Consider the following 56112-nt stretch of genomic DNA (forward strand, 5'->3'; position numbering starts at 1 on the left):
GCGATGTAGAGCTGCGGCGACACGGTCTTGCCCGTCTGCCCGACCTGGAACTGGTGCGGGTACCAGCCGGCCCCCGCACCCCCGGTCCTTGCCGAGGGAAACGGCTGCTTGTCGTGGCACCGCTTCAGACATTGATCAATCGGTATCTTTCGGATGCCGGGGGGATGCGTAGATCACCTAAACAGTGTGGGCGGCGTCGTCTATGACATAGCGAACGCGCCCGCCGTTAGTGACCTCGAACTCCCATTGCTCCAGATTCTGGCCGTTGTGACGATGCGTCGCCATATCGCCGCGCAGACGGTGCTGCCGCTCATGATTCGCGCGGGAGCGCGGGTCGGCGCGTAACGCCTCGAAGCATCGGCGTGTATTGGTCAGGGCGTGACGGCACAGTTCTTCCCACCCTGTGACGGCGTCACTGTTGCCGAACCGTAGATCCCACTCGTCGTCAGAGGGCGGCACCGTGACCCGATCCCCTCGTTTCGGGCTCATGCCGAAATCTCTACCGGCCCGTAGTCACCGCTCGTCGCCTTGCGAGCCTCGGCATAGTGCGCGGGATCGGCCTTGATCCGAGCCGTGGCGCGCCAGCCAGCGACGACCTCCTGCGTAGTGGCATCCACGTCGAGTTCGACGGCATCGGACAGGGCCTCGACCAGTTCGAGAGTGAATGCGCGGAGTTCGTCGGAAGTGAGGTGGCGAACCCATGGAAAGACCTCTGGCATGGCGATGACCAGCATGCGGGCAGTCGGATCGTGCTTGAGCAGCGCGAGGAATAGCCGGGATGCCGTGGCCAGAGTCTCTTCGCGCTGCTCCTCGCGGTCCGCAGCGGTCAAGTAGAAATCCGGAGCGTCACGATGGGTGACGCGTACGCGACCCAGGCGGACTGCGCGTTGAGCGACGGCTCGGGGGTTGCGCGAGAGGTCGGAGAAGGTCACTGAGTCGGCTTGGTTGGAGCTCACCCCCTAATGCTAAGTCAGAACACGTTCTGATGTCGGATGTTGTTCGACTCGCCGTGGACACGCACAACGGGGAATTGCTGGTCAGCGGACTGTTCGGGCCAGATGCACGCAGGCTGGGCAGGCTTGCGTCGCTGTGGGCATGAAGAGCAAGGACCAGCCGAGCACTGGCAAGGGAACGACCGGTTTCCCGCAGAGGCTGATCTCCCGGTGAGCGGCTACGGCGTGTTGCATGGCTTCCCGTTCGAGACGGGACAGTCCTAGCCGATGGTTGTCGGGGCCCTTGTCCTGCTCTGCCCGTGTGTCGTTCATGCGCAGGTCGTCCCAGTGGAGTCGCCAGCGCCGCATTCTGAGAGGTCGCTCGGGTGAAGCGCCGTCGAGCTCCACCAGGGCCAGAATGGCGCTGTGGGACGCGCCGACAACGGTCCCATGCTGCCCCAGTAACCACCTGCCCGAGCCACGTGTCCGCGCCGGACTGTGCGAGGTGTCCAGGATCTCGACCCGGCATCCTATTCGTGATGAGGGCCCGCTCATCGTGTGCCTTCGTCCGCCGACGGCAGGGTGGGGGAGGAGATGTCGTCGATCATCTTGGACAGCGGATGGCTTCTGCGGAGGTCGGCGTAGCGGAAGGCCACCCGACGGGCTGCTCGTGACGGTTCGGTCGCCGTATGCCGTGCGTAGATCACTCGTTCGCGCCGGTCATCCCACCCCGCCCGCCACCAGAACCACACGCCGTCGCACCACACCACCAGCCCGACCCATACCGACACCAGAGCGAGGTCGTATCCCGTCGTGCGTGGCTGCCGGTATCCCGTGTCCCGACTGAAGCGCGTCGCGTAGGAGTTCTGCGGACAGTTGGGCTCTCGTCTCATTGCCGTTCTCGGGCACGGCAGTAACCTGGTTCTGCATCGTTGGCGCCCCAATGCTCTCGATGCGCTTCGGACCCTCGTCTGTCGGCGGTGTTCCAGCACCGTGCTCCGATAGGCGAGGGTCTCTTCGGAGCCCCCGTTATAGGGGGGCTAAAGTCGAGCGTAGATGTCTGGTGTCGCCCTCGCAATAGGGGGGCTAAAGTTGGTCTGTTGCCGTCGCTGAGGAGGCATGCCCTGATGGACTTGAAGATGCTCAGGGAAGTCGCGCAGGTGAGCGATCCCGTCGAGCGGGCCCGCGTCCTCAGTCGACTCATGACAGAGGAGCAGGGCCTGGTCACCGAAGCGGCGAAGATGCGGCGGCAGGCCATCGCCGAAGCCCGGGAGTCGGGCATGAGCCTGGAGGAAATCGCCGGACGCCTCGGTGTATCGCCCGGCCGTATCTCCCAGATGAAGAAGGGGCCGGCCGCCCGAGCACCTGAAGGGCCCGCCTCGCCGGGGCCGCGCGTGCTCGTGCAGCGTGCGTTGCCGACCGAGCCCGCCGTACGGGGCTCCAAGTCCTTGTTCCTCGCCGAAGCCGAACGGCAGGGGCTCAAGGCCGACCGCCGGATGCTCTACGTCGGGCCCGAGCCTGCCGGCGATCATGTGGCAGCATGCCTACGGGTCGAGCCCGGTGCGGAGATCATCGCCCGCCGCAAGATGATGACGGCGAATGACGTGCCCGTGCGGATCGCGACGAGCTATTTCCGCGCCGACCTGTTCGGTGACACCCGGATCGCCGAGCCGGAGTTCGTGCGGCCGTCACTCCAGTCCGCGTTGACCGCCCTTGGTTACGCGTTCGGTCATGCGGAGGAGAACCTGACTGCCCGGCCGCCGACCTCGTTCGAGCGCGAGACGCTGGAGCTTGAGTCGGGCGAGTGGGTCGTCCAGGTGCTCCGTGCCAGTTACTCGGCCGAGGACACGCCGGTCCACGTGCTGGAGACCATCTGCGCCGCCAACCGGCACATCTTCCCGATCGGCCAGGTCTCCGGGTACGACGAATTCTGAGTGACCGACCTGTTCTCAGCTGCCTCCGTCCTCGCGCCGCCAAGCTTGCCGATGATGTAGCAGCTCTCGGGCGACGAAACTGGGTACGAGCAGGGACCGGTCAGCGCTGCTCAATGATTTCTTCCACCCGTTCGGAGGCGTCGTTCCGGTCCGCTTGGAAGGCGCCGAAGAGGGTGGGCAGGCCGTCGGGGCCGAGCTCCGGCTCCTCGGTGCGTGAGTGGACGAGCCGGAGGAGCCGCGCGCGCTCTTCACGCACCTGATCTGGCCGGAGCTGGTCGACCAGCCGGTGAAGATCCTCGTACTCTTCCTGCGGTGCCGTCATGCTGCCGAGTTTACGGCGCGATCGTGGACGACAGGAGGTTGGCAGCAATCAACGACCGGCAGCCCGCTCCAGTCGCTCAGCCGATGACCCGCGCTGTGCTCGCAGGCCGCTGCGCAACGTTCGGTCCGGCCGTGTGGTGTCCTAGGGTTCGGTGTCGTGTCTCGACGATCATGGATTCTGTGGAGTGCGGCATTACTGGTCACGCTGACTCCCGACGTCTTCTTCTGGATCCGATCGCTCCTGACCGGAGATGACGGTGGCCAGGGCTACGTGTGGATGTCGGGGGGTTCGTGCCTGGGCGACCAGATCAACGAACTGATCAGATCCCCGGAACGCATGGTCAGGATTCTGCCCCTCTTCTGGTACGGCGGCGCGCCGATGATCGTCGTGGCTTTCGCCTGCTGGTACCAAGGCATGCGGACCGGGCGTGACCGGCTCGGCAGGGTTGTCGCCCGCTCAGGCGCCGTGATCCTTCTCCTGTTGCGGCTCCCCGAGCTGCTGCTGTTCATGCTCGACGGAGCGTCGGGCCAGGAATGCATGGACGCGTGGGGCCCACCCGAGATCGTGACCCGGAACGCGGGCATGGACCTCTACTTCCTGGCGCCGCCGATCCTGGTCCTGCTCGCGGTGCGCCCCACGCGCCGTGGTTTCGTCCGGAGAGGTCGCTTCGCCCGTACGGTGGTCGCGGTCCTGACGCTGATGACGACCCTTCTGGTCGTGGACCAGGCGGCCGCTTCCGGCAAGGTGAGCAGCGAGCGGGAGCTCGACTGCGCCGGCTTCGGCAACGGCACCGTCCATGACGTGACCAAGGCGGAGAAGGACTTTCTGTGCCGGGTCCGCGGCTACGACTCGTTCATGGACGACGGCATCGAAAGCTGGGCCCAGGTTCCCGATCGGGTGGTCCTGACGCAGGGTCGTCACCTGTGCCGTCTGGCCGAGCAGCACGGCGGCGACACCCGTGCCCTCGCCATGCCAGAAGCACCCCACGAGTCGCTGGCCGGCGCGCTGGCACCGTTGTGCCCAGCGGTGGCCCGCGCCCAGGAACTGGCCGGCCAGCGCGAACGGGCGGAAGAGGCCGCTTACTTGGCCGAGAAGGAGAAGGCCTGCGCCGCTCACCCCGCGCACCGTCCGAAGATCAAACCGGTCCGGCAGCACCGCGCCACCATGTGGACCGAGTTCTGGACCATCAACGGATGGGAGGACGAATACGAAGGCGCCTACCCCGACCTGGTCAAGGAGCTGGTCGGAAGCGAGCCGGGCGCGCTGGCCATCTGGGCCGCCGACGAGATCGGTCACGCCTGCGTGACCACCGAGTCCTACGCCCGGCGGCCACCGCTGGAGACCAAGGGGTGGAAGGAGGTGGTCGAGGTCGCCTACGAGAGCCCGACCGGTTCGCTGATCCTGGTCGACGGCCAGGGGGCGACGTCCCCCAAGCTGACGACCAGCGGCCCCGGGTCCTACCGGGTTCGGGTTCATCTACGCGGCCGTGACCTCGTCCACGAGGTTCCCGACCCGCCGGACGACGCTGTCGAGTTGCTGATCATGGTGTTCCCCGGCGAGCGGAAGGAGCCGGCCGTCTACCGGTGACGGTGTGCTTCAGAAGGAACCTTGGCGCCGGCGCTCGCCGGTGTTCAGGTGCCGGGATGGGCGGTGGTCCAGCCGTGTTCGAGCAGGTTGAAGATCGCGTCGGTGGCCTGCTCGGGGGCGGGGTGGCTGTGGACGAGGTGGGCGGCTTCGAGGGTGAACCGGGCGAAGGCGGCGCAGGCGATGTCGTCATGGGGGGCGCCGATCGCGTCGGCGAGGGCGTGGGCGAGGGCGGCTTCGTGGCGTAGCCACATGCGGCGGGCGTAGTCGCGAAGGGCCGGGGTGTTCTCCACCATGCGCGCGAGGGCGGCGGTGTCGGGGAAGGCCGCGACCTCGATCGCTCGCCTGAGGATGAGCTCGCGCAGGGCGTGCGGGACGGACCGGCCCGCGCCACGGTCGCGTACCGCGGCCACGAGCTCGGCCTCGAGGTCGTCGTCGAGGTCGAAGACCAGGGCCTCCTTGCTCGGGAAGTACGCGAACAGCGTCGACACCGCCACGTCGGCGGCATCGGCCACGTCCTTGACGCCCACCTGGTCGTAACCGTGCTCCAGAAACAACCGCAGCGCGGCGTCGGCCAGCGCCTTGCGGGTCTGGGCCTTCCTGCGCTCGCGGCGCCCTGCTCCTTCGCTCACCGGCTCAGCGTACGGCAACTCGGATCGAGTGCGAAATCGGAGCTGTTGCGAATTCGGAGTGACTATGGTTTTGTGGGCGCTCGAAGACGACATCAGGAGGTATGTGTCATGAACCCCACCATCGCGATCGTGGGCGCCGGCGTCGGCGGCCTCGCCTGCGCCCGCGGTCTGCAGACGTACGGCATCCCGGCGACCGTGTTCGAGCGGGAGGACTCCCGCGACGCCCGTTGGCAGGGCGGCATGCTCGATCTGCACGTGCCGACCGGTCAGGCCGCGCTGCGGGCGGTCGGCCTGTTCGAGCAGTTCACCGCGCTGGCCCGTGCGCAGGGGCAGGAGCTGCGGGGGCTGGACCCCTTCACGGCCGCCCTGGTGCACCACGAACGGCCCACCGACAGCCGCGACGAGGGCTACGCCCCGGAGATCGACCGGGGCCAGTTGCGGGGCCTGCTGCTCGACTCACTCGCCCCCGGCACCGTGCGCTGGGGGCGCCCGGTGGACGCGGTCGCGCCGCTCGACGGCGGCGGCGCTCGCCTGTGCTTCGCCGACGGCACCAGCGCGGACTTCGACCTCGTGATCGGCGCCGACGGCGCCTGGTCCCGGGTACGCCCCGCCGTCTCGGATGCCGTCCCCCGCTACACGGGCTCGACGATCATCGAGGCGTTCCTCGACGACGTCGACGTCCGCCACCCCGACCTGGCCCGCTGGGTGGGGCCGGGCACGCTGGCGGCGCGAGCCGACGGGAAGATGATCTCGGCTCAGCGCAACAGCGGCTCCCACATCCGCCTGTACGCCTCCTTCGACGCGCCGGTGGACTGGTACGTCACCGCGGGCCTCGACCTCGGTGACACGGCGGCGGTGTGCGATCACCTCCACGCCATGTACGCCGGCTGGCATCCCATGCTGCTCGACCTGTTCCGCGACAACGACAGCGGGTTCGTCAACCGGCCCCTGCACGTCCTGCCCGCCGGGCACACCTGGGACCACGTCCCCGGCATCACCCTGCTCGGCGACGCGGCCCACCTCATGCCGCCCTTCGGCATCGGCGCCAACCTCGCCCTGATCGACGGCAGCGACCTGGCCACCGCCATCGCCACGCACCCCGACCCCGACCAGGCCACCGCCGCCTACGAGAAGGTCATGCTGCCCCGGTCGGCGGCCGCCGCCCACGCCTGCGTGGAGCTGATGGACAAGCTGTCCGAGAACGTCACCACCGACGTCGACAGCGTGCGACGCAACCTCAACGACCACATCCGCCGAGCCCAGGCCATCACCCAGCGATAGAGCCGCCCCAGGGCCGTTCTTGAGACGGCTGGACCGAACTTGACGCGATCCCCGTCCGGTCATGGTGATCGGGCGGGATGTTGTCGTCGGATCGGGATCAGCAGGGTTGCGAGGTAAGGTTCCTCGTCCGTGCCCCGGAGGGCGACGTCACCCCGTCGTCAGGATGACGGCCTGTTCTACCGGTTCGCGTACCACGCCTGCGAGTTGTGGAGCAGCGGCCGCGACGTGTGGCCGCAGCCCCAGGCAGTACTCCGATCGACCGAGCGACAGGTGACCCCATGAGAATCCTCATCGTCGGAGGCAGTGGCTTCCTCGGCAGTGAGCTGGCCCGGCGGTCCGTCGCCGAAGGACACGAGGTGGCCGCGACCTGCCTGTCCCATCCGGGGAAGGTGGAGGGTGTGGAGTGGTCGGCGCTCGACGTCCGTGACCGCGAGGCCGTCGCCGGCCTGGTCGGCGCCTTCGGGCCGGACGTGGTCGTCAACGCCGCGTTCCGGCAGGCGGACTGGACGGCGACGGCGGACGGCGCCGCGCATGTGGCGCTCGGGGTCTCGGCGGCCGGTGGGCGGTTGGTGCACGTGTCCAGCGACGCCGTCTTCTCGGGCAGGGCGGTCACCTACGCGGAGGAGTGCGTACCGGATCCCGTCTCCCCGTACGGCGCTGCGAAGGCGGCGGCCGAAGTGGCCGTCCGGGCGATCTCACCGGCGGCGGTGATCGTCCGTACGTCTCTGATACTCGGTGACGGGCGGTCCGGGCACGAGTCCTTCGTGCGCGACCTGGCGACCGGCCGGAGGCAGGGGACGCTGTTCACGGACGACGTACGCTGCCCGGTGCACGTCGGCGACCTCGCCGCCGCCCTTCTGGAGCTCGCGGCCTCCGATCGTCAGGGGGTCCACCACGTGGCCGGGAGCGACGCGGTGAGCCGGTACGAGCTCGGCTGCCTGGTCGCGCGCCGTGACGGGCTCGATCCGTCCCGGCTGGCGCGGGGGCGACGTGCCGACACGGACCTGGCGGGGCCGCTCGACGTACGACTGGACTGCACGATGACGCGGCGGGTCCTGGGGACGCGATTGCGGGGCGCGCGCGAGTTCCTCCAGCCGTGACAGGGCTGGTGCACGGGTCGGCGAGTGGGCCAAAGGGCATGGCCCTCGCTCCGCTCGGACGCACACCAGGGGCTACGCCGCAGGCGAGGGCCTACCGGCCCCCACACCCCCGGTCCTGGGCCGACTCTGTCGTCGCGGTGCACGCCATCCGGCTACGCGGCCGGAAGCGGGTCCTGGCCGAGGAAACGCGCTCCGTTGGCGGCCGAGGCGCGGACGGCCGCGAAGCCGTACTCCACCATCTCGCCCTCGTACGCGCGCAGCGCCTCCAACGGATCGCCGCCGCGGGCGAGGGCCGAGGCGAGGACGGTCGCGTCGCGCAGGGCGATGCCGGCTCCCGCCCCCGCCGCCGGGCTCATGGCGTGGACGGCGTCCCCCAGCAGCGTGACCCGGCTGGTCGGCCACGCCGGGACCGGCACGCTGGTGCGCAGCTCCAGCGGGAAGACCTCCGTCCAGTGGGCGATCATGTCGTGGACGCGGGGGTGCCAGCCGGGCGTCATGTCCATGACCATGGCGCGGAGCCGTTCCTGGCCCAGCTCGTCCAGGCCGGGCGGGAGGTCCTCGGCTCGGGCGCTGAACGAGCAGGTCGTGTAGTCCCGGGTGGGGGCGACGCCCACCACCCGGTGGCCGGGTCCGGAGATCGCGGTGAACACGTTGCCCATGTCGTCCGCCAGGCCGTGCGGGATCTTGCCGTAGAGCTGGACCAGGCCCGTGGTGACGACCCGGGCATGCGGCAGGCACTGCCGGCGCACCGCGGAGTTGACGCCGTCGGCGCCGACCAGCACGTCACCCGTGGCGGTGGACCCGTCGGCGAACAGTGCCGTCACCCCGTCCGGCCGCGCGTCGAACGCCGTCAGGCGCCGGCCGAACGTGACCGCGTCCTCGACCTCGGCCAGCAGCGTCCGGCGCAGGGTCTCCCGGTCGACGGCCAGGTGCCGGCCGTGGTGCTCCACGACGTCCAGGACGTTCAGCGCCGGGTCGAGCCGGACGAAGCGCGGCTCGGGCACGTGGGCGGTGGCCAGGAACTCCTCCCACCGGCCGGGCGGCAGCACGGCGGTGAGGGCCTGGATGCCCGTCTCGCCCAGGTGCAGGCGGTAGCCCTGCCGGCGGGTGCTCAGCGCGGGGTCGCGCTCGTGGACGGCCACCTCGATCCCGGCCCGGCGCAGCGCGCCGGCCAGGCACAGCCCCCCGAGCCCCGCCCCGGCGACGATCACTTTCACTCGGGGAGCCTCTCGAACGCGGCGGCGTGCTCGGCGGCCCAGGCGGCCAGCGTCGCCGGGGGCGTCCCGGTGACGTCCTCGACCGTGGTCGTGGGGGCCGGCGGCGGAGTGGAGGTCATCTTCGCGTACCCGGCGAGCAGCTCGTCCACGAAGGAGTCCGGGAAGGAGGGGTCGGCGAGCAGCCGTGCCCGTTCCTTCTCCGGGGAGAGCTCCACCCAGCGCAGGGGGCGGCCGATCGCCTCGCCGATCACCCGCACCTGCTCGGCCTGCGTCAGCGCCTGGGGGCCCGTCAGGTCGTAGCGGCGTCCCGCGTGCCCGGTCCCGGTCAGCGCGCGCACCGCGACCGCGGCGATGTCGTCCTCGTGGATGGGCGTCATGGTCACCGAGCCGTACGCTCCCCGGACCGTGTCGCCGGCCCTGATCTGGTCGCTCCACCACAGGGTGTTGGTCATGAACGTGCTGGGACTCAGCACCGTCCACTCCACGCCCGACTGCTCGATCAGGTGCTCCACGGTGGCGTGCCAGCGGGCGACCGGGTTCGGCTGCTGCTCCGGCGGCAGCCCGGGACGCACGCCGCCGCCGGTCATGAAGACCACGCGGCGGGCGTTCCGCTTGATCGCCTCGACGAACGGGCCCGCCTGCTCGGCCGAGTGGAACGGCCACATCAGGAACACCGCCTCGACGTCCTCCAGGACGCCCGGCGCGGTCAGGTCGGGGGCGACCACCTCGACCCCTTCGGGCAGCCGCGCCGATCCTGGGCGGCGGCTGGTGGCGCGCACGGCGGCCCCTGACCGGGCGAGCCGCTCGGTCACTCTCCTGCCGACGTTGCCGGTGGCGCCGAAAACCAGATATGTGATCATGCCCCAACCATCGTCCCGGCTGACGGGGTGAGGCAGCTCGGAGTCGCTCGGATGACGATTTCCGGCGCTCAATCGAAGAATCTGGAGAAAAGCGGCTCGTTGACGGCATTTGGCGTAGCTCTCGTGCATGCCCGGCGACTGGACGGACGGGTCGTTCCTCTGATGGTTCGGCTGTTGACAGGCGTTGGCTAATGATAGTAGCTTTCAGGCAATGGAGATTAGCCAGAAGGAGAACGGCATGACGAAGTTCCTGGAGATCGAGGGTGGCCGGCTGGCGTACGACGTGGCCGGTGAGGGGCCGCTCGTCGTGCTGGCGCCCGGGATGGGGAACGGCCGGGAGTCGTACCGCTCCCTGGCGGCCCTGCTGGTGGACGCCGGATACCGGGTCGCCACGGCCGACATGCGCGGCCACGGCGAGTCCAGCCTCGACTGGCCCTCCTACACCCGCACGGACGTCGCGGACGACCTGCTGGCCCTCGTGCGCCACCTGGGCGGTCCGGCCGTGATCGCCGGTCACTCCTTCTCCGGCGGTGCGGCCACCATCGCGGCGGCGCTCGCGCCCGACCTGGTCAGCGCCGTCGTCGAGATCGCCCCGTTCACCCGGGCGCAGAAGCCCGACCTCGGGGGCCTGCTGCGCAACGGCCGGCACCGCAAGGGGATGACGCTGCTGATGGGCGCCTGCATGCTGCGCAGCGTGAAGCTGTGGCGCAGATACCTCGACCAGGCGTACCCGGGCGCCAGGCCCGCCGGCTACGAGGCGTACATGTCCGCGCTGGAGGCCGCGCTCAGCCGTCCCGGCAGGATGGCCGTGGTCGGCACGATGGGCATGTCCGCGCCCACCGACGCCGGTGCCCAGCTCGCGACCCTCCGCGTCCCCGCCCTGGTCCTCATGGGCACGCTCGACCCCGACTGGGCCGACCCCGAGGCCGAGGCGGAGGGCGTCGTCGCCGGCATGCCGGCCGGGCTGGGTACGGTGGTGATGGTCGAAGGCGCGGGCCACTACCCCCACACCCAGTTCCCCGAGGAGGTCGCCCAGGTCATGCTGCCCTTCCTCAAGGAGCACGCCCGTGGCTAGGGCCGGGCTGTCCCGCGACGCGGTGGTCGATCTCGCCCTGCGGATCATCGACGAGGAAGGCGGGGCCGCGCTCACGCTGGCGGCGGTGGCCGGCCGCGCGGGCGTCGCCACGCCGTCGCTCTACAAGCACGTGCGCAACCTCGCCGAGCTCAACACGCTCGTGTCCGTACGCGTGATGGACGAGCTGGCGGACCGCCTGCGCGAAGCCGTCCTGGGCCGCTCCGGGGACGAGGCGCTGCGCGCCTGCATGGCCGCCTACCGCGACTACGTCACCGGCAACCCCGGCAGGTACGCCGCCGTCATCCAGGCCGCGCGCCCCGGGCAGGACGACGTGGCCAAGGCGGGCGGGCGGGTGGTCGACATCATGCTCGCCACCTTCCGGGGGTACGGGCTGGAGGGCGCGGACGCCCTCCACGCGGTGCGGTGCCTGCGCTCGGCCGTCCACGGCTTCGCCGTCCTGGAGAGCGGGGGCGCGTTCGGGCTCCCGCTGGACCTGGACGCCAGCTACGCCCTGCTCGCCGATATGATCATCTCCGGCCTTCCCTCCCCGGCCCGGCAGCGTTGACGCCCTCGAAGCCGCTTTCCCGCGTGGAATCATGAAATATGGAGGAAAGCGGCTCGCTGGAGGCGATCGATCTCGCTCTCGCGCATGCCCTGCAGCTCGACGGACGGGCCCCGTTCAACCGGATCGGTGAGGTGCTGGGCGTCTCCGAACACACGGTCGCCCGGCGCTACCGGCGGCTGCGCGGGCAGGGCCTGCTGCGCGTGGTCGGCGTCCTCGACGCCACCCTGTACGGGCACACCTCCTGGGCCGTCCGGCTGGTCTGCACGCCCGACGCCGCCGGGCCCGTGGCCGAGGCGCTGGCCCGCCGCGACGACACCGTGTGGGTGCGCCTGATGTCCGGCGGCACCGAGATCGTCTGCGGCGTCCACGCCGCCGCAGAGGACGGCGACGAGCTCCTGCTGAAGAAGCTGCCGCGCACGCCCCGTGTGGTCGCCATGACCGCGCACGCGACCCTCCACATGTACGCGGGGTGGCGCAGCCGCGTCGCCGTGCTCTCCGAGGCCCAGGCCGCCCGGCTCCGCCACGTCCCGCGGGAGCCCGTCCCGGCCGCGTCCGGCGGGCCCACCGCGGTCTCCCTGGGGGAGCAGGACCGCGCGGTGCTGCGGGTGCTCGCCCAGGACGGACGCGCCGGGTACGGCGACCTGGCGGCGGCGGGGCGCTGCTCGCAGTCGACGGTACGGCGGCGCGTCGAGCAGCTGCGTGCCGCCGGCGCCCTCAGGTTCGACGTCGAGATCCCGTCGCGGGCCCTCGGCCACCGGGCGGAGGCGTGGCTGTGGATGAAGGTGCGGCCGGCGCGGCTGGCGAGGTCGGGGCCGCGCTGGCGGCGCATCCGGAGGTGGACGTGGCCGCGGCCATCACCGGGCCGAGCAACCTCATGGCCGGTGTGACGTGCCGCGACACCCAGGGCCTGTACCGGTACCTGACGGAGCGGGTGGCGCCCCTGGAGGGCGTGCGGGAGGTGGAGACGTCCCCGGTCATCCGCACCGTCAAGCGAGTGGGCACCGTCCTTCCCTGAGGACGCTCAGCCCCGTGAGGGCGCTCAGACGGAGACGGGTCTCAGGGGCTCGACCGGGGCGGGCAGGGGCAGGCCGCGCTCGCGCCACAGCTCCCGCATCCGGTCCGGGTAGTCGGTCACGATGCCGGAGACACCCAGGTCGAGCATGCGCGCCCCCAGCTCGGCGTCGTTGACCGTCCACACCGCCACGTCGAGCCCGGCGGCGGCGGCCTGGGACATCAGGCGCTCGTCCACCATCACGTGCTCGGGCGACAGCGTGGTGGCGCCGGCGTCGCGGGCGGCGGCCGGGACGTCGTCGCCCAGGTCGTCGTGCCAGTGCAGCGTGTCGGGCTCGATCAGCGCGAACCGCCGCGTCCCGGGCGCCATCGCGGCAGCGTGCGTGATGATCCGCCAGTCGAAGCTGAGGACGGCGACGTTGTCCAGCCTGCCGTGCCGGTCAAGCTCGTCGATCACGAGCCCGGTGAACAGCTCCGGGTCGGGCGTCAGCTCGGGCCGGGTCGGGTCGGACTTGAGCTCGACGTGCAGGCGCACGCCGTCCGCCTCGTAGGCGTTCACGAGACCGAGCACCGCGCCCAGCGTGGGCATGCGGGTCTCCGGGACGGCCACCTGCGTGATGGCGAACGGGTCGTCGGGATGTCGAGGCAGCCGCACGCCCACGTCGAGCGTGCGCAGCTGGGCGAGCGTGAGGGAGTTGACGGGCTTGCCGACGTACGGGTATGCCGGGTCGTCCGCCCGGAGCGGCCGCGTGTCGGCACTGGTCACGGCCGAGACCGTGAGGTCGTGCGTGAGCACGAGCCGCTGGTCGGCGGTGAGGGCGACGTCCAGCTCCAGCGCGTGGACCCCGAGCTCCAGCGTGCGGCTCAGGCCAGGCAGCGTGTTCTCGGGCCAGAGGCCCCTAGCCCCCCGGTGGCCATGTATCTCAACGCGCACACCCGGACCCTACCGGGAGCCCGCCACCTTCCCGCGCCGCCACGCCGCATCCCTTTTGCCCGCAATATCCCTAGATCGGGCCGTCGAAGGCCCAGGTGTAGATCACCTGCTCCCACTCCGGGTCGCCGCCCGTGCCCGAGTACGTCGCCTGGGCCGGCACGTTGTCCTTGCCCGTCGCCGTCCACAGCCCGTACAGGCCGCGCTCCCGGGCCAGCCGGGCCAGCGCCAGCACCAGGGCCCGTCCGATCCCCTGGCCGCGGAAGCGCTCGTCCACGCCCAGCTCGTACAGGAACATCTCCGTGCCCTTGTCCGGGTGCGTCATCTCCACCCCGGTGACCATCCCGGCAGGCGTGCCGTCCACGTACGCGATGAGCAGGTGGTGCCCCTCGTCCGCCAGGAACCTGCCGGTCGCCTCCCTCTGCGGCGGCATGTCGAACAGGTGGCCGGCGGCCTCGACGGCCTCGAACGCGGTGACCCGGCGGATGTCCATGGGGTCGAGGTTAGGCGTCCGATGTGAGCCGTCGCATGCCCTTTTTGCCTGGATACCTGCAATCTTCGTGCAATAAGCTGACCGCCATGACACGGGCTCTCAAAACGGTCCGGCCCGCGACCGTACGGGCATGGGTGGACGGCTGGGTCGTCTCCCGCAACGCCCCCACTCCCGTGCGCGAGCCCTGGGGCCTGAGAGTCGACGTCGGCCTGCCGGGCCATGTGGTCCGCCACGTCGTCCCGGCTCCCACCCCGGCCACGCTGCGCCACCTGACGGCCCTGCCCAGCGCCCCCGGCACCTGGCTGAAGCTCTGCGCGCCGTACGAGGAGGTCGCGCCCTGGCTGCCGCGGCCGTGGGACGTGCAGGAGCCGGAGTTCATGATGACCGCCTCGCTCGACCCCGCGCCGGGCCCCAGGGGCCTGACCGGCGCCACGGCTGCCGCGCGGGCCGGCGTCGTCGCGCCGGACGGCTACACGCTGGCCGTCACCACGCGGGCCGGCGTCACCGTCGCGCGTCTGCTCACCGCCGCCGGCGAGATGGCCGCACGGGGGCAGATGGCCATCTCCGGCACCACGGCGGTCGTCGACCAGGTCGAGACCGCGCCGCACCACCGGCGGCGCGGCCTCGGCACCATCGTCATGGGCGCCCTCACCGCGACCGCCGCGGCCGGCGGAGCCACCGACGGGGTGCTGGTCGCCACCCCCGCCGGCCGCTCGCTCTACGAGAGCCTCGGCTGGGCCGTCCACACTCCCATGACGGCCGCGGTCCTCACGAACTGACCCGGGTCACTCAGGTCAGCGGGCGCAGCACCAGGGTCGCGTCACGCGCCGGGCCCACGCCGACCGCGCTGATCGGGGCCCCGCTCATCTTCTCCAGCGCCCGGACGTACTCCTGGGCGTTGCGCGGCAGGTCCTCGAACGTCTTGGCGCCCGAGATGTCCTCCTGCCAGCCCGGAAGCTCCTCGTAGATGGGCTTGGCGTGATGGAAGTCGGTCTGCGTCATCGGGATCTCCTCGTGCCGCACCCCGTCCACCTCGTACGCCACGCAGACCGGGATCCGCTCCAGCCCGGACAGGACGTCCAGCTTGGTGAGGAAGAAGTCGGTCACCCCGTTGATGCGGGTCGCGTACCGGGCGATGACCGCGTCGAACCAGCCGCAGCGGCGGTTGCGGCCGGTGGTGACGCCGTACTCGCCGCCGGTCGTGCGCAGCCAGTCGCCCATCTCGTCCTCGAGCTCCGTCGGGAACGGGCCGGCCCCCACCCGGGTCGTGTACGCCTTGAGGATGCCGATGACCTTCGTCAGCCGGGTCGGCGGGATGCCGGAGCCGGCGCAGGCGCCGCCCGAGGTCGGCGAGGAGGAGGTGACGAACGGGTACGTGCCGTGGTCGAGGTCCAGCAGCGTGCCCTGGCCGCCCTCCAGCAGCACGAACTTGCCCTCGTCCAGCGCCTTCGACAGCACCAGCGAGGTGTCGGCGATGTGCGGCTTGAGCCGTTCGGCGTAGCCGAGGTACTCCTCCAGGACCCGCTCCGGCTCGATGCCGCGCCGGTTGTAGACCTTGGTGAGCACCTGGTTCTTCTCGGTCAGCGCGGCCTCGATCTTCTTGGCCAGGATGCCCGGGTCGAGCAGGTCCTGGACCCGCACGCCCATGCGGTACACCTTGTCGCCGTACGCGGGCCCGATGCCGCGCCCGGTCGTGCCGATCTTGGCCTTGCCCAGGTAGCGCTCGCTGACCTTGTCGAGCGCACGGTGGTGGGGCATGATCAGGTGCGCGTTGGCCGAGATCAACAGCCGCTCCGCGGAGATGCCCCGCGCGGCGAGCCCGTCGATCTCGTCCAGCAGCACGCGCGGGTCGATGACCACGCCGTTGCCGATCACCGGCACCACGTCGGGCGACAGGATGCCCGTGGGCAGCAGGTGCAGAGCGTACTTCTGGTCGCCGATGACCACGGTGTGGCCCGCGTTGTTGCCACCCTGGTAGCGGACGACGTAGTCGACATCGCCACCGAGCAGGTCGGTGGCCTTGCCCTTGCCCTCATCGCCCCATTGGGCGCCCACGAGAACGACAGCCGGCATGGTTCTAGTCTCCCGAGCACAAAACGAAACCCCTGGCGCAAGCGCGACAGGGGCTCTTGCGTAGAGAGACTACCCGAGTATGCCTATTCGTCCCAAGGGCTACCCGGCCAGCGCGTCATAGGCGGCCTCGTCGCTGTCCTTGAGGAACTGGATGCACCGCTCGGCCTCGTCCTTCTCGCCGATCGACTGCGCGGCCCTCGCCAGGGCGTACAGGCAGCGCAGGAAGCCGCGGTTCGGCTCGTGCTCCCACGGGATAGGCCCATGCCCCTTCCAGCCGCTGCGGCGCAACTGGTCGAGCCCGCGATGGTAGCCGGTACGGGCGAAGGCGTAGGAAGTGACGGCGTGCCCCTGCGCGAAGTACTCCTCCGCGAGTGCGGCCCAGGCCGTCGGGTAGGCCGGGAACCGCGCGGCCACGTCGGAAGGCTTGGCCCCGGCTTCCAGCGCCTCCCTGGCCTCGGGCAGGTCCGGCAGGTACGTCGGGGGCGGCCCGGCGAGAAGGTTGTCCATAGGACAAGTCATACCCGCCGGGCCCCTGACGTGGCTAGGAGATCTTCGTCCCAGCGCTGCCGAGGTGTTCGCACGCCTCACGCACGCGGGTGGCCATGCCGACCTCCGCGGCCTTGCCGTACGAGCGCGGGTCGTAGCTCTTCTTGTTGCCGACGTCGCCGTCGACCTTCAGCACGCCGTCGTAGTTGCGGAACATGTGGTCGGCGATCGGCCGCGTGAAGGCGTACTGCGTGTCGGTGTCGATGTTCATCTTGACCACGCCGTACGAGATGGCCTCCTGGATCTCCTCCAGTGACGAGCCCGAGCCGCCGTGGAAGACCAGGTCGAACGGCTTCTCCTTGCCGTACTTGGCGGCGACCGCGTCCTGGAGCTCCTTCAGCACGCCCGGCCGCAGCTTGACGTGGCCCGGCTTGTAGACGCCGTGCACGTTGCCGAACGTGGCCGCCAGCAGGTAGCGGCCCCGGTCGCCGACGCCGACCGCCTCGGCCGTGGCGAGCGCGTCGCCGGGCGTGGTGTACAGCTTCTCGTTGATCTCGCCGACGACGCCGTCCTCCTCGCCGCCGACGACGCCGATCTCCATCTCCATGACGACCCGCGCCCGTGCGCACTTCTCCAGGAGCTCCTGCGCGATCTCAAGGTTCTCCTCCAGCGGCACGGCCGAGCCGTCCCACATGTGCGACTGGAAGAGCGGGTCGAGGCCGCGTGAGACGCGTTCGAGGGAGATGTCGAGGAGCGGCCGCACGAAGCCGTCCAGCTTGTCCTTCGGGCAGTGGTCGGTGTGCAGGGCCACGGTCACCGGGTACTTGGCGGCCACCACCCGGGCGTACTCGGCCAGCGCCGTCGCGCCCGTCACCATGTCCTTCACCGACGCGCCCGACAGGAACTCGGCGCCGCCGGTGGAGACCTGAACGATGCCGTCGCTCTCGGCCTCGGCGAAACCGCGCAACGCGGCGTTGAGCGTCTGGGAGGAGGTCACGTTGATGGCCGGGTAGGCGAAGCCGCCAGCCTTGGCCCGGTCGAGCATCTCGGCGTAGATCTCTGGAGTGGCTATCGGCATGATTCATCTCCCTGAGAAGTAAGGCTGCGCGCTGCCCAGTATTACCGTCAGCTACCCCGCGTGGTAGTGACAACGCGCCTCGGACCACCCGTCGAGCCCCCGCGCTCCAGGTAGGCTCAGCCTGTGGACTCGCTCTTGAATCTTCTCGATCCGACGTGGTGGCTCACCCTTTTCGGCGCCTTCGCGACGATCGGCGTGCTCGCCATCATCTTCGCCGAGACGGGTCTGCTGCTCGGCTTCTTCCTGCCGGGCGACTCTCTGCTGGTCGCGGCCGGTATCTTCAGCTCCGCCTCGGTGGCCGCGGGCATGGGGATCGAGCCGCTGTCGTTCCCGATGCTGCTGATCGGCACCCCGCTGTGCGCGATCGCGGGCGCGCAGCTCGGTCACTTCCTCGGTGCGAGGTTCGGGCGGAGGCTGTTCGACAAGCCCGACTCGCGGCTGTTCAAGCGCGAGCACGTCCTGCGCGCCGAGGAGTTCTTCGACAAGTTCGGCCCGGCCAAGGCCGTGGTGCTGGCCCGGTTCGTGCCGATCATCCGCACGTTCATGAACCCGGTCGCCGGCGTGCTGGAGATGCCCGCGAGGCGCTTCCTGGTCTGGAACGTCATCGGCGGCGTGGTGTGGGTCGAGGGCATGCTGCTGCTCGGCCACTACCTCGGCGACAAGGTCGATCCCAAGGACATCGACAAGTACATCCTGCCGGGCGTCTTCCTCATCGTGCTGATCTCGCTGATCCCCATCATCTTCGAGGTGATCAAGCGCCGCCGGTCGCCCAAGCCCGCCGGGCCGGCGCCCACGGGCAAGCACCACCGCGTCCCCACGGGCACTGACGGCCCGTAACCGGAACCGGCCCGTTCCGGGGGTACTCTCCGGTGTGTGGGACGCCACAGGTCAGATCCGATGGGCCTCGCCCGCCTCGCGGTCGCCGTTCTGGCGGTCGCCGGGGTCGCGACGCTTCTCGTCATCGGCGGGCGCGCGTTGTTCCTGACGCTCGACACCCCTGAGCGGGCCGAGCCGCAGCGCGCCACCACCGAGCCGTCGGCCGGCGCCCAGGCGCCGACCGTCCGCATCGAGTGCGTGGCCGACACCTGCCCCCTCGTCACGGTACGGGTGCCGGGCGGAGACGTCCTGCAGTACCGCGACATGAGCAGAGGCGAGGAGGTCAGCTACTTCCAGCCCGAGCTCGACGTGGTCCTCAGCGACGCGGCCACGGTCCGGGTCACGGAGAACGGCAGCCCGCGCGCCCAGGGCAAGGCGGGCGAGCGGGAGGCGTTCACGGTCAAGGCGCCGTAGCGCTGTGCCGTCCGTCCGGGCGGCTCAGAGCCCCAGGTCCGTGAGCGTGTACGCGGTGCGGTACTCCAGGCCCTCCTCGGCCATGCGCGCGGCCGCGCCACGGTCGACGATCGTGGCCACCGCCACCACCTCGGCGCCCGCCTCGCGCAGGGCCTCCACGGCCGTCATCGACGACCCGCCGGTCGTCGAGGTGTCCTCGACGACGAGCACCCGCCGGCCCCGCACGTCCGGACCCTCGACGCGGCGCTGGAGGCCGTGCACCTTCTGCGCCTTGCGCACCACGAACGCGTCCAGCGCCCGCCCCCGGGCCGCCGCCGCGTGCAGCATCGCGCCCGCCACCGGGTCCGCGCCCAGCGTGAGCCCGCCCACGGCGTCGTAGTCGAGATCCTCCGTGAGGTCCAGCATCACCCTGCCGACCAGCGGCGCCGCCACGGCGTCGAGCGTGATGCGGCGCAGGTCCAGGTAGAAGTCCGCCTCCCGCCCGGAGGAGAGCACCACCTTGCCGTGGACCACGGCCTTCTTCTTGATCTCGGCCAGCAGGTCGTCGCGATCCGTCATGCGCCCAAGCTTAGGGGCCCGCCTTCCGCTCCGGACGACGGCCGTCCGAGGTAAAGGCTCGCGAGGGGTTTGGCCATGCCCATGGCTGCGGAATGACTCGGCGAGGCAACGAACCGTAATCGCGAGGTGACCATGTGTATCGAATCACCACAGAGCGATGCCGAGCTCCTCGAAGCCGTCAGAGAGGGCAACGCCGCCGCCTACGGGCGGCTCCACGAGCGGCACGCCACCGCCGCCCGCGCGCTGGCCCGCCAGCTCGTACGGGGTGAGGAGGAGATCGAGGACGTGGTGGCCGAGGCGTTCACCAAGATCCTCGACCTGGTGGGGCGGGGCGGCGGGCCCGGGGACGCCTTCCGCACGTACCTGCTGACGGTGGTGCGGCGCACGGTCCACGACCGGGCCCGGATCGAGAGCCGGCAGGTGTCGACGGGCGACACGGAGCGGTTCGACCCGGGTGTGCCCTTCGTCGACCCGGCGCTCGTCGGGCTGGAGAAGTCGATGATCGCCCAGGCGTTCCTGTCGCTGCCGGAGCGGTGGCGGGCGGTGCTCTGGCACACGGAGGTCGAAGGCGCCAAGCCCGCCGAGGTGGCGCCGCTGCTGGGACTCTCGCCGAACGGGGTGCCGGAGCTGTCCTACCGGGCCCGCGAAGGGCTGAGACAGGCGTACATCCAGATGCACCTGTCCGCCTCCTCGGGCTCCGCGTGCGAGCCGGTGCTGTTCAGGATGGGCGCGCACGTGCGGGGCGCGCTGTCGCGCCGCGACTCCAGGACGGTGACGGGGCACGTGAACGGGTGCGCGCGCTGCCACGCGGTCATGACGGAGCTCACGGACATCCACGGCGGGCTGCGGGCCGTCATCGGGCCCTTGCTGCTCGGCCCGGTCTTCCCGGGCTATGCCTCGGCCCTGTCCCGGCCAGCGCCGGCGCCTCCGTCGTCGGCACTCGTCCGCGTCATTCCGACTCCCCGCGGCTCCCCGGCACCCGTCGGGCCGGACACGGCGGCGGTCGAGGCGCCGTTCGGCACGCCGGTGGCCGCCGAGCGCGCTGAGGAGGAGACCGCGTTCTGGGAGGAGGACGCCGGGCTGGCGGACGCGGACGAGGACCTCGGCCTCTGGGAGGACCTCGGCGACCGGAAGGGCGGAGACCGGGTGGGCCGGGATCGAGAGGGCGAGGACCGGGCGGGCCGGGATCGGGACGGCGAGGACCGGGCTGGCCGTGATCGGGACGGTGAGGACAGGGTCCATGATCGGACGGGCGAGGGCTCGCCAGAGGACGGACGGTCCGGTGGGGACGGACGGTCCGTGGAGGAGCGGGAGGCCGGCGCCTGTGGGGCGCGCCGGACCCCGTGCCTGCTCGCCTGGCTCCAGCGCGTGGCGGCGAGCCGGCGGGTGGCCGTGGCGGGCGGTGCGGCGGTGGCCGTCGTCGCCGCCACCACCTTCGCCGTCGCCTCCGGCCGCCACGCGGTCGACCGGCTCCCCACCTCCCCCATGGCCCACCCGCTCACTCCGGGGCGTTCACCGCTGACCGTGACGGAGCCGAACCCGGTGTCGCCGCCCGGCCCCGAGTCCGGGTGGGCGGCCGGCGGTGACGCCCGGCTGCGCGTCACGATCGACCCGCTCGGCGCCCTGGTCCGCGCCCGGCCGGGGATCATCGCGATACGGGTTCGCAACTCCGGCGGGGGGCCGAGCGCGGAGGTGAAGGCACTGGTGGACCTGCCTCCCGGCGTCGCGATGATGCCGCCGGGCAGCCGCGGCCACGGCGCCGTGCTGGGCCCCGCCACAAGCCCGCCTCGCAGGTCACCGCGCACACCGCCCCGCAGGGTCTTGCCCTCCCAGGAGGCGTCCCCGCCCCGCGACACGTCACCCGGCCCCGCCGGTCCACCTGGCGGGGACGTGCTGCCGGGCCGCGACCTGCTGCCTGGTCTCGGCGTGCTCCCGGGCCGCGACGCGACACCGGGCCGCGACACGACGCCAGGCAGCGACGCGGCGCCGGGCGGCGCAGCCAAGCGCCACAGGCGTCACGCGGCCGCCCCTCCGGGCGCGCGGGAGGCCGTAGGGTCGGTGGGCACGGGCAGTGCGGTCGGCGGGTGGGTGTGCCGGCCGGTCCCGGAGGGGGCGCGGTGCGTCCGGGGAGCGCTGCGCGCCGGTGAGAGCACCGTGCTGTTCCTCCGGGTCCAGGTGGCCCCCGACGCCCGGGAGGGCGCGGCTCCGGCCGTACGGGTGCGGGCCGGTCGGCAGAGGACGGCGGCGCGGGCCGCGGCGGGCGTGCGGCTGTCCGGGGCGCCCGCGAGGTTCGCCACCGAGGGCAAGGTGTCGGTCATGGCGGTCGGCAACTCCCTCCTCACCTGCCCCGGCGGCCAGGCCGGCTGCCCCGAGGCGCGAAGGCGCGAGGGCACCAGACGCGACAACGACCTGTGGTCGATGGTCCCGCTCGACGCCGACCGGACCGCCTCCACCGCCGCGTCCAGCGCCGCGCGCCTGCGCATGCCGAGACGTGGCAGGGTCGTGTGGGCGGGGCTGTACTGGTCGGCGGGCGGCGGCGTCCCCGGGCCGATCAGGCTGAGGCCGCCCGGTCACCGGAGGTACGAGCCGGTGCGGCCGGACCAGGTGGTGGCCGGAAGGCTGCCGTCGGGGGCGGTCTACCAGGCGTTCGCCGACGTCACCGGCCTGGTGGCCAACTCCAGGAAGGACGGCGACTGGTGGGCGGCCGACGCGCCCATGGAGCCCGGCGTGTCCCGGCACGCCGGCTGGAGCCTCGTGGTCATCTCGACCGGCCCCGCCAAGCCGTACACCAGGACCGTCGTCCTCGACGGGGCCGCCGTGACGGGCGACGGCCACGGGTCGCTGCGGCTGCCGCTGGACGGCCTGACGCCGGGCCACGGGCCGGCGCGGGTGCGGCTGGTGACGTGGGAGGGGGACGCGGAGCTCGGCGGCGACACGGTGTCCGCCGGTGGTGGCCCGCTGGTGCCGGAGGGCGGTGACCGCGACGCCGCGAACCCGTTCGACGGCTCGTCCGGCGGGGCCACGGGGACGACGTTCGGGGTGGACGTGGACACGTTCGAGGCGGAGCTCGGTGACGATCCCGCCCTCACCATTACCAGCGAGAAAGATGCGATTTTGTTTGGAATTGCCGCAGTCACCACCCGTACGCGCCAGTAACCGTAAACCCGGACAAACTGGTACGGTCTTCCTGAATCGTCCGGCGTATGCCCGGGGCGGTGGCGAATCGTCGGGATTAACCTCGGACGATCACCTGCTTTCACTACCCTGAAGGGGCCGCCGAGTCCGGCTCTGACGGTGCAGAGCCAGTGAGGGCGGACCATCAGGAAAGGGGCGGTGTCAGTGGATCGCTGCGCGCTGTTCGTGGACGCCGGCTATCTGCTGGCTGACGGCGCGATGGCCGTGCATGGGACCCGTCATCGCGAAGCCGTCGCGTGGGACTACCCGGGGCTGCTCCAGCTCATGAGCAACCTCGCGCGCGAGCGCACCGGGCTGCCGCTGCTGCGCTGCTACTGGTACGAGGCGACGGTCGAGGGCCGCCGCACCCCCGAGCACGACGTCCTCGCCGACATCCCCGGCCTGAAGCTGCGGCTGTCCCGCATCCGGCCCGGCCGGCGCGAGGGCGTGGACGCCCAGGTCCACCGCGACCTCATGACGCTGGCCCGCAACAACGCCATCTGCGACGCCGTGGTCGTCAGCGGCGACGAGGACCTCGCCCAGGTCGTCTGCGACGCGCAGGACCTCGGCATCCGGGTGACCGTGGTGCCCATCGCCACCGAGGACGGCTGGGCCGTCTCGCGCGCCCTACGTCAGGAGGGCGACGACCTCATCGAGCTGGGCAACGCCCACCTGCGGCCCTACGTCAACCTGGTGAGCGGCGTCGGCGAGACCGGCAACGGCCACCATTCGCTGTCCAACGGCCACTCCGCCGCCCACGCCGCGACCCACTCGCTGCCGCCCGCGCCGCCGCCGTCCTCGTCCCTGCCGACGCCGCTGCCGGCTCCGAAGCCGAGCGGCAGCCACGCCGCCCCGCCGACGACCCCCTCCCCGGCGCTCCCGGCGGGTGACGGCCAGCCGCCGTCCGGACGGGGCCAGGCCGCGCAGCCGCCCTCGATGCCCACCTACTACCACCAGGAGCCGCAGGCGCCGGCGACCGGCCCCGTCCCGCAGCAGCCGTCGCAGTCGCCGTCCACCGGGCAGTTCGCCGCACAGCCGTCCAACGGCGCCTACCAGCAGCCGTCACACCAGCAGCCGTCACAGCCGTCACAGCCCACGCCGCCCCCGCAGCCTTCGCAGCCGGCCAACGGCAGCTACCAGCCGGCGCAGTTCGGCGCCTTCACCGGGCCGCAGTCCGGGGTGACGCCGACGCCGCCGTCCAGCTCGCAGGCCACCACGCTGGCCGACGCCGTGAAGGCCGCGCACCGCGAGGGACACGACTTCGGCGAGTCCGTCGCCCGTGACGCGCCCGCGCTCTGGCTGGAGGCCGTGCTGGCGCGCAAGCCACGCATGCCCTCAGACCTGGAGGCCAGGCTGCTGCAGGGCTCCTCCCTGCCGATCGACTTCCTGCTGCACGACGAGGTCCGCCACGCCCTGCGCCGCGGCTTCTGGGACGCCCTGGAGCGCGCCCGCCACTGACCCGGCCCTTCACCAGCGCAGCAGCGCGCCCACCCCGTCGTACGCCGCCAGGGCGCCCGCCGCGCGGGCGTGGACGACGGTCACCTCGGCCCGGCTCTCCAGCGCCCGCTCGATCATCCGCTCCCCGAGGTCGGGCTCGTCCGTGGTGACCGTGCCGTGCGGCACCTGCTCCGCCGGGTAGAGGAAGCCGTCGGGCCCCCGCCCGCCGCGCCAGTGCCCGTTCTCGTGGATCAGCAGGCAGTCCACCCGTCCCTCGTTCAGCAGCGCGAGCGTCTGCCCCAGGCCGAGCACGGCGCGCCCGCCGGACAGCGCCGTGTCGACGACCCGCCGGACCAGCGCGGCGTCCCTGCGGACGCGCACCGCGACCAGCTCCGCCGAGACGCGGCTCACCACGTCCCCGGCCGGGCCGTCGGTGATCACCCTGTCCACCTGGACGAGGTCGAGCGGGCGCAGCGCCTCCGCCAGCGTCGCGGTCAGCCGCGGATCGCCGACCAGCAGCACGTCGGCCCAGCGCAGGGCGCCCATCCGGTTGCTGATCTCCGGCGCGATCGCCTGCAGGTAGCGGACCAGGCTCTCCTCGGCGCGCCGCCGGAAGCGCTCGTGGTGCGTCGACGAGCGCCGGTCCGTGCCGGCCCGCCCGGGACCGCGCATCTCCCGCCAGTCGTCGCTGCCCAGCTCGTACGAGGACCGGTACACGTCCTCCGCCATGCCGTACCGGTAGTCGATGAGCCGGACGCCGTCCCGGCGCACCAAGGCCACGCCGGCGGGCGCGCTGGTCGCCATCGCGGCGATCATCGGCCGGACGTACGCCGTGGACTCCAGCACCGCGCACGTGCCCACGGGCACCTGGAGCGACGTCCGGTGGATCTCGCCCGTGCAGACCGGGGCGAACAGCGCCCGCCCGAGGCCGGGCGAGGCCGGGTCGACCAGCCGGGCGATCTCGGGTTCGAGGGCTTCCAGGTGCTCCAGGACGGTGGCGCGCCGGACCCGCTCCGGCCAGGCCGACACCCGGGCGCGTATCGCGGCGAGGTCGTCACGCAGCCGGATCTCCCACGCGGGCCTGATCCCCGGGTCCACCCGCGGCCCCGCGTCCACGTAGAGCGAGACGACGCCCATCTCGTCCTTCATCGCGACGAGCTCACGGAGGAAGCCATGATCGTGCAGCACGTCGGTTCTCCTCTGCGTCGGCCTCATTCCGACTGTAGAGAACCGAAAAAGGCACAAATCCCCCCGTTAAGGGATAATGTCCCCGGTTTTACGGACGTCAGGACAGCGCGTCGAACCCGGCCCGCAGGTTGGTCACCCGCTCGGCCAGATCGCCCAGCGGGATCGTCAGCGCCGGGTCCTGCGACTTGCGCGCCAGCTCCCGTACCCTGGCCAGCTCCTCCTCCACGGCGGTCAGCCGGCGCGACAGCTCCGGCAGCACCGAAGCGGGGTCGCCCGCGCCCGGCGACAGCTCGCCCGCCATCCGCTCGCGCAGCATCGACGACTGCTCGGCCAGCCGCTTGTTCATGTTGTACAGCTCGATGAACACCGCCACCTTGGCCCGCAGCACCCACGGGTCGAACGGCTTGGTCAGGTAGTCCACGGCGCCCGCGGCGTAGCCCCGGAAGGCGTAGTCGGGGGCGCTGTCGACCACCGTGAGGAAGATGATCGGGATGTTGCGCGTCCGCTCGCGCCGCTTGATGTGCGCGGCCGTCTCGAAGCCGTCCATGCCCGGCATCCGCACGTCGAGCAGGATGAGCGCGAACTCGGTGTTGAGCAGGGCCTTGAGCGCCTCCTCGCCCGACCGGGCGCGCACCGGCACCAGGTCGAGCGAGCTGAGGATGGCCTCAAGGGCGATCAGGTTCTCCTCGCGGTCGTCGACAAGGAGGATGTTGGCTCGATCCGTCATGGATCACGCCCCTTCGGCTGAGTCCGTGGTGGTGGACACCCGCCCACGGCTGAGCCAACCGCGCAGTCGTTCGAGCAGACGGTCCACGTCGACCGGCTTGGGCACGTAGTCGGACGCGCCCGAGGCGATGCTCTTCTCACGATCGCCCCGCATGACCTTAGCGGTCAACGCGATGATCGGCAGATCGGCGAACTGCGGCATCCGGCGGATGGCCGACGTCGTGGCCCAGCCGTCCATCTCCGGCATCATGATGTCCATCAGGACCAGCGCGACGTCCTCGTTGCGTTCGAGCTGCTCGATGCCCTCGCGCCCGTTCTCGGCGTAGACGACCGTCGAGCCGTGCCGCTCCAGCACGCTGGTCAGCGCGAACACGTTGCGGATGTCGTCGTCCACGATGAGGATCTTCGCGCCGTTGAGCGGGTCCTCGCCCTGCCACTGCGGCGTCTCCGACGGCGTCTCGACCAGCTCCGGCAGCTCGATCGGCATCGGGGGCTCCGGCGCCGGCTCCTCGACCGGGGTGGTCATGAGCTGCCGGCGGGTCGCGTCGCCCTCGGCGGCGGCCAGCGGGCCGCTGTAGGAGGCCGGCAGGTACAGCGTGAACGTGCTGCCCTTGCCGAGCTCGCTGTCCACGTGGATCTCGCCGCCCAGCAGCCGGGCGATGTCGCGGCAGATCGCCAGGCCCAGGCCCGTGCCGCCGTACTTGCGGCTGGTGGTGCCGTCGGCCTGCCGGAACGCCTCGAAGATCAGCTCCCGCTTGTCCGGCGCGATGCCGATGCCGGTGTCGACCACCTGGAACGCCAGCAGGTCCGGGGCCTCGCGCAGCGTCTCGTCGTCGAACACCACGCCGGGCGGCGCGACCGCGACCCGCAGCCTGACCTCGCCCTTGGGGGTGAACTTCACCGCGTTGGACAGCAGGTTGCGCAGCACCTGCTGCAGGCGCTGCTCGTCGGCCAGCAGCTCCCTCGGCACGTCCTCGGCCACGTCCACGGTGAACGCCAGCCCCTTGTCGGCGGCCAGCGGCGCGAAGGCGGCCTCCAGCAGGTCCACCATCTTCGGCAGCGACACCTGGATCGGGTGGATGTCCATCCGGCCCGCCTCGACCTTGGACAGGTCGAGCATGTCGTTGATGAGCTGGAGCAGCGCCGAGCCGGCCCCGTGGATCGTGCGGGCGAACTCGACCTGCTGCGGCGTCAGGTTGCCCTCGGCGTTCTCCGTCAGCAGCTTGGCCAGCACCAGCAGGCTGTTGAGCGGCGTGCGCAGCTCGTGCGACATGTTCGCCAGGAACTCGGACTTGTAGCGCGAGGACACGGCGAGCTGCTCGGCCCGCTCCTCCAGCGTGCGGCGGGCCTGCTCGATCTGGAAGTTCTGGATCTCGATCGCGCGGTTCTGCTTGGCCAGCAGCGCCGCCTTGTCCTCCAGCTCGGCGTTGGAGCGGCGCAGCTCCTCCTGCTGGCGCTGGAGCTCGTCCGAGCGCTCCTGGAGCTCTCGGGTGAGCCGCTGCGACTCGGTCAGCAGGTCCTCGGTGCGGGAGTTGGCGATGATCGTGTTCATCGTGACGCCGATGGTCTCGACGAGCTGCGTCAGGAAGTCGAGGTGCACCTCGCCGAACGGCGTGAACGAGGCCAGCTCCAGGACACCCAGCACGCGGTTCTCGAACAGGATCGGCAGCACCACGATCTGCGCCGGCGTCGAGGAGCTGAGGCCGCTGTCGATCGTGATGTAGCCGGGCGGCACGTCGTCGAGCACGATGTGCCGGCCCTCGGCGGCGGCCTGGCCGACGATGCCCTCGCCGACGGCGAAGCGCTGGCGCGGGCCGCGGTCGGGCCGCACGCCGTAGCCGCCGATCAGCAGCAGCTCGTGGTCGCCCTCGGGATCGACGCTGTAGAAGGCGCCGTAGCGGGCGGAGACGAGCGGCGTCAGCTCGCTCATCGTCAGCTTGGCCACCTCGAACAGGTCGCGGTGGCCCTGCATGAGCCGCGAGATGCGGGCCAGGTTGGACTTGAGCCAGTCCTGCTCCTGGTTGGCCTGCGTGGTCTCACGCAGGTTGGCCACCATGGAGTTGATGTTGTCCTTGAGCTCGGCCAGCTCGCCCTGGGCCTCGACGGCGATCGAGCGGGTCAGGTCGCCGCGGGCCACGGCGCTGGTCACGGTGGCGATGGCGCGCACCTGCGTGGTCAGGTTGCCGGCCAGCTCGTTGACGCTCTCGGTGAGGCGCTTCCACGTGCCCTCGACGCCCTCCACCCGGGCCTGGCCGCCGAGCTGGCCCTCCGAGCCCACCTCGCGGGCCACGCGGGTCACCTCGGAGGCGAACGACGAGAGCTGGTCGACCATCCGGTTGATGGTGGTCTTCAGGGCGAGGATCTCGCCCTGCGCGTCCACGTCGATCTTGCGGGTCAGGTCGCCGTTGGCGACCGCGGTGGTCACCTCGGCGATGTTGCGCACCTGGTACGTCAGGTTGTTTGCCATGAAGTTGACGTTGTCGGTGAGGTCCTTCCAGACGCCCGACACGCCCTGGACCCGCGCCTGCCCGCCGAGCTGCCCCTGCGTGCCCACCTCGCGGGCCACGCGGGTCACCTCGTCGGCGAACGACGAGAGCTGGTCCACCATCGTGTTCAGAGTGTCCTTGAGCTGGAGGATCTCGCCCTGCGCGTCAACGGTGATCTTCTTCGACAGGTTGCCCTGGGCCACGGCCGACGACACGGCCGCGATCTGCCGCACCTGGGAGGTCAGGTTGTTGGCCATCGAGTTGACGTTGTCGGTGAGGTCCTTCCAGACGCCCGACACGCCGCGGACCTGCGCCTGCCCGCCGAGCTGGCCCTCGGTGCCCACCTCCCGGGCCACGCGGGTCACCTCGGAGGCGAACGACGAGAGCTGGTCCACCATCGTGTTCATCGTCGACTTGAGCTCCAGGATCTCGCCCTGGGCGTCGACGTCGATCTTGCGGGTCAGGTCGCCGTTGGCGACCGCGGTGGTCACCTGGGCGATGTTGCGCACCTGGTACGTCAGGTTGTTGGCCATCGAGTTGACGTTGTCGGTGAGGTCCTTCCAGACGCCCGACACGCCCTTCACCTCGGCCCGGCCGCCCAGCTTGCCCTCGGTGCCCACCTCCCGGGCGACGCGGGTCACCTCGTCGGCGAACGAGGAGAGCTGGTCCACCATCGTGTTCAGAGTGTCCTTGAGCTGGAGGATCTCGCCCTGCGCGTCAACGGTGATCTTCTTCGACAGGTTGCCCTGGGCCACCGCGGTCGCCACGGTGGCGATGCTGCGCACCTGGCTGGTGAGGTTGTTGGCCATGAAGTTGACGTTGTCGGTGAGGTCCTTCCACACGCCCGACACGCCTGTCACCTGCGCCTGGCCGCCGAGCTGGCCCTCGGTGCCCACCTCGCGGGCCACCCGGGTGACCTCCTCGGCGAACCCGGAGAGCTGGTCCACCATGGTGTTGACGGTGTTCTTCAGCTCGAACATCTCACCCACGGCGTCGACCGTCACCTTGCGGCTCAGGTCGCCCCTGGCCACGGCGGTGGTCACCACGGCGATGTCGCGCACCTGCGCGGCCACCCGCGACGACATCGTGTTCACGGCCTCGGTCAGGTCGCGCCAGCTGCCCGACATGCCGCGCAGATTGGCGCTGCCGCCCAGCCGGCCCTCGGTGCCCGCCTCGCGCGCCACCCTGGTCACCTCGGAGTTGAACAGGGCGAGCTGCTCGACCATGCCGTTGATCGCCTTGCCCAGGCGGCGCACCTCGCCGCGGGCCGACCGGTCGAGGTCGATGCGCCGCGACAGGTCACCCTTGGCCACGGCGTCGATCACGTCGGCCGCGCCGCTGACCGGGCTCACCAGGGCCTCGATCAGCATGTTCACCGACTCGACGCCCTCGGACCAGGCGCCCACACCGGGCCCCGGCGTCAGCCGCTCGCCGAAGCGGCCCTCCTTGACGATCTCCTTGCGCACCCGCGTCAGCTCGTTCGCCAGGTGCTCACGGCGATCGGCCACCTCGTTGAGGAGCAACCGGACCTCACTGAGGATCCCCGGCTTGGCGTGGGGCACACGCCGCCGGAAGTCGCCGTCTCGCCAGGAGAACAGCGTCTCCAGGATCGGGACGAGATCGGCCTCGCTGTAGACCTTCTCCTCAGATACAGGTGCGGTCCTGACCGTGGTCATAGGCCCTCCTTGACGCGCGGGGTGCCGCTTGAGTGGTTCAAGTCTGTCACGTTGTGTAGCCCGTAGTCCTGTCCTTGGATTTACCCCAAGTCAGCGGGAAGTGTGGTAGGCACGTTGGGATGACTGCTTCTCCTCAGGCCGTGCTGGCCGCCACATTCGCGCCCGGCGAGACCGCCGTGCCGGCCGCGATGCGGTTCACGCGCGAGGTGATGACCGCCTGGGCCGTCGGCGGCGCGCTGCTGAACACGGCCGAGCAGGTCACCGGCGATCTGGCGGAGCAGGTGGTCGACGAGCCGTTCGAGGTCGTGTGGAAGCACTTCGGCGACGCCGTGCAGGTGGAGCTGAAGCAGCGCAACGCCCCGCAAGGTGATCCGAAGGCGCCCGCTGCGGTGGTGGCGGAATGGGGGATCACCTTCTCTCGGGATGGGCACGTCCACTGGGCACGTCTCACGCTACCCGGCTCCACGGAAACAGTCGTATCCGATCGCCCGTCGGAAAGCTCGCGGGGACCGCACTGGCTGGGGTTCCTGGCCGACGCGAGCGACCTGCTCGCGGGCACGCTCAACCCCGACATGGTGCCCGCCATCGTCGCCCAGGTCGTGGTGCCCAGACTGTCGAGCTGGTGCGCCGTCTACACCGCCGACAACGCGACCGGGCCCATGCGCCTCGTCTACGTCTGGCACGCCGACGAGGCCCGCATCGACGGCCTGCGTCAGGAGCTGGACGGCGTGGACGTCGACTCGGCCGGCACGCAGCCGTCCATCCTGCACGTGGGCGACTCCCAGGTGCTCACGGTCCCGCTGACCGCCCGCGGGCGGAGCCTCGGCGTGATGTGCCTGGGCCGCTCCGACCGCTTCCCGGACGAGGTCATCCAGCTCGCCGAGGACATCGGCAGGCGCGCTGCCCTGGCCATGGACAACGCCCGCCTGTACGCGCAGCAGGCCGCCGCCAACCGGGCGCTCCAGCGCAGCCTGCTGCCGCCCAACGAGCCGGAGGTGCCCGGCCTCGACTACGGCGTCATCTATGAGGCGGCCGGCGAGGTCAACGAGGTCGGCGGCGACTTCTACGACCTGTTCAAGGCCGGCGACGACTCGTGGCGGTTCGCGATCGGCGACGTGTGCGGCACCGGCCCCGAGGCGGCGGCGGTGACGGGCCTGGCGCGCCACACGCTGCGGCTGCTCGCCCGCGAGGGGTACGGCGTGGCCGCCGTGCTGGGCCGGCTCAACCAGGCGATCCTGGAGGAGGGGGAGCGGGCCAGGTTCCTGACCCTGCTGCACGGCGACATCACGCCGGTGGAGACGGGCCTGGAGATCCGGATGGTGTCGGCCGGCCATCCCGAGGCGCTGCGCCTCAAGGCCAACGGCGAGGTCGAGTCGGTGACCACCCCTCAGTCGCTGCTGGGGGTCTTCCCCGAGGTGGTGTTCGAGGCCGACACCATGCACCTCGACCACGGCGACGTGCTGCTCGCGGTCACGGACGGCGTCACCGAGCGCCGCTGCGGCGACCGCCTGCTCGACGACGACGGCGGCCTGGCGAAGCTGCTGGCCGAGTGCGCGGGCCTGTCGGCGCGGGCGGTCGCGGAGCGGATCCGCCGGGGGGTCGCCGACTTCGCCGTCGAGCCGAGCGCCGACGACCTCGCCATCGTGGTCCTGCGCGCCCGCTGAGCCGCAGCGCCCGGGGGCCGGCCGGTCAGTGGCGCAGGTGCTTGCGGGCGAACTCCAGTTGCAGGCTCATCTGCGCGATCCGCTCGGCCACCACCAGCGACCCCCGCACGGCGTCGTAGGTGTAGACCTCGTACGGCCGCCCGTGCTCGGCCAGCTTGGCCACGTACTTCTTGATCTGGCGCAGCGGGCAGCGCGTGTCGTTCTCGCCGGCCAGGATGAGCACCGGGCTCTCCACCCGGTCCACGTAGGTGATGGGGGAGCTGGCGGCGTAGCGCTCGGGCTGCTCGTCGGGCGAGCCGCCGAGCAGCGCGCGGTGGTAGGCGCGCAGGCTCTCGGCCTCGTCCTCGTACGAGGTCTGGTGGCAGGCGATCGGGACGGCCGCGATGCCAGCGGCCCACAGTCCCGGCTGGGTGCCGAGGCCGAGCAGGGTGAGGTAGCCGCCCCACGCGGTGCCGCTCAGCAGGATCCGGTCGGGGTCGGCGACGCCGCGCTCGACCACCGTCTCCCGGACGGCCGCCACGTCCTGTAACTCGATGTGGCCGACGTCGCCCCGCAGGGCGTCGCGCCAGGCCGAGCCGTAGCCGGTGGAGCCGCGGTAGTTGACCCGCACCACGGCGAACCCGGCGTCCACCCACGCCGCGACCTCGGGGGAGAAGGCGTCGCGGTCGTGCGCGGTGGGGCCGCCGTGCAGCATGAAGATGGTCGGGAACGGCCCGCCGCCGTGCTCGGGCCGGGAGACCAGCGCGTGGATCCGGCCGCCGGGGCCGGTGATGTCGAGGTCCTCCACGGGCACGCTGGGCGGCGCGGCGGGGCCGCCGGCGTTGATCACGACCTGGCCGTTGGTCGACTTGATGACCGGCGGGCGGGACGCGCTCGACCAGGAGTACTCGACGTGACCGGCGGGGCGCGGCGCGGCCTCCTCGATCACGCCGTGCGGCGTCTCGATCGGCGTCAGGCCGCCGCCTCCGAGGTCGTAGCGGTGGAGGTACGTGCGTGCCCGGTTGTCGCGCAGGATCAGCAGGCCCCGCCCGTCGTGGTACCACTCGGCGGTCAGGTCCCCCGAGTCGCGCAGCCAGATCTCGCGCTGCTCGCCGGTCACCGGGTCCCAGACCAGGGGCTCCTGACGGTGGCGGCGTTCGTGCAGGGCGAGCAGCCGGCGGTCACCGGCCACGGGGGCGAAGCGGAGGCCGATCACGCCCTTGCCCGGCCCGTCGTACAGCTCCCGGACCGTCTCGCCGCTCTGGCGCACCACGCGGAGCGCCGGATGCCGGAAGTCGCCGTACTCGCCGTGGTTGATGGCGATGAGCTCGCCGTCGAGGGACATGTCCGCCACCCAGGCGGCCTCGGGGTGCTCGTAGAGCAGGTGGGAGGGCTCGCCGGGCCGTACGAGATGGATGCGGAAGGTGCCCTCGCTGGCGAGGCTGATCGCGGCGAAGCCGGTGGTGGACAGCGCGATGCCGCCCGGCTGGCCGGGCGGAAGGTCCGGCGCCACGAGCTCGCTGGGGCCGCCGTTGAACGGCTGCCGCCACCACACGCCGAACTCGTCGCCCTCGGTGTCGGCGAACCAGTAGACCCACTGGCCGGTGGGGTCGACGGTGGCGTGGGCGGTGCCCTTGGGCCGCTCGGTGACCTGCCGGGTGGCGCCGTTGGCGCGGTCCCAGGTGTAGACCTCCCAGGTGCCGGTGGCGTTGGAGCGGTAGACGGACCTGCTCGGTGCCTGGCGTGCCCAGATCGGCAGCGTCATGCGCGACGCTCGGAACCTGGCCTGCCAGCGTTCCTCGGCCTTCATCCGGCGCGCCCCCTCCCTCTGCCGCCCGCCTCCGGCCACGGGTTGCCGTCCAGTATTGCTCCTGTATCGCGGAAATACTCGCCGAATGTGGGGGAATTTCGGGTTAAATGCCTCACCAGCAACATCCGTCCCACAGGTCCGTCAAGGAATGGTCCTTGACTTCGACGCCGCCTCGAAGACGGACAGGTGAAAGGCGGCCCGCGTCACCACTTTTCGCCCATTCCCCGCAGCTCCCGACGCGGCCCCTGTCGTCCCGGTGCCGCGCGCGAAATATGCGGCGATTCGTTCATCCAGCTCCGCGGGGTCCGTGTGCCACGCGCTCGGGCCCATCCGCACGACCTCGGCCACGCCGTCGCGGTCCAGCTCCATGTCGAACGTGATGGAGCGCCGATCCACCTCGGCGAACCCCTCCATGCCCCGCGCCAACCGCCGCTCCTTGTCCTCGTCGACGGAGAGCAGCCCCAGCTCCTCGACGAGCGGGCTGAGATGCGCGGGCGCGGGCGTGACGACGACCACGGCGCCGCCGGGCCGCAGGACACGCAGGAACTCCGCCGAGTTCCTGGGCGCGAAGACATCCATCACCACGTCGGCCACCCCGCTCCGGATGGGCAGCGGCCGCCACACGTCGGCCACGAACGCTCCCAGCCTCGGATGCGCTCGCGCCGCCCGTCGGACGGCGTGCTTGGACACATCGAAGGCCACTCCGATGCTTCTGTCGACCGCCTGGAGCACGCTTGCCAGGTAGTGCCCGGTGCCCGCTCCGGCGTCCACGATCACCGGCCTCGGCGCGTCGCCGGGCTCCTGCCCGACCGGCTCCGCCCGGTGACCGGGATCCACTCCGGGACCACCGTACGCCTTCGCGACCGCCCCGTCCTCCGGCTCAGCGAAGCTTTTCTCACGAATCGCCGTTCCTGCGCTCTCACGGCCCACCGTAATCCGCATATCCACACATTCGACGACAGCTTCGACAAGCGGCGCGAAATGTCCATTGCTCAAGAAATCCGCACGTGCGGCGACCATCTCGGCGCTGTCGGCCGTCCCCGGTACGCGTGATCCCACGAGCAGGCTCACGTATCCCTGCTTGGCGATGTCGAACGCGTGCCCGTCGCCGCATCGGACGGCACCCCGGTCAATGGTCACCGTTTTCCGGCAAATAGGGCAGGCCAGAAATTCGATGATGTCAGCGAGCATGTCGCTATTCTTCCGGCTGCTCGCTGGGGCCGCCGCAGAGGGGAGGGGTCAGACGGCCGCCGCGTGGAGGAAGCCGGCGTTGCTCGTCGTCTCGCGGAGCTTGCCGATCAGCAGCTCCAGCCCCTGGCTGCGGTCGAGCGCGGCCAGCATGCGGCGCAGCCGCCACACGACCTGCAGCTCGCCGGCGGGCAGCAGGAGCTCCTCCCGCCGCGTCCCGGACGCCTCCAGGTCCACGGCCGGGTACAGGCGGCGCTCGGCCAGGTCCCTGGCCAGGTGGAGCTCCATGTTGCCGGTGCCCTTGAACTCCTCGTACAGGCTGTTGTCCATGCGCGAGCCCGTGTCCACGAGCGCGGTCGCGAGGATCGTGAGGGAGCCGCCCTCCTCCACGTTGCGGGCGGCGCCGAAGAAGCGCTTGGGCGGGTAGAGCGCGGAGGCGTCGATGCCGCCGGTGAGGACGCGCCCGCCGCCGGGCGCCAGGTTGTTGTAGGCGCGCCCGAGCCGCGTCAGCGAGTCGAGCAGCAGGACGACGTCCCGGCCGGCCTCCACGAGCCGCTTGGCGCGCTCGACGGCCAGCTCCGCGACGGCGGCGTGGTCGCGGTCGGGGTGGTCGAAGGTCGAGGAGAAGACCTCGCCGCGGATCGAGGCGCGCATCTCGGTGACCTCCTCGGGCCGCTCACCGACGAGGACCACCATGAGGTGGACCTCCGGGTGGTTGCGGGCGACGGCGGCGGCCAGGGCCTGCAGGACCATGGTCTTGCCGGCCTTCGGCGGGGCCACGATGAGCCCGCGCTGGCCCTTGCCGATCGGCGCGAACAGGTCGATCACCCGGGTGGTGAGCGACTCGGTCTCGAGGCGCAGCCGCTCGGACGGGTGCACGGGGGTCAGGTCGGCGAAGGCCGGCCGGTCGCGCCACTCGGCGGCGCCGTTGACCGACTCGACGCTCACCAGCTTGCCGCCCGCGACGGAGGCGGCGACATGGTCGCCGTGGCGCAGGCCGAGCTGCCGGGCCCGGTCCGGGAGGACGCGGACGTCGTCGGGGCCGGGCACGTGCCCGGCGCGGATGAAAGCGCCGCGCTCCCGCAGGTCGAGCAGGCCGGTGACCTGCCGTACGGGTGCGCCGGAACGCTGCTGGGGGACGGAACGCTGCTGGGGAAGGGTGGAAACAGACATGATGGGGCCCCTTTCAAGGGCAGGCCGGACAGGGGTCCGGCACACGCCGGCGCCAGGGCTCGTACACGGAGAACGCCGTGCGACCCGGCGGGGTGGGATGGAAGCGATCCGGCCCGGCGAAAGAGGGCGGTTCGCGGAGAAGACACCGGCGGAGCGGTAGCTCAACGCCAATCGGAACGTATCACACGTTCTGAGCCATGCAACGCCTAGCCCTCATGGGCTATTCCCGGGCTGTTCTCGTGTCGTAGCACGCCGGACGACCTGCGCGGCCGTAACAATGTTCTTCTCGCGACGCCGTCGAACGACACCGAGGCCGTCGAACGACGCACAGGCGGCGCGTACGACGACCTGGAACGCCCGGCCGTGCCGCGGCATCGTGTCAAGCGTGCTGCAGGGCTCCTGCAATCCGGCCAGGTTTTCCTGTAGGCGAGCAGCATTCCAAGGGGGATCCCATGAAGACCAGCACCTGTTGCCCTCAGTGCCACCACGAGCTCGACGAGGGCCCGATCATGTACCGGTGCGCGCACTGCCGCCGCACGGTCTACGCCGCCGACCTCGACAACGAGTACGTGCCGCGCACGCCCGTCGCCGCCTAGGCTGGGCTGGTGCCACACCAGCCCCTCATCGTCTCGGGCGTCGAGGTCACGCCCCTCTGCGACGCGGTCGGCCCCATGGGCGCGAGCATCCTCCGCCCGATGGCCGAGATGTTCCCGGGAGCCGACCTCCCCGAAGAGCCGTGGACCCTCCACTTCCACTGCTTCCTGATCCGCGACCCGGCCGACCGGCTCACGCTCGTCGACACCGGCATCGGCGCCGCGGGCTCACCGGCGTCCAGTTGGGCGCCGGTGCCCGGCTCGCTGACCGGTGAGCTGGCCGCGGCGGGCGTCTCGCCCGCCGACGTCGGCACCGTGATCCTGACCCACCTGCACAGCGACCACGCCGGCGGCGCGGTCGACGACGACGGCACACCCGTGTTCGCCAACGCCCGCCACGTCCTCCAGCGCGCCGAGCTCGACGTGGCCGGCGGGCAGCTGCTGGATCAGGTGATCACGCCCCTGAAGGACCTGCTGCACGTGGTCGAGGGCGACACGGAGGCCGCGCCGGGCGTGCGGGTCCACCTGACCCCCGGCCACACGCCGGGCCACCAGATCGCCCGGGTCGGCGAGGTCGCCATGACAGGCGACCTGGTGCTCCACCCGGCGCAGCTCGCCGACCCCTCCGTGCGTTACGTCTACGACGACGACCAGGAGCAGGCTGCGGTCACGCGCGCCAGGGTGCTCGACGGGCTGCGCGCCGACCGCGCGGTCCTGGCCACGGCCCACTTCGCGGACCCGTTCGTCCGGCTGTGACCCCTCCGGCCCCGGCGTGACGTCCGGGGCCGGGTCAGTGACCGGCCATGGCCGGCTGGCCGGACAGGATCGACGCGGGCAGCGCGACCATCGCGGTCAGCCCCCCGTACGGTGAGGCCCCGAGCCTGACCCGGATGCCGTGCCGGGCCGCCAGCCGGCTCACGACGAACAGCCCGAGCCGGTCGCTCTGCGCCAGGTCGAACTCCGGCACCTCCTCCAGCCGGGCGTTCAGCTCGTCCAGCTCGCCGCGCGCGAGCCCGAGCCCGCGGTCCTCGATCTCGACCGTGACCCCGTGCGGAGTGAGCGTGGAGCGGACGTCCACGCGCGTCTGCGGCGGCGAGAACAGCGTGGCGTTCTCCACCAGCTCGGCCACCAGGTGCGCGACGTCGGTGACCGCGCCGCCCAGCACGGACACCTGCGGCGGCTGCAGCACCTCCACCCGCGGGTACTCCTCCACCTCGGCCACGGCGGCCCGCAGCACGTCCATGAGCGGGACCGGGTTGCGCCAGCCGCGCCCCGGCGCCTGGTCCGACAGGATGATGAGGCTTTCGGCGTGCCTGCGCATGCGGGTCGTGAGGTGGTCCAGCTTGAACAGGTCGGCCAGGATCTCCGGCTGCTCCGTGTGGCGCTCCATGCTGTCGAGCTGGATGAGCTGGCGGTGCAGCAGCGTCTGGTTGCGCCGGGCCAGGTTGACGAACACGTGGCTGACGCCGTGCCGCAGCCGTGCCTGGTCCACGGCCGCCTCGACGGCGGTGCGCTGCACGCTGTTGAACGCCGTGACGATGTCCCGCACCTCCGCCGTCTCCGCCTTGACCTCCAGTGGCGCCAGCTCCTCGGGCGTGGGATCGCCGCCGCCGTCGCGCAGCCGCTTGACCAGTCCGGCGAGCCGCACCTCGGCCAGCTCCGTCGCCGCGTCACGCAGGCCGGCCAGCTCCTGGCCCAGCCGGCGGCGGAAGCGCAGCGAGAGCAGGATCGAGGCGACGACCGCGAGCAGGCCCGCGCCGCCCGCCACGCCGATCTTGGTGAGGATGCCGTTGGCGGCGGGCGTGACGCGCCGCACGAAGCCCTGCACGGCCCGGGAGTGGTCGCGCTCGGTCGCGCCCCACAGGTTGGCGCCGTCGACGGGCCACGTGGCCGCCGAGGCGGGCAGCCCGTTCGTCGCGGCCTGCCCGCGGATGGCGTCCTCCGCCTTCAGGAACTCCTGGTACGCGGGGGAGGCCACCAGCTTGTCGTAGGGCCCGCGCAGCTTCCCGTCGAGGTGGGAGAGCGCCTCCGTGTAGAGGAGGCGGCGGGTGGCGACCATGCCGATGAACGCCTCACGCTCGGCCTTGGTGATCCGGCCCCGCGCCAGCACCACGACGATGACCGCGCGCTCCCGGGACAGGATGTCCTTGGCCTCGCCGAGCATGGTCACGGCCCTGGCCTGCCGGTAGAGCGACTGCTCCGGCACCAGCACCATGGCGTCGAGCATGCGGAACGCGGCGTCCACGATCCGGCTGTAGCCGTCGATCACCTGGAGCGGCGCGGCGTCCGAGCCGTCGACCCTGCGGCGCAGCTTGTCCAGGTTGCCGAGCTCGCCGTACAGGGCGGTGAGCTGGGTGGCCATCTGCGGCGACAGGCCGCGCTCGCGGCCGGCGAGCTGCCGGAACGTGGCCACGGTCCGGTCGGTGAGCGCCCGCTGGGTGGTCAGGCGCTGGTGGCCCTGCCTGCTGGTGAGGTACTCCACCGAGGCCAGGCGCTCGTTCTGGAGCTGCACGTTGATCTGCTCGGCGGGGTCGGACAGGTTCGTGACCAGCTCGTTGATCTGGAGTAGGCGAAGTCCGTCGCCGCCGGTCAGCGACGCGGCGAACGCCCACAGGCCCACGAGCGAGGTGAGCGGGACGAGCAGCAGGACCAGCAGCTTGAGCGCGATGGGACGGCCACGTGTGGGGGGCATGCGACCTCCGGAGGCATGGTGAGATCGCCTCGCAGAGTACACCTCTTCGGGGGGGTTTCTCCGGCCTCACGGCGTCGGGCCGCGGCGGGGCGTCCTGGACGCCGCGCCACGGCCCGTCGTGTCCTTCGAGGCACGTGCCGCTCGGGAAGGCCGTTCCCGGTCAGGGCAGCGTGTCCTCGGGGCCGCGTGCCACCAGGCGGTCGCCCGGCATCCGCGCGTGAGCGGGGCCGTGCGCCCGCGCCTCCGTGTACGCCGGCACCCGGCCCGCGCCGTCGCGGGGGAAGGGAGCGGTGTCGCGGTCCTCTTCCGCCCGCTCCGCGGCCGGGCTGCCGGAGGCGGCATGGTCCGCCGCGCTACGGTCGGCGCTCGCGCGCTCGGCGGCGACGCGGTCCTCGGCGGCGCGCTCGCTCTCCAGGCGGCGCTCCAGCTCCCGCTTCTCGTCCTCCAGCCGGGCGACCCGGTCGGAGGTCTGCGCGCGGGCGCTGCGCATCTGCCGGCGCTTCCGCGCGGACCTGCGCGTGCCCGCCACCATCAGCGCTATGCCCAGGAGCAGCACCGCGGTGGTGACGGCTCCGGCCACGAACATCTGAACATGATCGGGCTCTAACGTGTAACCGAACAAGATGTACCTGGACGTCTCCTCGGTGGCCACCAGGATGACGGCACCACCGGCGAGCAGGACCAGGACCAGCCCAAGAAAGGTCATCCGAACTCACCCCTTGTCGTCTGAGCGAGTCTCCCCTGCCCCTCAGCGGCCCCGGTATGCCGCGCAGGAGCGATGCGGCAGGGGTTTGAGGCCATGATGGCGTTCATGAGACCCGATCCAGGACAGGTGCTGCACTTCTCCGAGGACCCGGCCATCGAGCGGTTCGTGCCGCACGTCGCGCCCACGTCGGCGCTCTCCGAGCCGTACGTCTGGGCGGTCGGTCCCGAGCGCTGCCCCGACTACTGGTTCCCGCGCCAGTGCCCCCGGGCGATGGCCTGGCGCGTCCCGGGCACCACCGACGCCGACGCCGAGCGGGTCATCGGCGCCGGCTGCGGCGACCGGGTCCACGCCGTCGAGTACGGCTGGCTGCGCACGATCATGGAGACGCGCCTGTACGCGTACCGGCTGCCGGCCGAGCCGTTCGCGCCCATCGGCGACCCGCCCAGCGCCGTGGTCGCGCGGGTTCCGGTGGAGCCCCTGGGCCCTCCTGAGCCCGTGGGCGATCTGCTGGAGCTGCATGAGCGGGCCGGGATCCAGCTCCGCGTCCTCGACCGGCTCTGGCCGTTCTGGGACGAGGTGGCGTCCAGCACGCTCGGGTTCAGCGGGCTACGGCTGCGGAACGCTCGTCGATGAGGGCGGTCAGCCGCTCCACCGGCATCGACCCGGGCGGGAGCTTCTCGCGCGCGTAGCGGCCGCTTTCGAGCTGGAGCACCTCGTTGACCGGGGTGGGCAGGCCGTGGTCGCGGCCGAGCAGGACGATCTCGCCGTTGAGGTAGTCGGTCTCGATGGAGCCGCTGGAGCGGGCGAGGCTCTGCCAGGACGAGCCGCCGCCGCGGGTGACCCCGTCGATGGGCAGCAGGTCGACCAGGTGGCCGCGCAGCTCGCGCTCCTCCTCCTCACTGCTGAAGGGGATGCCCGCCTCCTTCAGCACCGCGGCGCCCTCGGCGCGGGCCCGCTCGTACACCGCGTCGACGCCGGGCTGGTGACCGCACAGGGCCTCGACGGCGTTGCCCAGGTTGCCGATCAGCTTGCCGTGCTTCCAGCGCATCACGTCGGTCTGGGCCAGGGCGACGAGGCCGCCCTTGGTCAGGTCGGCGACCATCTGGCGGGTAAGGTCGTCCACACCCTGGGGATAGCGGCCCACGTGCAGGAGGCCCGAGTGGGGATGGCCGTAGGCGGCGACCGTGCCGGGCTCCAGGTGCAGGGCGGGCAGCCACACGCACATGCCGTAGACGCGCTCGAACCTGCGCAGCACGGTCCGCTCGTTCTCGACGCCGTTCTGGGCGCAGACCACCGGCAGGTGCCGCGGCCAGGGGTCCAGCGCGGCGACCGTGTCCTGCGACTTGGTAGCGACGATCAGCACGTCGTCGTCGCGGGTGGGAACGGGGCCGTCGGCGGCGGGTATGGGGAGGGTCTCGTCGGACTGGGGGGTGATCAGGCGCAGCCCGCCGGTCCTGAGTGCCTCGTAGTGGCCGCCCCGCGCGATCAGCAGCACCTCGTGGCCGCCCTGGAAGAGGCGGGCCCCGATGGTGCCGCCGACCGCTCCCGCTCCTATGACGATGTAACGCATGCGTTCGAGGATGTCACCCTCGTCGCCGCGGGCGCCACCGGCCCCGGTCGCGCTCGGCGACGCTACTTCGCGAGCGCCACCTGGGTCCGGGGAGTGGCCGCGCCGCGGAAGCGCTCGCGCACGATCGTCCTGAGCACCCGCCAGCCGTCGCGGACCGCGTGCAGGTTGCTCTCGCCGTGGATGCGGCTGCGCTCGTGGCTGGGGACCTCGGCGATGGCCAGGCCGGCCTGGGCGGCGCGGACGTTCATGAGCGTCTCGATCTCGAAACCGTCGCAGTCGAGCGCCATCGCGTCCAGGTGCCGGGCCCAGAAGGCGTTGTAGCCGTAGCACAGGTCGGTGTAGCGGGTGCCGTACAGCCAGTTGGTCAGCCCGGTCAGCGCCCGGTTGCCCAGGGAGCGCAGCGGGCTGATGTCGTCGGAGCCGCCGCCCGGGGCGTACCGGGAGCCCTTGGCGAAGTCGGCCCCGTCCTCCAGGGCGGCGACGAAGGAGAAGATCTCCCGCCCGTCGGTGGAGCCGTCAGCGTCGATCATGACGATGATGTCGCCGCCGGCCGCCGCGAAGCCCTCGATGAGGGCGTTGCCCTTGCCCCGTCCGGTCTGGGTGACCACCCGGAGGTCAGGGCGCAGCCGGCGGGCCACGGCGACGGTGTCGTCGCTGGAGTTGCCGTCGACGAGGACGACCTCGTCGATCCAGGCAGGCAGGGTCGCGAACACATGTGGCAGGTTGTCGGCCTCGTTCATCGCGGGGACGACGACGGTGACGCTGGCGGTGAATGGCCCCTTGTTCATGCCTAGACCGTGCAACCCGGCACATGCAAGCCGCTTGACTTCGCCTTGCAGAGATCATGGTAATCCCTGCTTCATCAGGGCGTGTTCATCATCCTGTGACCTGGTGACACACTCGCGAAGCAGGGGTTGCGGGGCCTTGTCGCGCGACCTTGACTTCTCCGGTCGAATGTGCGCCTCTAGCGAAGCAGGGGCAGCCGGCCGGTCAGGCGCTCCACGTCCGCGCGCGGCCCGAGCAGGCTCACGGCGTAGTACGACAGGTCCTCGGCCCCGGTACGGGCCAGCTCCGCGAGGTAGTCGTCGTAGACGTTGGTCCGCTGCGCGATGGCGGCCATGTCCGCGACCGCCACGCCGGCGGTCCGGGCGGCCTCGTCCCTGACGGACCGGACGATCGCGGACGGCGCGGCCAGCACCGTGCAGCCGGTCCACGGCAGGCCGGCGTGCGGCTGGCCGGAGGCGTCGGCGCCGCCCGAGCCCAGGATCGACGGCACCGCCTGGCTCGTGGACGCGGCCAGGCACGCCGCGGCGTTCGCCTGGAGCCCGCGGGGCAGGTCGCGGTCCATCACGATGACCCACTTGACCGGGAGCTCCCTGGTCGGCAGGTCGGGACGACGGTCGAGGTCGGCCAGCGCGGTCATGAACGATCCTTTCTCCGAACTTATGGAGTGACCATCACAGATGTCCCGCTGACATGACAACGCGAATACGCTGTCTCCGAAGAAAGTTCGGAAATTCGTCAGGGAGCGCGTACGTGGACGAACTTGATACGGCGATCCTCGCCGAGCTCCAGCGCGACGGTCGCCAGACCAACAGGGAGCTGGCCGAGCGCATCGGCATCGCCCCCTCGACCTGCCTGGAGCGCGTACGGTCACTGCGCGCGGACGGGGTGATCGAGGGCTTCCACGCCGAGGTCAACCTGGCCGCGATCGGCCGCCCGGTCCAGGCGCTGATCAACGTCCGGCTGCACCCGAAGATCCGCGAGGCGGTCGAGGGGTTCCGCGAGTACATAACGGCGCTGCCCGAGACGCTCGCGGTGTTCGTGGTGTCGGGCGGCGACGACTTCATCATCCAGGTGGCCGTACGCGACACCGGGCACCTGCGGGACTTCGTGCTCGACCACGTGTCGCGGCACCGCAACATCGCCGACGTGCGCACCTCGCTCGTCTACGACCACATCCGCAAGACGTCGATGGAGGTCCTGCCGCCGGACGGCCCGAGCAGGCACCCCCGCACGGGCCGCAGATCCCGCTGAGCCCCTACGCCCGCCGAGCGCCCTTCACGGGGTCCGCGATTCCTGCGGGGCCGCCGGCACCTTCAGCGCCACGATGGCGACGTCGTCGCTGAGCACGCCGGACTGGAACGCGGACACCTCGTGCAGGAGCCGCCCGGCGATGCCCGAGGCGCTCTCGTCCCGCGACCCGACCAGCACCCGATCCAGCCGCTCGTCGCCGAACAGCTCGCCGTCGCGCCGCGCCTCGATGACGCCGTCGGTGAAGAACACGACGCTCTCCCCGGGGAGGACCTCCACGGTGACGTCGCTCAGCCGCAGCTTCCGCAGCATGCCGAGCAGCGTACCGGGGCTGCCGATCCGCGACGGGCCCTTCCCCGTGAGGTGGACCGGTTGCGGATGCCCGCCCAGGCTCAGCGTGAGCAGGCAGCCTCCGCCGGGCGAGGGCGACACCTGGGCGTACGCGGCCGTGACGAAGCGGTCGGTCCGCTCCTTCACCACCGCCCGGTGCAGCGCCGCGAGTGCCGCCGACGGGCTGGTCTCGCGGGCGGGCGCGGCGCGCAGGGTGTAGCGGGCCAGGCTGGTGACCACCGCGGCGGCCACGCCCTTGCCGGACACGTCCCCGATGACCAGCGCCCAGCCGTCGCGGGTCTCGTACATGTCGTAGAAGTCGCCGCCCACCTCCTCACCGAGGCCGGCGGGTGCGTAGACGCCCGCCAGCTCGATGCCGTCGATGTGCGGCAGGGTGGGCGGCACGAAGCTGGCCTGCAGGACCCCGGCCAGCTCGCGGGCCTCCTTCTCCGACTGCTCGGCCCGCTGCCGGGCGAGCAGCAGCTCGCGCTCGTAGCCGCGCCGGCCCGTGGCGGCGAAGACGCACACCCAGATCTCCCGCGGCCCGGGCGGCTCGCCCTTCATGACGGCGTTGAGCAGGGCGGGGAGCCGGTCGCCGGCCGCGCCGCGGAAGTCGACGGCGATCTCACGGGCGGAGGACTGGAGGGTGAGCAGAGGGGCGAAGTGTGTCTCGTAGAAGATCCGGTCGCCGATCGAGAGCAGCTCCTGGATGCGTACCCGGTCCACCAGGTCCTCGGCGCGGTGGCCGGTCATGGCGAGGAAGGTCCGGTTCGCCCGGCGGATCACACCGTCGGCGTCCGTCACGAGGAACCCGCACGGCGCGTCCTCGAACAGCTCCTCGAAGCCGCTCGTCAGGCCCACGGAGACCCCGCGCCCCGCGTCACAGGAAGCCCTTGATCGCCGCGATCGTCTCCTCGGGGGCGCTGAGGTTCGGGCAGTGTCCGGTGGCGCGCATCAGGACCAGCTCGCTGCCGGGGATCGCCGCGTGGACGTACCGGCCGACGACCTCCGGTGCGATCACGTCGTTCGAGCACTGCAGGATGAGGGACCGCGTCCGGCACTTCTCCAGGTCGGCGCGGTTGTCCGACAGGAACGTCACCTGGGCGAACCGCTTGGCGATCTCCGGGTCGGTCCGGCAGAAGCTGTTGGTCAGCTCCTCGCCGAGCTCCGGCCGGTCCGGGTTGCCCATGATGACCGGTGCCATCTGGCTGGACCAGCCGAGGTAGTTGCTGTCGAGCGACTCCAGCAGCTCCTCGATGTCCTGGGCGCTGAAGCCGCCGACGTAGCCGTCGTCGTCCACGTAGCGGGGTGAGGGGCCGACGAGCACCAGGTTCGCGAAGCGGTCCGGCTCGGCGTTGGCGGCGAGCACGCCGACGAGGGCGCTCACGGAGTGACCCACGAAGCTCACCTCCGTGAGGTCCAGCTCGTGGCAGATGTCGAGAACGTCCTGCGCGTACCCGTGGAGGCTGGAGTAGCGCTCGGGGGTGTAGGCCGACAGGTCGGACCGCCCGGCGCCGACGTAGTCGAACACCACGACCTTGTACGCGTCCTCGAAGGCGGGCGCGACGAGGCGCCACATGTTCAGGTCGCAACCGAAGCCGTGGGCGAACACGAGCGGCTTGCCGTCCGGCCGGCCGGAAACTCTGACGTTGTTGCGCACCAGAACGCTCATGATTACTGAGCATATGCCATCAAAAACGCCCAAATAGCTCCACATAATGGCAAAGCGCACACCTAGGGCCGCAATCCGGCAGCCCGGTCCGGCGAGGCCGTCCGACCGGCCAGGGCCATGCCACCGCGCTCACCGGCGCACAGGGATTGCTGTTTCCCGCGTCGAATCGCCGGCCATCAATGGAATTCTGCCGCGCACCTTCTTCTTTCGGGATCGGCGCGTCTCTGCTCATCGGCTTGGTGGTATTCAGACGGTCGCACCGGCTGGACGTGTGCTTCACGCGCCTTCTCGGCGGATGCACTCATCAGAGCGGCTGCGACACGGGCTTCCGTGTCGCAGCCGCTTTTTCGCGCGTCAGCGTGCCGGGAAGGCGGGCAAAGCGCCGTCACCGGGGCTCATGTTTCGCTCAAGCTACCCGGTACGCACTGCCACATCGTCGATCTGGAACGCGGGTCCGGCGTTGGTCGCGTTCCAGACGAAGGTCCAGTCGACGCGGGTCGTGCCCGCGGGCGCGGTGAACGTGCCGGCTGCTTCGGTCCAGGCGGTCTTCCGGGCCAGGGGAATGGCGTCGGTGCGCAGCAGCGTGCCGGACTCGTCGCGCCACCGCACGTTCCACGTGACGGCAGGCATGGTCGCCACCGCCTCCCGGTACCACAGCGACACCTTGTAGCTCGTACCGGCGACCACACCGCTGTATCCGGGGAAGTTGTCAAGCGCCACCGCGCTGCCGGACCCCTGGGTGCTGGTGATCTGCAGCGAGCCGGTGCCACCATGCGCGTCGCCGGTCTGGTGCGCCACGCCGGCCCCGTACCACGGGGTGTAGGGCGAGACCGTCGTGCCGGACTCGAAGTCGTGCTCGGTGATCGGCGGCGGGACGGGCGTGCCGCCGTCGAACGTGCTGCCGGCGTCCTGGCCGTACTGGGGGCCGACCCACTGCGCGGGCGAGACGCGAGTGCCCATGTCGGCGACCCTGAACTGCCACGGTCCTGTGTAGGTGTTGTCGTGCCAGGAGTTGTGCGACTCGTGGACGATCGACTTCTGGATCACGGCGCCCTTGTACGGCGACCAGTCCGGGTACGTGCCCCAGTTGGACAGCAGGGCCGTGTGCCCGCAGTACTCCGTCGGGCAGCCGCCGTTGACGGCACTGGGGTCGAAGGAGAACGTGTTGTGGTGGACGTCGACGTTCTTCGTCCACCAGCGGCAGTCGGTGTAGAGCGGCTCGCTGGCGATGGCAGGAGCCGAGCACTTCGAGGTGTTGGTCGGCCCGACGATCAGCGTGCAGTCGCCGGTCGTCGAGGCTGGGCTGTTGCAGAACCGGTCGGCGTTCGCCCACGCGGTGATCCCGCCCCAGTTGTTCTCGAGCCGGTTGCCGGAAATCTCGATCTTGCTGGTCCGCGCTTTCACACGGGGCTCACCATCCGCCTCGGACAGGTAGATCGCCGCTTCGGGGAACGGGTCGCCCTTCGCCGCCCGCTCGGCACCTGAGGCCCAGGCGTTGCCGCGGATGGTGTTGTTCCGGATCATGGCGTTGTAGCTGATCTCGTAGAAGATCGCGAGCGACTCGTTGTCCTCGATGAGGTTGTTCTCGATGAGGAAGTCGTTGTTGTTGGTGTCCGCCCAGACCCCCGGCCCGTGGTTGGCGTGGACCCAGTTGCCGGTCACGTCGGCGCCGTTCACCGCCCAGAACTTCATGCCACCGGTGCATCCGCACCCAGGTTCCTGGTGCTCCCAGTCCTCGGTGTTGTTGCCGGTGAACTCGTTGTCCGCGACGACCAGGCCGGTGATGGTGTTGCCGGCCTTGTACGCGTTCAGGCCGTACTGCCCGTTGTCCTTCAAGCAGTTGCCACGGATCTTGTTCGCGGCCCCGGCCATCAGCCCCGCGCCGGAGTTGTTGCGGATCGTGTTGTGCTCCACGACCCAGCCGTCGCCGGAGTCGTGGTTGACCACACCCTGGTCGCGCGGTGCGACGAACCCGGTGATGGTCAGGTATTGGATCGTGACGCCGGTCGCCTGCTCGGTGAACGCGTACCGGTTCAGCCGCTTCCCGTCCAGTACCGCGCCGGGCGCGCCGATGAAGGTCGCGCCGTTGCCGGGCCTGATCTGGGCGTACTCGCCGGTGCCCAGCGTGTGCGTGCCGGTCTCGAAGTAGTACGTGGTGTTCGCCTTGCGTAAGTCCACGCCGCTGTTGTCGCCCGCGGGGACCACGACCGCGCCGGCGGGCGGTGTGGTCGGGCCGTTCAGCGACGAGCTGCCGCAGACCGCTGCCGTTGCCGTCGTCGAGCCGGTTGCCGGATCGACCGCGTCGCCACTCGCCGGCGTCGCGCCGCCCATGACAACCGTGGCGAGGGCTACCAACGCCACCGGCCAAGTTCTTCGCATTCCTGTGCTCCTCCAGGTTTTGGCCAGCCTTGGCCGCACTCGACCGCCAGCCGCCGCAACTGTAGCCACAGCTCGCGCCGACCCTCAAGATCAAGCACTGGGAGGACCGCAGGGCCGAGGCCCGGCGTCCTGCCCACGCAACCACGCCTACATGGATGAGGAGCCGGCCACGAAACCGGCGGCATGGTCACGCAGAACACGAGAGAGGCCGCTTCCGATCTTCGGAAGCGGCCTTCTACCTGCGGCAACTATGTCGGGGTGGTGGGATTTGAACCCACAACCTCTTCGTCCCGAACGGGCGCGAACATGTCCATGAACATGTAAAGGATCTCCTCACAGGAGGGCTCTGGCGGCGTCGGCGGCGGGGTTGTCGAGTTCTTCGAGCAGGACGAGCGCCGCCTGGGCGTGTGTGCGGGCCAGGGCAGTGTGGCCGAGTGCGTGACGGGCCTTGGCCAGGCCGAGATGGCCGTGGGCGGCCTCGTGGGGGTCGTCGATCTCCGTTGCCAGGGCGAGTGCGGCGTCGTGATCGATGAGGGCCTGGTTGTGGTCGCCCATGGTGAGTGCGGCGGCGCCCAGGGCGTTGAGGGTCTCCGCCTGCAGGTGCGGGCCCAGGTCGCGGCTGATCGCGTAGGCGCGCTCGAAGGCGCGGCGAGCGGCGTCGTGCTCGCCTTCGGCGCTGTGGAGGTTGCCAAGAGTGAGCTGGGTGGTCCAGAGGACTGCCGGACCGCCGATCTGATGGTTGATCCGCTGGGCCTGCTCCAGGTAGTCGCGGGCCAGGTCTGGCTCGCCCAGTTGCCTGTGGATCTCGCCGAGGTCTGTCAGGAGGACTCCCATACCGACGCGGTTGTCCGCCGCCTGGAAGAGTTCCAGTGCCTGTTGGTAGTGGTCCTGGCCGCCATGAGCGTCGCCTTGGCGTTCGAGGGAGTGGCCCAGGAAATGATGTCCCGCGGCTTCGCCCTCCGGGTCGCCGGCCGCCCGGCAGGTGGTGATCGCCTCGCGGGCGTACCGGGCGGCTTGGGCCACGTTTCCTATGGCGTGGTGGGTTCTGGCCAGGTCGGCGAGGGTGCGGCCCTCGCTCCGCAGGTCGGCCGCCCGCCGTACCGCTGGAAGGGTCTGGAGATGGAGTGTGAGTGCGGCGCCGCGGCGGCCGCGTTCCTCCAGGAAGGGGAACATGGTCGTGGACAGGAAGAAGGCGTGCGTGTGCCAGCCGTGTTCCGCCGCGTGCGCGCCGACGGCCAGCAGGACGGGCAGCTCGGCGTCCAGCCAGGCCGCGGCCTCGGCGCGGTCGGACAGGGGCGGAATCTCCAGGCCCGGCGGGGGCTCGTGCGGAGTCGGCAGTGCCCTGTCCGGGTACTTGAGGTCGGCGGCCACGCCCATGACGTGCGTGTAGAAGGCGAAGAGCCGGGTCAGGGCGGCCTTCCTGGATTCGTCCGGCTCCTCCAGGTCGGCCGCTGACCTGGCGTGGTCGCGCAGCAGGTCGTGGAAGGTGTAGCGGCCCGGTTCCTGCTGGATGAGCATGTGGGCGTCCAGCAGGTCCTCCAGGAGCGACTCAGCACGGGTGACGGTCAGGTCGGCGAGCGCGGCGGCCGCATGGGCGTCGATGTCCTGGGCGGGGTGGAGGCCGAGCAGGCGGAACATGCTGCGATGGTCGGGGCTCAGCTGCTCGTACGACAGCGCGAAGGCGGCCGCGACGCCCCGTTCCGCGGTGGTCAGTTCGGCCAGACGGCGGCTCTGGTCGCGCAGCCGACCGGCGAGGTAGTCCACCGTCCACCGGGGACGGTGGCGCAGCCGCGCGGCGGCGATGCGCACGGCCAGCGGCAGGAACCCGCACAGGCGCAGGACCTCGGCGACGGCGGCGGGCTCCTGCCGCGCACGGGGCCCGACGACGCCGGCGAACAGCTCGACCGCGTCACTCTCTGGCAGCACGTCGACGGATACGGCGTGGGCGCCATCCAAGTCGATCAGCCTACGCCGGCTCGTGATTACGGTCATGCTGCCCGAACCGCCGGGGAGCAGCGGCTTGACGTGCTGGGTGTCGGCGGCGTTGTCGATGACGACCAGGGCGCGCAGCCCCGACAGCTCGGCGCGCCACAGCGCGGCACGTTCCGAGGTCCCTGGCGGTATGCGCTCCGCGGGCACGCCGAGCTGGCGCAGCAGGATCTCCAGCGCCTCGCCGGGATCGACGGGATCGCGGCCGACGGTGTGGGCCTGCAGGTCGACGAAGAGCGCGCCGTCGGGGAAGCGCTCGGCGAGCAGGTGTCCCGCGTGTACGGCCAGTGTGGTCTTGCCGATGCCCGCCATGCCGTCGATCGCGACCACGCTCACCCCGTCGGGCAGCCTGGCGAGCCGCTCGAGCTCGGCTTGGCGCCCGGCGAAATCGGGCACGTCATACGGCAGGAAACTCACCACCGTGGGCCGGTCGTCTCTCAACACCGCCTCTTCGACGGCCGCGAACTCCCGGCTGGGGTCCAGTCCCTGCTGCTCGGCCAGCGTCGTCCGATAGTCGCGCGCGGCCGCCAGCGCCTCCGCCTGCCGTCCCGATCGATGCAGCGCCAGCACGTACTGCCCGCGCAGGCGCTCCCTCAGCGGGTGGCCGGCCACTTCCGCGGCTAGCTCGTCAAGCAGTACGGCATGCCGCCCCGCCTGAAGCTCCAGCTCCGCCAGCCGTTCGACGGCCGTCAGCCGCTGCTCCTCCAGCAGGGCCCTGGTGGCGGGCACATAGTCGGCCTGCACGTCGGCCAGCGCCTGCCCGCGCCAGAGCGCGAGCGCCTGGCGGATCTCGTCGCTGTCGCCCGCGGTCAGCCGCCTGAACTCGTGGACGTCCACCTGAGCCGGCTCCGTCACCGCGGCATAGCCGGCGGGACGCGTCTGCAGAATGTTCTCGGCCTGCGCCGCGCGCAGCATCCGGCGTACCGCCATCACCGACGCCTGGATCTGTGCCTTGGCCGTTTCTGGAGGGGTCGGCCCCCACATCGCCTCGATCAGCCGGTCCGTGGTCACCGTGCTTCCCACGTTCAGCAGGAGGTAGGCGAGCATCGCGCGATGCCGGGGAGCTCCGCCCAGCACGTGTCCTTCGGCGCTGACCTCTACCGGGCCCAGGAGCGAGAAGCGCATAGAGGCCATATAGGCGAATGTATCAACGCCGTCGATCAGTATTTCCCCAGGTCTCGTGACGTACAGGACAGGAGTACACATGAGCGGAGAAGTACTGATCTCGGGTGCGGGTGTCGCGGGCATGTCGCTGGCGTACTGGCTGCATCGGCAGGGCTACGCGGTGACCGTGGTGGAGCGCGCCGCCGCGCTGCGCGGCACCGGATACGCGGTCGACTTCCGCGGTGACGCGATCGGCGTCCTCGACCGCATGGGCCTGCTGTCGCAGATGCGCGACCATGCCACCGGGATGGGCGCGATCACGCTGGTCGACGGCGACGGGAAGCCGACCGGTGAGCTGCCCGCGGAGACGTTCGCCGGCGACCTGGAGGTGCTCAAACCCGATGTGACGCGCATTCTGCACAGCATCACCGCCGACGACGTCTCCTACGTCTTCGACGACTCGATCACCGCGATCGACCAGGACGAGGACGGCGTCAGCGTCGAATTCGAAAAGGCGGCCGGGGGCCGGTTCGACCTGGTGATCGGGGCCGACGGCGTCTACTCCAACGTACGCCGCCACGTCTTCGGTCCCCACCGCGACTTCGTGCAGCACCTGGGCATGTCGGGCGTCGGCTACACCACGGGCAACCGGCTGGGCCTCCGCCGCCAGGGCCTGCTGTACAGCGCGCCGGGCAGGGCCGTCTACGTGTTCAGCTCCAGCGATCCCGACAGGATGACCGTGAGCCTGTCGTTCGCCACAGAGTCCCCCGACATCGACCGGCTCGACCGCGACACGCAGGAACGCCTGGTCCGTGAGCGCCTCGCCGGCGAGGGATGGGAGGTGCCTCGGCTGCTGGAGGAGATGCGACTGGCTCCCGACTTCTTCTTCTCCTCCGCCTGCCAGATCGTCATGGACCGCTGGTCGCACGGCCGCGTCGTCCTCGTCGGCGACGCCGGATACTGTGCGGCGCCGACGGCGGGCATGGGCACCTCCCAGGCCCTGATCGGCGCCCACCTGCTGGCGACCCGCCTGGCGGAGACGGCGGGCGGCCACACCGTCGCATTCCCCGCCTACGAGCGCGAACTACGCCCCTACGTCACCGAGAACCAGGCCAAGGGCACCGAGGCGGCAAAGATGTTCGGCGCCTGACGGGAATGAGCGTGGCCGCCCATGCGGTGTCGTGTCAGCGGCGGCGTCAGGACGGCAACGGCCCGGTATCAGAGCGGGCGGCGATTGTGGACGCCATGAACAGTCCAGCGATTGCGGCCCCGGAGCTGGGACCTGGGCCACGTCGAGCTCACCTCCGTGACGGCTGGGGCTTCGGGATGGCGGTGCGCACCTGCCGAGGCGACTACGCGCCCATCGGCCAGTTCGGCTGGGACGGCGGAAGCGGCACCGCGACCTACGCCGACCCCGCCAACCAGCTCACCGGAATCCTGCTCACCCAGGTCGGGGCCTCCACCCCCGATTCCATGCGGCTCAGCCACGACTTCTGGACCACGCTCTACCAGGCCATCGACGACTGAGCCCGAGTCCCCACCCGTCAACCCTCGCCCGCACGTTCCCCATCAAACTTGAAGGAGCACACCATCATGTCCATCACCCTTACCGACCAGGACAAGTCCACCTTGCGGATCGCCGCGTGGGGCGCCGTCTCGCTGATGTCCGCCGCTGGTGCCGCCGGCTCGGCCCACAAGGCCGGAACCGAAGGCTCCATCGCCCTGACCTCCGCGACCGGTCTGGTCGGGCACGTGCTCACCAAGGCGCCCAAGGGTGTGAAGTACGGCAAGTCGGTGGCCGAACTGGCCGATCAGGTGCTGCCGGCCCTGACGGCGTCCATGGGTCTGCTGAAGGAGCAGGCGGCGGCAGAGGCCGACAACTTCCGCCGCACCGTCCTCGTCGCTGTCGAAGCAGCCGCCCGGAGCCAGAAGGGGGCGCCCAGCCCCACCATGGCCGAGATGGCCCGCAAGATCACCGAGGCCCTCGACGCCGCTTCGGCCACGCCCCGGGTGGCCACCCCGGACAGCATCACGGCAGCTCCCGGGCAGGGTCGCCCGGAGCTGCAGAAGCTCATCCAGGAGATGGTCGATTCCGGTTTCGTCGGGGTGTCGCTGCGCGTGCACGATGAGCGGGGCGAGTGGGTTGGCAGCGCCGGGGTGCGCGAGCTGGGCGAGAGCGCCGAGCCGCCCGCCGACGGGCATGTCCGGATCGGCAGCAACACCAAGACCTTCATCGCGACCGTGGTGCTGCAGCTGGTGGCGGAGGGCAGGATCGGGCTGGACGCCCCGGTGGACGACTACCTGCCCGAGTTCGGGCTGGACCGGCGGATCACCGTACGGATGCTGCTGCAGCACACCAGCGGGTTGTTCAACTTCACCGGTGACTTCGACCCCGACGGGACGTACGTGCCGGGGATCCCCGCCACCACCGCGGGCAGGGAGTGGGTGGACAAGCGGTTCCACACCTACCGGCCGCAGGAGCTTGTGGAACTGGCGTTGTCCAAGCCGGCGCGGTTCGAGCCGGGGACGGACTGGAGCTACTCCAACACCAACTACGTGCTGGCCAGGCTGCTGATCGAGAAGGTCACCGGCCGCACCTACGCCGAGGAGATGCGGCGGCTGATCCTCGGGCCGCTCGGACTGTCGGGCACCATGGCGCCGAGCACCGAGACGGAGATCCCCGAGCCGCATGCCCACGCCTACTACCGCTACGAGGAGGCCGGCGAGCAGCAGACGGTCGACGTCACCCTCCAGAACCCGTCCTGGATCTCCAGCGGCGGTGACATGATCTCCACCACCGAGGATCTGCACACGTTCATCTCCGCGCTGGTGGGCGGCAAGCTGCTGCCGGCGGCGCTGCTGGCCGAGATGTGCACGCCGGAGCCCAAGGCCGGCTACGGCCTGGGGGTGTTCGTGCAGGACGTGCCGGGCGGCGGCACCGTCATCACCCACAACGGCGGCATGGCGGGCCACGCGGCGCTGATGTACAGCACGCCCGACGGCGGCAAGACCCTGACCGCCGCGCTGAACTATGTCGACGACGCAGCGCTGTCCCTGGCAGAGGCGTTCCAGAAGGCGACGCAGAGGCTCGTGCAGGAGGTGTTCGGCGGTGGGCAGGCCGAGCCGGCCGCCGCCGCTGAGCCCGCTCAGTAGCCGGGGCTGAGCACCGTAAGCACGCCTGGGACTCGCCGGTAGGTGGGCTGATGAGCACGCAGACGCCTACCTGCCACCCGGCCGCCCCCATCCCCATCGATCCCGCATCGCTCGGCGAGCTGTTCGCCCGAGCGCGACACCAGAGACGAGTAACCATGAAAATCCAATCCTCACCAGCGATCACGCAGACCAAGGTCCTGCGGCGTGTGGCGGTCACGGCGCTGGCGGCCGCGCTGCTGGCCGGGACGGCTGTGACCGCACCCGGGATGGCCGCCGCGGACAGCAGCACGGCCGTGCTGAAGGCCGCTGCCGGGCAGGACCGTCCGGAGCTGCAGCAGGCCACGCAGGCGTTCGTCGATGCCGGTTTCGCCGGGGTGCAGGTGCGCGTGCACGATGAGCAGGGCGAGTGGGTCAGCAGCGCCGGGGTGCGCAAGCTGGGTCAAAGCGCCAAGCCGCCGACAAACGGGTCGTTCTGGGCGGGCAGCATCATCAAGCCCTTCACCGCTACCGTGATGCTGCAGCTGGTGGCCGAGGGCAAGATCGGGTTGGACGCCCCGGCGGACGACTACCTGCCCGAGTTCGGGCTGGACCGACGGATCACCGTACGGATGCTGTTGCAGCACACCAGCGGGTTGTTCAACTACACCGGTGACTTCGACCCTGACGGGACGTACGTGCCGGGGATCTCCGCCGCGGGCAAGGCGTGGCTGGACAACCGGTTCCGCAGCTACCGGCCCGAAGAGCTGGTACGGCTGGCGTTGTCCAAACCGGCGCGGTTCGAGCCGGGGACGAACCAGATCTACACCAACACCAACTACACGCTGGCGTTGCTGCTGATCGAGAAGGTCACCGGCCGCTCGTACGCCGAGGAGGTGCAGCGGCGGATCCTGCGGCCGCTCAAGATGCGGGGCACGATGGTGGCGGGCAACCGGACGCAGCTTCCCGGGCCGCACGCCCATGGCTACTACCGGTATGAGGACGCCGGCCGGCAGAAGACGATCGACATCTCGCGCCAGAACCTCTCCCTGCTGGCCGGTGCCGGTGACCTGATCTCGACCACCCAGGATCTCCACACGTTCATCTCCGCGCTGAACGGCGGCAAGCTCCTGCCGGCCAACCTGCTGGCCGAGATGCGCAAGCCGTATCCGAAGATGGGCTACGGCCTCGGGTTGTTCGTGCAGGACCTGGGCTCAGGCTGTGGCACCGTCTACCAGCACAACGGCAGCCCCCCGCACGGCTACGGGGCGTTCATGTACAGCTCACCTGACGGTAGCAAGACCCTGACCGCCTCCGTGACCTGGGTGGATGAAGCCACAAGGGGCCCGGCGAAGGATTACCAGAAGCTGGTGGACAGGCTCGTCCAGGAGGTGTTCTGCGGCGGGCAGACCGCGGATTGACGAGGCCAAGCCGACTTCACCCGCTCAGTCAACGGGCCGGGCCCCTTGGACCCGTACGCCCAGGGGGCCCGACGCTCGGGTCGCCGTCACCAGGGGCAATGTAGCTCTGCGTGATCCCGGCGATCTGGAAGAGCTGACCGTCGCCGAGCTCTCTGGGCCTTGGCTCACTACTCTGTGATACTCTATAGTGGTACTCGGTACTACAAAGTACCAGGAGACCGAAGAGGACCCACGATGGACGACCTGACGGAGATGCTGAAGGGCACGCTGGAGGGCTGCGTGCTTGAGATCATCGGCAGCGAGGAGACCTACGGGTACGCCATCACGCGCCGGCTGAACGAACTCGGCTTCGCCGATGTCGTCGAGGGGACGGTCTACACCATCCTGCTCCGGCTGGAGAAGAACGGGCTCGTCCAGGTGACGAAACGACCCTCCGAGCAGGGCCCGCCGCGCAAGTTCTATGCGCTCAACGACGCGGGACGCAAAGAACTGGCGACGTTCTGGGCGAAATGGAAGTACGTCTCATCACGGATCGAGAAGCTCAAGGAGGGCGGGAGATGAACTTCTGGG

At 70.9% G+C, this 56112-nt stretch carries 52 protein-coding genes and 1 pseudogene (1 of these 53 only partly in view); 24 read left to right on the top strand and 29 right to left on the bottom strand.

All coding sequences use genetic code 11. The features are described from left to right. The 4 genes and pseudogenes from AB0H64_RS38950 to AB0H64_RS38965 all read right to left on the bottom strand — a co-directional run. A pseudogene (locus tag AB0H64_RS38950) lies at nt 1-71 on the bottom strand (FAD-binding protein); the annotation flags it as partial. A 106-nt stretch (nt 72-177) separates the two neighbouring features. Next, a complete protein-coding gene (locus tag AB0H64_RS38955) occupies nt 178-489 on the bottom strand; it encodes a hypothetical protein (protein WP_357635198.1) in 312 nt (103 codons plus the stop codon). Continuing rightward, the gene (locus AB0H64_RS38960) at nt 486-956 is read right to left on the bottom strand and encodes a hypothetical protein (RefSeq protein ID WP_357635201.1); all 471 of its coding nucleotides are present in this window, start codon (nt 954-956) and stop codon (nt 486-488) included. The genes AB0H64_RS38955 and AB0H64_RS38960 overlap by 4 nt, the downstream gene beginning before the upstream one ends. Before the next feature lie 527 nt (nt 957-1483). Then, nucleotides 1484-1723, bottom strand: coding sequence for a hypothetical protein (locus tag AB0H64_RS38965; RefSeq protein WP_357635203.1), 240 nt, complete (start codon nt 1721-1723; stop codon nt 1484-1486). A gap of 336 nt (nt 1724-2059) precedes the next feature. On the opposite strand from AB0H64_RS38965, the gene AB0H64_RS38970 reads away from it, so the two are divergent. Then, nucleotides 2060-2866 carry a UTRA domain-containing protein gene (locus AB0H64_RS38970; RefSeq protein WP_357635206.1) on the top strand — a complete coding sequence of 269 codons (807 nt, stop codon included), beginning with the start codon at nt 2060-2062 and terminating at the stop codon, nt 2864-2866. A gap of 100 nt (nt 2867-2966) precedes the next feature. Here the strand turns inward: AB0H64_RS38970 and AB0H64_RS38975 are convergent, their stop codons facing one another. Then, the gene (locus AB0H64_RS38975; protein WP_357635209.1) at nt 2967-3188 is read right to left on the bottom strand and encodes a hypothetical protein; all 222 of its coding nucleotides are present in this window, start codon (nt 3186-3188) and stop codon (nt 2967-2969) included. 336 nt (nt 3189-3524) lie between these two features. Here AB0H64_RS38975 and AB0H64_RS38980 point away from each other — a divergent pair, with 336 nt between their 5' ends. After that, a complete protein-coding gene (locus tag AB0H64_RS38980; protein ID WP_357635212.1) occupies nt 3525-4775 on the top strand; it encodes a hypothetical protein in 1251 nt (416 codons plus the stop codon). Between the two features lie 44 nt (nt 4776-4819). Here the strand turns inward: AB0H64_RS38980 and AB0H64_RS38985 are convergent, their stop codons facing one another. Next, complete coding sequence (locus tag AB0H64_RS38985; RefSeq protein ID WP_357635214.1) at nt 4820-5404, bottom strand: TetR/AcrR family transcriptional regulator; 585 nt, start codon at nt 5402-5404, stop codon at nt 4820-4822. A gap of 108 nt (nt 5405-5512) precedes the next feature. Here AB0H64_RS38985 and AB0H64_RS38990 point away from each other — a divergent pair, with 108 nt between their 5' ends. Together AB0H64_RS38990 and AB0H64_RS38995 are read left to right on the top strand one after the other, a co-directional pair. Next, nucleotides 5513-6685: an NAD(P)/FAD-dependent oxidoreductase gene (locus AB0H64_RS38990; RefSeq protein WP_357635217.1), complete on the top strand. Its 1173-nt coding sequence runs from the start codon at nt 5513-5515 to the stop codon at nt 6683-6685. A 278-nt stretch (nt 6686-6963) separates the two neighbouring features. Next, on the top strand, nt 6964-7785 hold the full coding sequence (locus tag AB0H64_RS38995; protein ID WP_357635219.1) for a sugar nucleotide-binding protein: 822 nt from the start codon (nt 6964-6966) through the stop codon (nt 7783-7785). 152 nt (nt 7786-7937) lie between these two features. On the opposite strand, the gene AB0H64_RS39000 is transcribed toward AB0H64_RS38995, so the two are convergent. Further along, nucleotides 7938-9002, bottom strand: a complete 1065-nt coding sequence (locus tag AB0H64_RS39000) for an NAD(P)/FAD-dependent oxidoreductase (RefSeq protein WP_357635223.1) — start codon at nt 9000-9002, stop codon at nt 7938-7940. Beyond that, a complete protein-coding gene (locus AB0H64_RS39005; RefSeq protein ID WP_357635225.1) occupies nt 8999-9862 on the bottom strand; it encodes an NAD(P)H-binding protein in 864 nt (287 codons plus the stop codon). Before AB0H64_RS39005 ends, AB0H64_RS39000 begins: the two co-directional genes overlap by 4 nt. 238 nt (nt 9863-10100) lie before the next feature. Here AB0H64_RS39005 and AB0H64_RS39010 point away from each other — a divergent pair, with 238 nt between their 5' ends. Genes AB0H64_RS39010 through AB0H64_RS39025 form a run of 4 tightly spaced genes read left to right on the top strand, consistent with a single transcriptional unit; the run spans nt 10101 to nt 12517 of the window. Further along, nucleotides 10101-10937 (top strand): alpha/beta hydrolase, encoded by an 837-nt coding sequence (locus tag AB0H64_RS39010; RefSeq protein WP_357635228.1) that lies wholly within the window; start codon nt 10101-10103, stop codon nt 10935-10937. Beyond that, nucleotides 10930-11502, top strand: coding sequence for a TetR-like C-terminal domain-containing protein (locus tag AB0H64_RS39015; protein WP_357635231.1), 573 nt, complete (start codon nt 10930-10932; stop codon nt 11500-11502). The genes AB0H64_RS39010 and AB0H64_RS39015 overlap by 8 nt, the downstream gene beginning before the upstream one ends. Nucleotides 11503-11540: 38 nt before the next feature. Beyond that, complete coding sequence (locus AB0H64_RS39020) at nt 11541-12389, top strand: Lrp/AsnC family transcriptional regulator (RefSeq protein WP_357635234.1); 849 nt, start codon at nt 11541-11543, stop codon at nt 12387-12389. After that, nucleotides 12344-12517, top strand: a complete 174-nt coding sequence (locus AB0H64_RS39025) for an Lrp/AsnC ligand binding domain-containing protein (RefSeq protein ID WP_357635237.1) — start codon at nt 12344-12346, stop codon at nt 12515-12517. Before AB0H64_RS39020 ends, AB0H64_RS39025 begins: the two co-directional genes overlap by 46 nt. Before the next feature lie 24 nt (nt 12518-12541). On the opposite strand, the gene AB0H64_RS39030 is transcribed toward AB0H64_RS39025, so the two are convergent. Continuing rightward, on the bottom strand, nt 12542-13447 hold the full coding sequence (locus tag AB0H64_RS39030; protein WP_357635240.1) for a glycerophosphodiester phosphodiesterase family protein: 906 nt from the start codon (nt 13445-13447) through the stop codon (nt 12542-12544). 70 nt (nt 13448-13517) lie between these two features. After that, on the bottom strand, nt 13518-13937 hold the full coding sequence (locus tag AB0H64_RS39035; protein ID WP_357635243.1) for a GNAT family N-acetyltransferase: 420 nt from the start codon (nt 13935-13937) through the stop codon (nt 13518-13520). Between the two features lie 86 nt (nt 13938-14023). Between AB0H64_RS39035 and AB0H64_RS39040 the strand changes: the two genes are divergently transcribed. Then, nucleotides 14024-14716 carry a GNAT family N-acetyltransferase gene (locus AB0H64_RS39040; RefSeq protein ID WP_357635245.1) on the top strand — a complete coding sequence of 231 codons (693 nt, stop codon included), beginning with the start codon at nt 14024-14026 and terminating at the stop codon, nt 14714-14716. 10 nt (nt 14717-14726) lie between these two features. On the opposite strand, the gene AB0H64_RS39045 is transcribed toward AB0H64_RS39040, so the two are convergent. The 3 genes from AB0H64_RS39045 to fbaA form a co-directional block, all read right to left on the bottom strand. Beyond that, nucleotides 14727-16010, bottom strand: coding sequence for an adenylosuccinate synthase (locus AB0H64_RS39045; protein WP_357635247.1), 1284 nt, complete (start codon nt 16008-16010; stop codon nt 14727-14729). Nucleotides 16011-16109: 99 nt separating this feature from the next. Continuing rightward, nucleotides 16110-16517, bottom strand: a complete 408-nt coding sequence (locus AB0H64_RS39050; RefSeq protein WP_357635250.1) for a DUF3151 domain-containing protein — start codon at nt 16515-16517, stop codon at nt 16110-16112. Between the two features lie 34 nt (nt 16518-16551). Continuing rightward, entirely contained in the window at nt 16552-17574 is a 1023-nt protein-coding gene (gene fbaA / locus AB0H64_RS39055) for a class II fructose-bisphosphate aldolase (protein WP_357635253.1), read from the bottom strand. A 123-nt stretch (nt 17575-17697) separates the two neighbouring features. Between fbaA and AB0H64_RS39060 the strand changes: the two genes are divergently transcribed. Together AB0H64_RS39060 and AB0H64_RS39065 are read left to right on the top strand one after the other, a co-directional pair. Beyond that, nucleotides 17698-18411, top strand: coding sequence for a DedA family protein (locus AB0H64_RS39060; protein WP_357635256.1), 714 nt, complete (start codon nt 17698-17700; stop codon nt 18409-18411). 60 nt (nt 18412-18471) lie between these two features. Further along, nucleotides 18472-18864 (top strand): hypothetical protein, encoded by a 393-nt coding sequence (locus tag AB0H64_RS39065; RefSeq protein ID WP_357635258.1) that lies wholly within the window; start codon nt 18472-18474, stop codon nt 18862-18864. Between the two features lie 24 nt (nt 18865-18888). Here AB0H64_RS39065 and pyrE read toward each other — a convergent pair whose 3' ends face one another. After that, nucleotides 18889-19422, bottom strand: coding sequence for an orotate phosphoribosyltransferase (gene pyrE / locus AB0H64_RS39070; protein WP_357635261.1), 534 nt, complete (start codon nt 19420-19422; stop codon nt 18889-18891). A 132-nt stretch (nt 19423-19554) separates the two neighbouring features. Here pyrE and AB0H64_RS39075 point away from each other — a divergent pair, with 132 nt between their 5' ends. Beyond that, on the top strand, nt 19555-22578 hold the full coding sequence (locus AB0H64_RS39075; RefSeq protein ID WP_357635264.1) for a sigma-70 family RNA polymerase sigma factor: 3024 nt from the start codon (nt 19555-19557) through the stop codon (nt 22576-22578). Nucleotides 22579-22761: 183 nt separating this feature from the next. Next, nucleotides 22762-24054, top strand: coding sequence for an NYN domain-containing protein (locus AB0H64_RS39080; RefSeq protein ID WP_357635339.1), 1293 nt, complete (start codon nt 22762-22764; stop codon nt 24052-24054). Between the two features lie 9 nt (nt 24055-24063). On the opposite strand, the gene AB0H64_RS39085 is transcribed toward AB0H64_RS39080, so the two are convergent. The 3 genes from AB0H64_RS39085 to AB0H64_RS39095 form a co-directional block, all read right to left on the bottom strand. Then, the gene (locus AB0H64_RS39085) at nt 24064-25221 is read right to left on the bottom strand and encodes a VLRF1 family aeRF1-type release factor (protein WP_357635267.1); all 1158 of its coding nucleotides are present in this window, start codon (nt 25219-25221) and stop codon (nt 24064-24066) included. A 97-nt stretch (nt 25222-25318) separates the two neighbouring features. Continuing rightward, nucleotides 25319-25948, bottom strand: coding sequence for a response regulator (locus tag AB0H64_RS39090; RefSeq protein ID WP_357635270.1), 630 nt, complete (start codon nt 25946-25948; stop codon nt 25319-25321). A gap of 3 nt (nt 25949-25951) precedes the next feature. After that, complete coding sequence (locus tag AB0H64_RS39095; protein ID WP_357635272.1) at nt 25952-30109, bottom strand: HAMP domain-containing protein; 4158 nt, start codon at nt 30107-30109, stop codon at nt 25952-25954. Nucleotides 30110-30228: 119 nt separating this feature from the next. Here AB0H64_RS39095 and AB0H64_RS39100 point away from each other — a divergent pair, with 119 nt between their 5' ends. Continuing rightward, nucleotides 30229-31773 (top strand): GAF domain-containing SpoIIE family protein phosphatase, encoded by a 1545-nt coding sequence (locus AB0H64_RS39100; protein WP_357635275.1) that lies wholly within the window; start codon nt 30229-30231, stop codon nt 31771-31773. 25 nt (nt 31774-31798) lie between these two features. Here AB0H64_RS39100 and AB0H64_RS39105 read toward each other — a convergent pair whose 3' ends face one another. From AB0H64_RS39105 to rho, 3 genes are all read right to left on the bottom strand, one after another. Next, entirely contained in the window at nt 31799-33562 is a 1764-nt protein-coding gene (locus AB0H64_RS39105; protein ID WP_357635278.1) for a prolyl oligopeptidase family serine peptidase, read from the bottom strand. 141 nt (nt 33563-33703) lie between these two features. Further along, nucleotides 33704-34753 carry a putative RNA methyltransferase gene (locus AB0H64_RS39110; protein ID WP_357635281.1) on the bottom strand — a complete coding sequence of 350 codons (1050 nt, stop codon included), beginning with the start codon at nt 34751-34753 and terminating at the stop codon, nt 33704-33706. A 48-nt stretch (nt 34754-34801) separates the two neighbouring features. Beyond that, nucleotides 34802-35923 carry a transcription termination factor Rho gene (rho, locus tag AB0H64_RS39115; protein ID WP_357635283.1) on the bottom strand — a complete coding sequence of 374 codons (1122 nt, stop codon included), beginning with the start codon at nt 35921-35923 and terminating at the stop codon, nt 34802-34804. Nucleotides 35924-36375: 452 nt separating this feature from the next. On the opposite strand from rho, the gene AB0H64_RS39120 reads away from it, so the two are divergent. Both AB0H64_RS39120 and AB0H64_RS39125 read left to right on the top strand, forming a co-directional pair. After that, nucleotides 36376-36519 carry a hypothetical protein gene (locus AB0H64_RS39120; protein ID WP_310707366.1) on the top strand — a complete coding sequence of 48 codons (144 nt, stop codon included), beginning with the start codon at nt 36376-36378 and terminating at the stop codon, nt 36517-36519. Between the two features lie 9 nt (nt 36520-36528). After that, the gene (locus AB0H64_RS39125; protein WP_357635287.1) at nt 36529-37272 is read left to right on the top strand and encodes an MBL fold metallo-hydrolase; all 744 of its coding nucleotides are present in this window, start codon (nt 36529-36531) and stop codon (nt 37270-37272) included. A gap of 34 nt (nt 37273-37306) precedes the next feature. Here AB0H64_RS39125 and AB0H64_RS39130 read toward each other — a convergent pair whose 3' ends face one another. Then, nucleotides 37307-39208: a nitrate- and nitrite sensing domain-containing protein gene (locus AB0H64_RS39130; protein WP_357635290.1), complete on the bottom strand. Its 1902-nt coding sequence runs from the start codon at nt 39206-39208 to the stop codon at nt 37307-37309. Nucleotides 39209-39368: 160 nt separating this feature from the next. Beyond that, on the bottom strand, nt 39369-39914 hold the full coding sequence (locus AB0H64_RS39135) for a hypothetical protein (RefSeq protein ID WP_357635293.1): 546 nt from the start codon (nt 39912-39914) through the stop codon (nt 39369-39371). Nucleotides 39915-40019: 105 nt separating this feature from the next. Between AB0H64_RS39135 and AB0H64_RS39140 the strand changes: the two genes are divergently transcribed. After that, entirely contained in the window at nt 40020-40547 is a 528-nt protein-coding gene (locus tag AB0H64_RS39140; RefSeq protein ID WP_357635296.1) for a DUF6886 family protein, read from the top strand. Here the strand turns inward: AB0H64_RS39140 and AB0H64_RS39145 are convergent. From AB0H64_RS39145 to AB0H64_RS39155, 3 genes are all read right to left on the bottom strand, one after another. After that, nucleotides 40513-41484, bottom strand: a complete 972-nt coding sequence (locus tag AB0H64_RS39145; RefSeq protein ID WP_357635298.1) for a 2-dehydropantoate 2-reductase N-terminal domain-containing protein — start codon at nt 41482-41484, stop codon at nt 40513-40515. The genes AB0H64_RS39140 and AB0H64_RS39145 overlap by 35 nt on opposite strands. A gap of 62 nt (nt 41485-41546) precedes the next feature. After that, nucleotides 41547-42272 (bottom strand): glycosyltransferase family 2 protein, encoded by a 726-nt coding sequence (locus AB0H64_RS39150; RefSeq protein ID WP_310707356.1) that lies wholly within the window; start codon nt 42270-42272, stop codon nt 41547-41549. 176 nt (nt 42273-42448) lie between these two features. Next, a complete protein-coding gene (locus AB0H64_RS39155; protein WP_357635301.1) occupies nt 42449-42907 on the bottom strand; it encodes a DUF2000 domain-containing protein in 459 nt (152 codons plus the stop codon). 113 nt (nt 42908-43020) lie between these two features. Here AB0H64_RS39155 and AB0H64_RS39160 point away from each other — a divergent pair, with 113 nt between their 5' ends. Then, nucleotides 43021-43521, top strand: coding sequence for an Lrp/AsnC family transcriptional regulator (locus tag AB0H64_RS39160; protein WP_357635304.1), 501 nt, complete (start codon nt 43021-43023; stop codon nt 43519-43521). Nucleotides 43522-43545: 24 nt separating this feature from the next. Here AB0H64_RS39160 and AB0H64_RS39165 read toward each other — a convergent pair whose 3' ends face one another. The 4 genes from AB0H64_RS39165 to AB0H64_RS39180 form a co-directional block, all read right to left on the bottom strand. Further along, the gene (locus AB0H64_RS39165; protein WP_357635306.1) at nt 43546-44709 is read right to left on the bottom strand and encodes a SpoIIE family protein phosphatase; all 1164 of its coding nucleotides are present in this window, start codon (nt 44707-44709) and stop codon (nt 43546-43548) included. A 19-nt stretch (nt 44710-44728) separates the two neighbouring features. After that, nucleotides 44729-45520 carry an alpha/beta hydrolase gene (locus AB0H64_RS39170; RefSeq protein WP_357635308.1) on the bottom strand — a complete coding sequence of 264 codons (792 nt, stop codon included), beginning with the start codon at nt 45518-45520 and terminating at the stop codon, nt 44729-44731. Nucleotides 45521-45931: 411 nt separating this feature from the next. Then, nucleotides 45932-47881 carry a right-handed parallel beta-helix repeat-containing protein gene (locus tag AB0H64_RS39175; protein WP_357635310.1) on the bottom strand — a complete coding sequence of 650 codons (1950 nt, stop codon included), beginning with the start codon at nt 47879-47881 and terminating at the stop codon, nt 45932-45934. A gap of 351 nt (nt 47882-48232) precedes the next feature. Beyond that, nucleotides 48233-51022, bottom strand: a complete 2790-nt coding sequence (locus tag AB0H64_RS39180) for a BTAD domain-containing putative transcriptional regulator (protein WP_357635313.1) — start codon at nt 51020-51022, stop codon at nt 48233-48235. 70 nt (nt 51023-51092) lie between these two features. Here AB0H64_RS39180 and AB0H64_RS39185 point away from each other — a divergent pair, with 70 nt between their 5' ends. The 6 genes from AB0H64_RS39185 to AB0H64_RS39210 form a co-directional block, all read left to right on the top strand. After that, a complete protein-coding gene (locus AB0H64_RS39185) occupies nt 51093-52142 on the top strand; it encodes an FAD-dependent monooxygenase (protein ID WP_357635315.1) in 1050 nt (349 codons plus the stop codon). A gap of 182 nt (nt 52143-52324) precedes the next feature. Beyond that, entirely contained in the window at nt 52325-52519 is a 195-nt protein-coding gene (locus tag AB0H64_RS39190; RefSeq protein WP_357635318.1) for a hypothetical protein, read from the top strand. A gap of 66 nt (nt 52520-52585) precedes the next feature. Continuing rightward, nucleotides 52586-54145 (top strand): serine hydrolase domain-containing protein, encoded by a 1560-nt coding sequence (locus AB0H64_RS39195; protein ID WP_357635321.1) that lies wholly within the window; start codon nt 52586-52588, stop codon nt 54143-54145. A gap of 155 nt (nt 54146-54300) precedes the next feature. After that, entirely contained in the window at nt 54301-55542 is a 1242-nt protein-coding gene (locus AB0H64_RS39200; protein WP_357635324.1) for a serine hydrolase domain-containing protein, read from the top strand. Nucleotides 55543-55776: 234 nt separating this feature from the next. Continuing rightward, entirely contained in the window at nt 55777-56103 is a 327-nt protein-coding gene (locus AB0H64_RS39205; RefSeq protein ID WP_357635327.1) for a PadR family transcriptional regulator, read from the top strand. After that, nucleotides 56100-56112 carry the 5' portion of a DUF1048 domain-containing protein gene (locus AB0H64_RS39210; RefSeq protein WP_357635330.1) on the top strand. It continues 344 nt past the right edge of the window, so 13 of the gene's 357 nt are visible here — the first part of the coding sequence; the start codon lies at nt 56100-56102; its stop codon lies off the right edge, out of view. The genes AB0H64_RS39205 and AB0H64_RS39210 overlap by 4 nt, the downstream gene beginning before the upstream one ends.

This window comes from Nonomuraea sp. NPDC050733, assembly GCF_040654215.1.
Taxonomy (GTDB): Bacteria; Actinomycetota; Actinomycetes; order Streptosporangiales; family Streptosporangiaceae; genus Nonomuraea.

What these genes read in the sequence shown, in the direction of transcription:
- AB0H64_RS38955 (WP_357635198.1), bottom strand. Translation starts at nt 489, where the DNA reads ATGAGCCCGAAACGAGGGGATCGGGTCACGGTGCCGCCCTCTGACGAC.
- AB0H64_RS38970 (WP_357635206.1), top strand. Translation starts at nt 2,060, where the DNA reads ATGGACTTGAAGATGCTCAGGGAAGTCGCGCAGGTGAGCGATCCCGTC.
- AB0H64_RS38975 (WP_357635209.1), bottom strand. Translation starts at nt 3,188, where the DNA reads ATGACGGCACCGCAGGAAGAGTACGAGGATCTTCACCGGCTGGTCGAC.
- AB0H64_RS38980 (WP_357635212.1), top strand. Translation starts at nt 3,525, where the DNA reads ATGGTCAGGATTCTGCCCCTCTTCTGGTACGGCGGCGCGCCGATGATC.
- AB0H64_RS38990 (WP_357635217.1), top strand. Translation starts at nt 5,513, where the DNA reads ATGAACCCCACCATCGCGATCGTGGGCGCCGGCGTCGGCGGCCTCGCC.
- AB0H64_RS38995 (WP_357635219.1), top strand. Translation starts at nt 6,964, where the DNA reads ATGAGAATCCTCATCGTCGGAGGCAGTGGCTTCCTCGGCAGTGAGCTG.
- AB0H64_RS39005 (WP_357635225.1), bottom strand. Translation starts at nt 9,862, where the DNA reads ATGATCACATATCTGGTTTTCGGCGCCACCGGCAACGTCGGCAGGAGA.
- AB0H64_RS39010 (WP_357635228.1), top strand. Translation starts at nt 10,101, where the DNA reads ATGACGAAGTTCCTGGAGATCGAGGGTGGCCGGCTGGCGTACGACGTG.
- AB0H64_RS39020 (WP_357635234.1), top strand. Translation starts at nt 11,541, where the DNA reads ATGGAGGAAAGCGGCTCGCTGGAGGCGATCGATCTCGCTCTCGCGCAT.
- AB0H64_RS39035 (WP_357635243.1), bottom strand. Translation starts at nt 13,937, where the DNA reads ATGGACATCCGCCGGGTCACCGCGTTCGAGGCCGTCGAGGCCGCCGGC.
- AB0H64_RS39040 (WP_357635245.1), top strand. Translation starts at nt 14,024, where the DNA reads ATGACACGGGCTCTCAAAACGGTCCGGCCCGCGACCGTACGGGCATGG.
- AB0H64_RS39045 (WP_357635247.1), bottom strand. Translation starts at nt 16,010, where the DNA reads ATGCCGGCTGTCGTTCTCGTGGGCGCCCAATGGGGCGATGAGGGCAAG.
- AB0H64_RS39050 (WP_357635250.1), bottom strand. Translation starts at nt 16,517, where the DNA reads ATGGACAACCTTCTCGCCGGGCCGCCCCCGACGTACCTGCCGGACCTG.
- fbaA (WP_357635253.1), bottom strand. Translation starts at nt 17,574, where the DNA reads ATGCCGATAGCCACTCCAGAGATCTACGCCGAGATGCTCGACCGGGCC.
- AB0H64_RS39065 (WP_357635258.1), top strand. Translation starts at nt 18,472, where the DNA reads ATGGGCCTCGCCCGCCTCGCGGTCGCCGTTCTGGCGGTCGCCGGGGTC.
- pyrE (WP_357635261.1), bottom strand. Translation starts at nt 19,422, where the DNA reads ATGACGGATCGCGACGACCTGCTGGCCGAGATCAAGAAGAAGGCCGTG.
- AB0H64_RS39075 (WP_357635264.1), top strand. Translation starts at nt 19,555, where the DNA reads ATGTGTATCGAATCACCACAGAGCGATGCCGAGCTCCTCGAAGCCGTC.
- AB0H64_RS39090 (WP_357635270.1), bottom strand. Translation starts at nt 25,948, where the DNA reads ATGACGGATCGAGCCAACATCCTCCTTGTCGACGACCGCGAGGAGAAC.
- AB0H64_RS39095 (WP_357635272.1), bottom strand. Translation starts at nt 30,109, where the DNA reads ATGACCACGGTCAGGACCGCACCTGTATCTGAGGAGAAGGTCTACAGC.
- AB0H64_RS39100 (WP_357635275.1), top strand. Translation starts at nt 30,229, where the DNA reads ATGACTGCTTCTCCTCAGGCCGTGCTGGCCGCCACATTCGCGCCCGGC.
- AB0H64_RS39105 (WP_357635278.1), bottom strand. Translation starts at nt 33,562, where the DNA reads ATGAAGGCCGAGGAACGCTGGCAGGCCAGGTTCCGAGCGTCGCGCATG.
- AB0H64_RS39110 (WP_357635281.1), bottom strand. Translation starts at nt 34,753, where the DNA reads ATGCTCGCTGACATCATCGAATTTCTGGCCTGCCCTATTTGCCGGAAA.
- rho (WP_357635283.1), bottom strand. Translation starts at nt 35,923, where the DNA reads ATGTCTGTTTCCACCCTTCCCCAGCAGCGTTCCGTCCCCCAGCAGCGT.
- AB0H64_RS39120 (WP_310707366.1), top strand. Translation starts at nt 36,376, where the DNA reads ATGAAGACCAGCACCTGTTGCCCTCAGTGCCACCACGAGCTCGACGAG.
- AB0H64_RS39130 (WP_357635290.1), bottom strand. Translation starts at nt 39,208, where the DNA reads ATGCCCCCCACACGTGGCCGTCCCATCGCGCTCAAGCTGCTGGTCCTG.
- AB0H64_RS39135 (WP_357635293.1), bottom strand. Translation starts at nt 39,914, where the DNA reads ATGACCTTTCTTGGGCTGGTCCTGGTCCTGCTCGCCGGTGGTGCCGTC.
- AB0H64_RS39140 (WP_357635296.1), top strand. Translation starts at nt 40,020, where the DNA reads ATGAGACCCGATCCAGGACAGGTGCTGCACTTCTCCGAGGACCCGGCC.
- AB0H64_RS39145 (WP_357635298.1), bottom strand. Translation starts at nt 41,484, where the DNA reads ATGCGTTACATCGTCATAGGAGCGGGAGCGGTCGGCGGCACCATCGGG.
- AB0H64_RS39150 (WP_310707356.1), bottom strand. Translation starts at nt 42,272, where the DNA reads ATGAACAAGGGGCCATTCACCGCCAGCGTCACCGTCGTCGTCCCCGCG.
- AB0H64_RS39155 (WP_357635301.1), bottom strand. Translation starts at nt 42,907, where the DNA reads ATGACCGCGCTGGCCGACCTCGACCGTCGTCCCGACCTGCCGACCAGG.
- AB0H64_RS39170 (WP_357635308.1), bottom strand. Translation starts at nt 45,520, where the DNA reads ATGAGCGTTCTGGTGCGCAACAACGTCAGAGTTTCCGGCCGGCCGGAC.
- AB0H64_RS39180 (WP_357635313.1), bottom strand. Translation starts at nt 51,022, where the DNA reads ATGGCCTCTATGCGCTTCTCGCTCCTGGGCCCGGTAGAGGTCAGCGCC.
- AB0H64_RS39185 (WP_357635315.1), top strand. Translation starts at nt 51,093, where the DNA reads ATGAGCGGAGAAGTACTGATCTCGGGTGCGGGTGTCGCGGGCATGTCG.
- AB0H64_RS39195 (WP_357635321.1), top strand. Translation starts at nt 52,586, where the DNA reads ATGTCCATCACCCTTACCGACCAGGACAAGTCCACCTTGCGGATCGCC.
- AB0H64_RS39200 (WP_357635324.1), top strand. Translation starts at nt 54,301, where the DNA reads ATGAAAATCCAATCCTCACCAGCGATCACGCAGACCAAGGTCCTGCGG.
- AB0H64_RS39205 (WP_357635327.1), top strand. Translation starts at nt 55,777, where the DNA reads ATGGACGACCTGACGGAGATGCTGAAGGGCACGCTGGAGGGCTGCGTG.